Genomic DNA, 57671 nt, shown 5'->3' on the forward strand with positions numbered 1-57671 from the left:
GGCGCGCCCCCGACGGCCGCCGCGGCCCGGAGCGCCCCTCACGGCCCCGGGCCCTCGGGGCTCAGCCGGGCAGCCCCAACTCACGGGCGATCAGCATCCGTTGCACCTCGCTCGTGCCCTCCCCGATCTCCAGGATCTTGGAGTCGCGCCACATCCGCGCCACCGGGTACTCGTTCATGAAGCCGTAACCGCCGTGCACCTGGGTGGCGTCACGGGCGTTGTCCACGGCGATCGTCGACGAGTACAGCTTGGCGACGGCGGCCTCCTTCTTGAAGGGCTCGCCGGCCACCAGCCGCGAGGCCGCGTCCCGCCAGGCGAGGCGGGCCGTGTGGGCCTTCGTCTCCATGTCGGCGATCTTGAACTGGATGGCCTGGTTGGCGCCGATCGGACGGCCGAACGCGTGCCGTTCCCTGGCGTACTTCACCGACTCGTCCACACAGCCCTGCGCGAGGCCGGTCGCCAGCGCCGCGATGGCGATACGCCCCTCGTCGAGGATCCGCAGGAACTGCGCGTACCCGCGGCCCTCCTCGCCCAGCAGGTTCGCCGCCGGGACCCGCACGTCCGAGAAGGACAGCTCACGGGTGTCCGAGGCGTTCCAGCCGACCTTCGAGTACGGGCCGGCGACCGTGAAGCCCGGCGTGCCGGACGGGACGATGATCGCCGAGATCAGCGGCCGTCCGTCCGTCCCCCGGCCGGTCACCGCCGTGACCGTGACCAGCCCCGTGATGTCCGTGCCCGAGTTGGTGATGAAGCACTTGGTGCCGTTGATCACCCACTCGTCCGTCTCGGGGTCGAGCCGGGCCGTCGTACGTGTCGCGCCCGCGTCCGAGCCGCCGTCCGGCTCGGTCAGGCCGAAGGCGCCGAGGATCTCGCCGGAGCACAGCCGCGGCAGCCACTCCCGCTTCTGCTCCGGCGTGCCGAAGAGATGGATCGGCATGGCGCCCAGCGAGACACCCGCCTCCAGGGTGATCGCCACGGACGAGTCGACGCGCGCGAGTTCCTCCAGCGCGATGCCGAGCGCGAGGTAGTCGCCGCCCATGCCGCCGTGCTCCTCGGGGAACGGCAGCCCGAACAGGCCCATGCGGCCCATCTCGCGCACGATCTCGTACGGGAACTCGTGCCGCTCGTAGAAGTCACCGATCTTGGGCGCGACCACGTCGTGCGCGAACTCCTCGACGGTGCGCCGGAGTTCTTCCAGTTCGGGGGAGAGACGGTGGTCCATATCGGGTCACTGCTCCTTGTGGGACTGTGCCGTGCCGAGTGCTCGGACGGTGCGGGAAGGGCTGGGTCGGCCCAGTCGGGCGGCCATCCACTCGCTTGTGGCGACGAGACGGCCGAGGTCGACCCCGGTGTCGATGCCGAGGCCCCGCAGCATCCACACGAGGTCTTCGGTGGCGAGATTGCCGGTGGCGGACTTGGCGTACGGGCAGCCGCCGAGTCCGCCCGCCGAGGAGTCGACGGTGGTGACGCCGTGCTGGAGCGCGGCGAGGGTGTTGGCGAGCGCCTGGCCGTACGTGTCGTGGAAGTGCACGCCCAGCGCGCCCGTGGGCACGCCCTGTTCGTTCAGCGCGGTCAGCAGGGCCCGGACGTGACCCGGGGTGGCCACGCCGATCGTGTCGCCCAGGCTCAGCTCGTCGCACCCCAGGTCGAGCAGGGCCCGGCAGACCCGGACGACATGGTCGACCGGGACCGCGCCCTCCCACGGGTCGCCGAAGCACATGGAGAGGTAGCCGCGTACATGCACGCCGTGCGCCTTGGCCCGCACCACCACCGGCTCGGACATCGCCAGCACCTCGTCCACCGAGCGGTTGAGGTTGGCCTTGGCGAAGGACTCCGTGGCGCTGGCGAACACGGCGACCCGGCGGGCGCCCAGGGAGAGGGCCCGGTCCAGGCCGCGCTCGTTCGGCACCAGCACCGGGAGCGCCACGTCGAGACCGCTCACGCGCGGGAACAGCTCCTCGGCGTCGGCGAGTTGGGGCACCCAGTCGGGGTGGACGAAGCTGGTCGCCTCGATGGTGGTGAGGCCCGCGTCCGCGAGGCGGTGGACGAACTCCGCCTTGACGGCCGTCGGCACGGCCGTCTTCTCGTTCTGGAGGCCGTCGCGCGGGCCCACCTCGTGGATGCGCACCCGCGTGGGAAGGCCCTCGGCCGGTACGGCCATGGGAAGTGTCACCGGTCCTCCTGTGCCTCTGCCTCGGCCGGTGCGATGACGGCCAGCACCTGGTCCATGGCGACCGTCGTGCCCGGCGTCACGTCCAGTTCGGCGACCGTGCCGGCGTGCGGGGCGGAGATGACGTGCTCCATCTTCATGGCCTCGACGACCAGCAGGCTCTGGCCCGCGGTCACCTCGTCGCCGACGGCGACCTTCACCACCGTGACCGTGCCGGGCATGGGCGCGGTGAGCGAGTCGGCGCCCGCGTGAGCCCCTCGGGAGAGGGAGTCGGCGACCGGATCGTGGTCGCGCACGTTCCAGGCGTCGCCGTCCCGGCCGAGCCAGGTGCCGTCCGGCAGCGCGGCGAAGGACTGGGCGACGCCGTCGAGCCGGCAGGTGAACCGGGGATCCCCTTCCGGCGCCGGGAGCGGGCCCCCGGCGCCCCGCAGCGGGGCGTCCGCCCCGTCCGGCAGCACCTCGGCCGTGCCGTCCGCCGCGCCGCGCACGCGGACGGTCACCGGGTCGTGCCCCGGCACGTGCAGGTGGTGTGCCGTCCAGGCGGGCTCGCCGCCCAGCCGCCAGCCGTCCGCGACGGCGAACGGGTCCACCCAGCCCGGACCGGGCGCGGGGGAGAGCGCGGCCTGGCGCAGCAGCGCCGCCGCCGCGTACACGTCCTGCGGCACGTCGGCCGCGACGAGCGTCGCGGCCTCCCGCTCCACCAGGCCCGTGTCCAGCTCGCCGGCCACCACCGCCGGATGGGCCAGCAGCCGGCGCAGGAACCCGGCGTTGGTCTGCACGCCCAGCGTGACCGTCTCGGCGAGGGCCGCCCGGAGCCGGCGCAGCGCGGTCTCCCGGTCCGGGCCGTAGGCGATCACCTTGGACAGCATCGGGTCGTAGAGGCTGCCGACCTCGGTGCCCTCGCTCAGCCCGGAGTCGGTGCGTACGCCGTCGCCCTGGGGTTCGCGCAGCCGGAGCACCGTCCCGCCGGAGGGCAGGAACCCGCGCGCGGGGTCCTCGGCGCAGATCCGCGCCTCGACCGCGTGCCCGGTCAGCCGGACGTCGTCCTGGCCGAAGGTCAGCGGCTCACCGGCGGCCACCCGCAGCTGCCACTCCACCAGGTCCACACCGGTGACCAGTTCGGTGACCGGGTGCTCCACCTGGAGCCGGGTGTTCATCTCCATGAAGTAGTACGAGGCCGGGTCGTTGCCCGGCACGATGAACTCCACCGTGCCCGCGCCCCGGTACCCGCACGAGCGCGCCGCCTGGACCGCCGCCTCGCCCATGGCGGCGCGGGTCTTCTCGTCCAGCAGGACCGAGGGCGCCTCCTCGATGATCTTCTGGTGCCGGCGCTGGAGGGAGCACTCGCGCTCGCCCAGGTGCACCACGTTCCCGTGGCCGTCGGCCAGTACCTGGATCTCGATGTGCCGGGGCCGGTCCACCCACCGCTCGACGAGGAGCGTGTCGTCCCCGAAGGAGGCGCGGGCCTCGCGGCGGGCGGCGGCGATCTCCTCGTCCAGCACGGCCAGGTCCCGGACCAGGCGCATGCCCTTGCCGCCGCCGCCGGCCGACGGCTTGAGCAGCACGGGGGTGCCGATCTCGCGGGCCGCGGCGGCGAGTTCGGCGTCGGTGAGTCCGCTGCCGCTGGACCCGGGCACCACCGGCACCCCGGCCGCCTGCACGGTCTCCTTGGCCCGGATCTTGTCGCCCATCAGGGAGATGGCGTCCGCGGACGGCCCGATGAAGACCAGCCCGGCGTCGGCGCAGGCGCGCGCGAAGCCGGCGTTCTCCGCGAGGAAGCCGTAGCCGGGGTGCACCGCCCGGGCGCCGGTGCGGGCGGCCGCAGCGAGCAGCCGCTCCACCGACAGATAGCTCTCGGCCGCCGGCGCCGGACCGATGCGTACGGCGGTGTCGGCCTCCCGGACGTGCCGGGCGTCCGCGTCGGCGTCGGAGAAGACGGCCGCCGAGCGCACGCCCAGCGCGCGCAGGGTGCGGATGACGCGGACGGCGATCTCGCCCCGGTTGGCCACGAGCACGGTGTCGAACATCATTGCTCCCCTCCTCACATCCGGAAGACGCCGAACTGGGGTTCACCCAGCGGCGCATGGGCACAGGCGGTCAGGGCGAGGCCCAGTACCTGCCGGGTCTCCAGCGGGTCGATGACGCCGTCGTCCCAGAGGCGGGCGGTCGCGTAGTAGGCGTTGCCCTGGCGCTCGTACTGCTGGCGGACCGGTGCCTTGAAGGCCTCTTCCTCGTCCGCGGGCCACTCCTGGCCCCCCGCCTCGAGCTGGTCCCGCTTGACGGTCGCGAGGACCGAGGCGGCCTGCTCGCCGCCCATGACGGAGATCTTGGCGCCCGGCCACATCCACAGGAAGCGGGGCGAGTAGGCCCGGCCGCACATGGAGTAGTTCCCGGCGCCGTACGACCCGCCGACGACGACCGTCAGCTTCGGCACGCGCGTGCACGCCACGGCCGTCACCATCTTGGCGCCGTGCTTGGCGATGCCGCCGGCCTCGTAGTCCCGGCCGACCATGAACCCCGAGATGTTCTGGAGGAACACCAGCGGGATCCCGCGCTGGTCGCACAGCTCGATGAAGTGGGCGCCCTTCTGGGCGGACTCGGAGAACAGGATGCCGTTGTTGGCGACGATGCCGACCGGGTGGCCGTGGATCCGGGCGAAGCCGGTGACCAGGGTCTGCCCGAACTCGGACTTGAACTCCGCGAAGCGGGAGCCGTCGACCACGCGCGCGATGACCTCGCGCGCGTCGTAGGGGGTGCGGGAGTCGACGGGCACCGCGCCGTACAGCCCGTAGGGGTCGACCTTGGGATCGACGGACTGGCGCACCTCCCAGGGCAGCGGCCCGCGCGCGGGGAGCGTGCCGACGATGTTGCGGACGATCCGCAGCGCGTGCGCGTCGTCCTGCGCGAGGTGGTCGGTCACGCCGGACACCCGCGCGTGCACCTCGCCGCCGCCCAGCTCCTCCGCGGTGACGACCTCGCCGGTGGCGGCCTTCACCAGCGGGGGCCCGCCCAGGAAGATCGTGCCCTGGCCGCGGACGATGACGGCCTCGTCGCTCATGGCCGGGACGTAGGCCCCGCCGGCCGTGCACGAGCCCAGCACCGCGGCGATCTGCGGGATCCCGGCCCCGGACATCCGGGCCTGGTTGTAGAAGATCCGCCCGAAGTGCTCCCGGTCCGGGAACACCTCGTCCTGCATGGGCAGGAAGGCCCCGCCCGAGTCCACGAGATACAGACAGGGCAGCCGGTTCTCGAGGGCGACCTCCTGGGCCCGCAGATGCTTCTTCACCGTCATCGGGTAGTACGTGCCGCCCTTGACGGTGGCGTCGTTGGCGACGATCACGCACGCGCGCCCGCCGACCCGCCCGATCCCGGCGATGACCCCGGCCGCCGGGGCCTGCCCCTCGTACATGCCGTCGGCGGCGAGCGGGGCGAGCTCCAGGAAGGGCGAACCCGGGTCCAGGAGGGTGTCGACCCGGTCCCGGGGCAACAGCTTCCCGCGCGCGGTGTGGCGCGCCCTCGCCTTCTCCCCACCCCCCAGCCGGGCCGCGGCCAGCTTGCCGCGCAGCTCCTCGACGAGTGCGCGGTGCGCCGCCTCGTTGGCCCGCCAGGCCTCCGACGCGGGGTCTGCCGCGCTCGTCAGCTCCGGTGCCTGCTCCATCCTTGCGGTCCCCTCACCCAGTGATCGACTGTTAATGAGCGTTAACCATTCCCTTCAGGTTAACGACCGCTAACCTCCCTGTCTAGAATTGCCTTCATGGCCACGAGAACCGACGCCCCCACCCGTCGCGAGCAGATCCTCAGGGAGGCCGCGCGGCTGTTCGCCGAGCGCGGGTTCCACGGCGTGGGGGTGGACGAGATAGGCGCCGCCGTCGGCATCAGCGGGCCGGGGCTCTACCGGCACTTCCCGGGCAAGGACGCGATGCTCGCCGAGCTGCTGGTCGGCATCAGCGGCCGGCTGCTGACCGGCGCGAAGCTGCGCCTGGCGGAGGCCGACGGCGTATCGCCCGAGGCGTTCCTCGACTCGCTCGTCGAGGGCCACATCGACTTCGCCCTCGACGACCGTCCCCTGATCACCCTGCACGACCGCGAGCTGGACCGCCTCCGTGACAGCGACCGCAAGCTGGTCCGCCAGCTCCAGCGGCAGTACGTCGAACTGTGGGTTGAGGCCCTGCGTGCCGTGTATCCGGGCCTCGCCGAGCCGACCGCCCGCTCCGCGGTGCACTCCGTCTTCGGTCTGCTGAACTCCACCCCGCACCTCGGCCGGCCGGGTTCCCTGCCGGGCCGCGCGGCCACCGCGGCCCTCCTGCACCGGATGGCGAGGGGGGCCTTCGCCGCGGCGGTGGAGTGACGAGCGTTACCCCCGCCCCACCCTGGACGCTCTTCGTACTCGCCGGTACGGTTGTCATCTGAGCAAGCGCTTAGCCATCGGACCCGCGACCATGCCGCAACCACGCATTGCGCAACCCCGACGGCGAGCAACCACGTACGCGAGAGCGGCGCCGGTTTAGGCGCACAGAAGGGTGGCGGCGGTGCGCCGTACGGTGTTCAACGAGGATCACGAGGCGTTCCGGGAGACCCTCCGGGCCTTCATCGAGGCCGAGGTCGTCCCCGTCTACGACGAGTGGTTCGCGGCCGGCCAGGCGCCGCGCGACTTCTACTACAAGCTCGCCGAGCTCGGCGTCTTCGGCATCCGCGTCGACGAGGAGTACGGCGGCGCCGGCATCGACTCGTACAAGTTCGAGGCCGTGCTGTACGAGGAGACCGCCCGCGCGGGTGTCTCCTTCGGCGGCTCCGGTGTGCACGTGCTGCTCGGTCTGCCCTACCTCAAGCTGCTCGCCACCGACGAGCAGAAGAAGCGCTTCCTGCCGAAGTTCGTCTCCGGCGAGGAGATGTGGGCGATCGCGATGACCGAGCCGGGCACCGGCTCCGACCTCGCGGGCATGAAGAGCACCGCCAAGCTCTCCGAGGACGGCACGCACTACGTCCTCAACGGCTCCAAGACCTTCATCACCGGTGGCGTGCACGCCGACCGCATGATCGTCTGCGCCCGTACCTCCGCGCCCACCGCCGAGGACCGCCGTCACGGCATCTCCCTCTTCGTGGTGGACACCAAGGCCGAGGGCTACTCGGTCGGCCGCAAGCTGGACAAGCTCGGCCTCAAGACCTCCGACACCGCCGAGCTGGCGTTCGTCGACGTCAAGGTGCCCGTCGAGGACCTGCTCGGCGAGGAGAACAAGGGCTTCTACTACCTCGGCCACAACCTCGCCTCCGAGCGCTGGGGCATCGCCTACGGCGCGTACGCCCAGGCCAAGGCCGCCGTCCGGTTCGCCAAGCAGTACGTGCAGGAGCGCGTGGTCTTCGGCAAGCCGGTCGCGCACTTCCAGAACACCAAGTTCGAGCTGGCCGCCTGCCAGGCCGAGGTGGACGCGGCCGAGGCCGTCGCCGACCGCGCCACGGAGGCCCTGGACGCGGGCGAGCTGACCCCGGCCGAGGCCGCCAGCGCCAAGCTGTTCTGCACCGAGGTCGCCCACCGGGTGATCGACCGCTGCCTCCAGCTGCACGGCGGCTACGGCTTCATGAACGAGTACCCGATCGCCCGCCTGTACGCGGACAACCGCGTCAACCGCATCTACGGCGGCACCAGCGAGATCATGAAGTCGATCATCGCGAAGGACATGGGTCTGTAAGCAGCCCGCAACCACGGGCCGCTACAACTAGAAGCCATGAGCCAGGCACTACAGGATCTCCTCGATCTGCTCGACATCGAGCAGATCGAGGAGAACATCTTCCGCGGCCGGTCCCGCTCCGCCGTCGTCCCGCGCGTCTTCGGCGGGCAGGTGGCGGCGCAGGCACTGGTCGCCGCCGGACGGACGGTCCCCGAGGACCGGCTCGCCCACTCCCTGCACGCGTACTTCCTGCGCATGGGCGACCCGGGCGCGCCCATCGTCTACACCGTCGACCGGATGAACGACGGCCGGTCCTTCACCGCGCGCCGCGTCGTCGCCGTCCAGCACGGACAGCCGATCTTCGCGCTGTCCGCCTCCTTCCAGCGGCACGAGGAGGGCTTCGACCACCAGGCCCCCATGCCGCCGGCCCCGGACCCGGCCACGCTGCCGACCTCGGAGGAACGGCTGCGCGGCTACGCCCACCTCGATCCCGAGGTCGTCGAGAGGTTCCTGGAGGCCCGCGAGGCGGTCGATCTGCGCTATGTCGACGAGCCCCCGTACGGCCGGTTCGGCGCACCGCGCGAGCCGCACTCCCAGGTCTGGTTCCGCGCCAACGGCAAGCTGGCCGACGACCCTCTCCTGCACGTCGTCCTCGCCACCTACGTCTCCGACATGACGCTCCTCGACTCCGTCCTCCTCGCGCACGGGCGCGGCGGCTGGGCGGTCGGTGACGTGGTGGGAGCGTCGCTGGACCACGCGATGTGGTTCCACCGCCCGTTCCGCGCCGACGAGTGGCTCCTCTACGACCAGGAGTCGCCCTCCGCGCACGGCGGCCGGGGCCTCGGCCAGGCCCGCATCTACACCCAGGACGGGCGGCTCGCCGTCTCGGTGATCCAGGAGGGTGTGGTCCGCGCCCCCCGGCGCGACTGACCACCCGGCGCCGCACCCGCGCGTGCGGCGCTCTCTCCCGGGGCTCTGCCCTCGCCTACTCGGTCAGCCCCGCCTCCGCCAGCAGGTACGCCGTCATCACGTCGTAGTGCCGCGGGCTGACGACGTGGTCGTCGAGGGGGACCGCCACCTGGACGGTGCCCTCCGACTCGGCGATGAACAGCGCCGGGTCGTTGCAGTCGGCGTAACCGACGGAGTCGACGCCGTGCCGCCCGGCGTAGCCCGCCCAGCCGTGGTCGGCGACGACCAGGTCGGGCAGCGGCCGGCCCTCGCGTTCGAGCGCGGTGAGGATCGCCTTCATCGGCTCGCCCGAGTGGGTGTGCCAGAGCGTGGCGCCGTGTTCGAGGACCGCCACGTCGGCCAGCTGCCAGACGTACCCCTCGTCCGTCTGGAGCCCCTCCGGGATGACGACGATCTCGCAGCCGGCCGCGCGCAGGGCGGCTGCGGTGGCGCGGTGCACGTCGAGGAGACCACCGGGGTGGCCGGTGGCGAAGAGAACCCGCTGCCGTCCTTCGGCCGCCTTGCGCAGCCGGGCCGCGAGCCGGTCCAGACCGTCGACGGTCAGCTCGGGGTCGATGGTGTCCTGGCCGTAGCGGTACTCGGGATCGTCGTTCACGCCGACCCGCTCCGCCATCACCGCGAGCACGTCCTGCTCGTCGGTCCAGCGGTCGCCGAGTTCCAGACCGAGCCAGAAGTTGCGGACACCGTTCGCGAGCTGGCGGTAGTGGGAGAGGTTGTTCTCGCGGGGCGTGGCGACGTCCCCGGCGATACGGGTTCTGACGAGGTGGTCGACGAGTTCGGCGCGGCTGGGCGTCCCGGGTATCGGCATGGTTTCCATTGTGAGGCAGCGGGCTGTGCGCGTCTGTGCTGTTCCGGACGCTGGGACACGCGTCACTCAGTGTTGTTTCAGCGAGAACCACAGCTCCATCCGGACGTCCGGATCGTCCAGGTCGGTCCCCAACAGGGCCGCGCAGCGGGCGATCCGCTGCCGCACGGTGTTGCGGTGCACGGACAGGGCCACCGCCGTGCGGTCCCAACTGCCGTGCAGGGAGAGCCAGGTGCGCAGCGTCTCGAGCAGCGCGGCGCTCGCGGCGCTCGCCCGGATCGGGGCGAGGAGCGTCCGGGCGTGGGCCCTGGCCTCGTCGTCGGGCACCAGGTCCACCAGCCCGGCCCCCGAGCCGTGCCGGACGAGTGCGGTACGGGTGGCGTGCGCCCGGGCCAGCGCGCGGGCCGCCTGCGCGTCGGCGGCCTGCCAGTCGGCGGGGGCCGCGTCCGCGCTGACGCCGAGGGTCCAGCCCGGCTGCGGCCGCGGCGGGCCGTCGGCCGGGACGAGGACCCGTACGACGTCGTGGTCGAGGTCGACCAGCGGTGATCCGAGACCTGCGCCGAGCGCGGAGGCCGCCACCGGGTCGAGAGCCCGCGCGTCCGGACGGGCGTGCACGACGAGCCACCGCTCGCCCCCCAGCAGCGGGGCCACCTCGGCGGGCGCGGCCCCCAGCAGGAGCCGGACGAGCGCCGACGAGCGGGCCGCCCCCGGGCCGCTCTGGTGCTCGCCGGTGAGCAGCGAGAGCAGGACGGCGGCGACGGAGGCGATGGTGTGGTCACCGGGGTCACGCCGGGGCGCCGCCACCCCGAGCACGAACCCGCGGCCCGCGCCGAGCGCGTAGGCGGCGAGATGGGTCCCGTCGGGGGCGGTGTCGGCGGCGGTGACGGAGGCGCGGGAGAGGAGGAGGCGGGCGAGCCCGGCGAGGGGGGCGTCCGCGGACGTCCGCCCCGCCCCCGCGATCTCCGTCCCCTCCGGCCCGTACAGCACGGCGCGCCCCCCGACCCACTGGGCGAGGCGGCGCAGGACGGACGGGACCGGGTCCGGGCGGGAGGCGGCGGCCGCGAGGCTCTGCTGGGCCTCCGTCACCCGGCGCAGCTCGGCGGTGCGGGCCCGCTCCATCAGCTGCCAGACCGCGCGGGCCACGGCCGAGAACGTCGTCTGCGGGGGCACCTCCAGGAGCGGCAGCTCGTACGCCTCGCAGGCGGCGACCAGCGCCCTCGGCACGGTGTCGTGCACCGGCGCGACCCCGAACCCGAGCGCCGCGCCGCCCGCCGCGACGATCCGCGACACGTAGTCCTCGAAGTACTCCCCCGGTCTCGACTTCGCTCGACCGGGGGCGCCCCCGTCCGACCCGGCCGCCTCCGGGACGTGCACGCCCGCCGTCAGCAGCAGCTCGCCGCCCAGCAGATACGGGTACGGGTCGGCCATCTCCGAGGTGTGCGCCCCGTGCAGCACGGTGCCGGGATCGGCGGGCCCGGCGATCTGCCGCAGGGCGAGGTCCTCGCGGGCCAGCAGGGCGGCGAGCGGGACCGGTGGGGTGGGGGGTACGGCGGGGGGTACGGCGGGCTCCGGCACTATGGACGTTCCCTCCACTGGGTGCGGATCGAGTGGATGAAACGTACACTTCCCGAGTGCTGTCCGCCCACCTAGGGTCGACTCCCGAACCGCCTCGGCCGTCAGGGAGGGTGGGGCAGTACCTACGCGATGAAGCGTGAGAAAGAGAGCATGTGACCATGAGCGGCAACGAGACGCCCCGCGGCCCCGTCGACTCCTCCCGCATCCCGCGGTACGCCGGCCCCGCGACCTTCGCCCGGCTGCCCCGCCTCGACGAGGTCGGTCGCGCCGACGTCGCCGTGGTGGGCGTGCCGTTCGACTCGGGCGTCTCCTACCGGCCGGGCGCCCGCTTCGGCGGCAACGCGATCCGTGAGGCGTCCCGGCTGCTGCGGCCCTACAACCCGGCGCAGGACGCCTCCCCCTTCGCCCTCGCCCAGGTGGCGGACGGCGGCGACATCGCGGTGAACCCGTTCGACATCCACGAGGCCGTGGAGACCATCGAGGCGGCGGCCGACGACCTGCTCGGCACCGGAGCCCGTCTGATGACCCTGGGCGGCGACCACACCATCGCGCTGCCGCTGCTGCGCTCGGTCGCCAGGAAGCACGGACCCGTGGCCCTGCTCCACTTCGACGCGCACCTCGACACCTGGGACACGTACTTCGGCGCGGAGTACACCCACGGCACGCCGTTCCGCCGGGCCGTGGAGGAGGGCATCCTCGACACCGAGGCGCTCTCCCACGTCGGCACCCGCGGCCCGCTCTACGGCAAGCAGGACCTGACCGACGACGCGAAGATGGGCTTCGGCATCGTCACCTCGGCGGACGTGTACCGGCGCGGCGCCGACGAGGTCGCCGACCAGCTGCGCCAGCGCATCGGCGACCGCCCCCTCTACATCTCCATCGACATCGACTGCCTCGACCCGGCGCACGCCCCCGGCACCGGGACCCCGGAGGCGGGCGGCATGACCTCGCGCGAGCTCCTGGAGATCCTGCGCGGCCTGGCCTCGTGCAACCTGGTCTCGGCGGACGTCGTCGAGGTGGCCCCCGCGTACGATCACGCGGAGATCACGTCGGTGGCCGCGTCCCACACGGCGTACGAACTGACCACGATCATGTCCCGACAGATTGCCGAGGCTCGCGCGAAGTGACCCACGACCACGACCTGGTACTCCGGCCGACTCAGGCGCAGACCGCCGCCGCGCTGAACCCTCCCGCCGGCCGCCACGGAGGAGACCTGGTCGTGGAGACCCTGGCCGCGCTCGGCGCGACCACCGTCTTCGGACTGCCCGGCCAGCACGCGCTCGGCATGTTCGACGCGCTGCGCCGCTCCTCGCTGCGGTACATCGGCCTGCGGGTGGAGAACAACGCGGGGTTCGCGGCGGACGCCTACGGCCGGATCACCGGCGAGGCGGCCCCGCTGCTGCTGTCGACGGGGCCGGGCGCGCTGACCTCGCTCGCGGCGCTCCAGGAGGCGGCGGCCGCCTCGGCGCCGGTGCTGGCGATCGGCAGCCAGATCCCGACCCCCGGCCTGGGCGGCGGCCGCCACGGCTATCTGCACGAACTGCCCGACCAGGCGGCCTCGTTCCGTGGCGTGGTGAAGTCGGTCCACACCGTCCGCACCCAGTCGCAGATCCCGTCCGCGATCGAGGCGGCCTGGAAGTCCGCGCTGAGCGTGCCGCACGGCCCGGTGTGGGTGGAGATCCCGCAGGACGTGCTCCTCGCGCAGACGCTGATCCCGGTGGTCACCGGCGGCGACGCCTTCCCCGAAGAGCTGCCGCCGCGCCCCGAACTGACGGCCGTGGCAGCCGACCTGCTGTCGAACGCGGCCCGTCCGGCGATCATCGCGGGCGGCGGAGTCGTACGGTCGGACGCCTCGGGCAAGCTGAAACGGCTGGCGGAGGTCCTGCGGGCCCCGGTGGTCACCACGCCCGGCGGCAAGGGCGCGTTCCCCTGGACGCACCCCCTCTCCCTCCAGTCCTGGATCGAGGACCGGCACACCACGGACTTCCTCGAGGACGCGGACGTCCTCCTGGTCGTCGGCTCGGGGCTCGGCGAACTCTCCTCCAACTACCACACGTTCAAGCCCCGGGGCCGGGTCGTCCAGATCGAGGCGGACCTCGGCAAACTGGAGTCGAACCATCCGGCGCTCGGCATCCACGCGGACGCGCGACTCGCGCTCCAGGCGCTGCTGGAGACGGTGCGGGAGCGGCCGGACGAGACGGCGCCCGACCGGGTACGGGACCTGCTCGCGCGGGTCTCGGAGCGCATCGCGGCCCAGGAACTCACCCTGGAGCAGCAGGTGCTGGCGTCGGTCCGCAAGGCGCTGCCGGCCGACTCCCCGTCCTTCTGGGACATGACGATCCTCGCCTACTGGGCCTGGTCGGCCTTCGACGCGAAGGGCCCCAACCACATGCACTCGGCCCAGGGCGCGGGCGGCCTCGGCTACGGCTTCCCGGCGGCGCTGGGCGCGGCGGTGGCCGATCCGACCCGCCCGGTGCTGGCGGTGTCGGGTGACGGCGGCGCCCTGTACTCGATCGCGGAGCTGGCGACGGCCCGGCAGTACGGCCTGGACGTCACCTGGCTGATCGTCGACGACGGCGGTTACGGCATCCTGCGCGAGTACATGACCGACGCCTTCGGCGAGCCCACGGCCACCGAACTGACCCGCCCGGACTACGTGGCCCTGGCGGAGTCCTTCGGGGTGCCGGGGGTGCGGACGTCCCCGGAGACCCTGGAGGCGGACCTGGCGAAGGCCCTGTCCACGCCCGGCCCCTCGGTGGTCCTCCTCCCGGCGGTACTGCGGATGTTCGCGGCGACGCATCTGGACTCGGACTGATCACCCGGTCGGCCGATGTCAGTTGCGGCCTTGCCCTGAGCCCGGAGCGGAGTACAGCGTGCTGCTGAGATTCCGCGTCGCGAACGTGCGCTCCCTGCGGGACGAGCAGGAGCTGCCGTTCGTGGCGTCCGGTGAGAAACAGGGCGCGTCCGCGCGTCCGGTGGATCTCGCGGGCGGCGGATCCGTCCCGGTGTTCCCGCTGATCGGCTTCTTCGGGGCCAACGCCTCCGGCAAGTCGAACGTACTGACCGCGATGACGGACATGCGTAACGCGGTCCTCAACTCCTATGCGCGCTGGGCCTCTTGCGACGGCATCCCGCGCCAGGTCTTCGCCCTGAGTCCCAAGAGCGAGAGCGAACCCTCCTTCTTCGAGGTCGACGTCGTCATCGACTCGGTCCGCTGGACGTACGGCTTCGAGCTCGGCGCCAAGCGCGTCGAGTCCGAGTGGCTGCACAGCTACCCGCGCGGCCGCCGTCAGGAATGGCTCGACCGCGACGCCTCCCGGCCGGACGTCTTCAAGTGGCCCGGCGGGCGGGTCAGGGACCGAGCCCAGCTCGTACGGCGTACGCGACCGAACGCCCTGCTGCTCTCCACGGCCGCCACGGACAACCACCCGCAGCTCTCTCCGCTCTTCCACTGGTTCCGCCGCAACTTCTGGATGATCAGCCCCGAGGTCGAGCGGGACGAGCGCGCGCGGTACACCACGAAGGAACTGTCTGGCCCGAGGGCCACCAGGATCCAGGAGCTGCTGCGGGTGGCCGGCCTCGGCATCACCGGAGCGACGGTCGTCCAGGACCGGCCGGGCCAGGACACGGTGAAGCTGACCCACCGTTCCGCCGCCGGGGACGTGTCCTTCGAATGGCAGGAGGAGTCCTCCGGCACCCGCTCCTGGTTCGCCCTCCTGGGTCCGCTGCTCCTCGCCCTCGACGAAGGTGCGGTCCTGCTCATCGACGGACTCGACGCGAGCCTGCACTCCCGCTTCGCCGCCGAGGTCGTCCGGCTCTTCCACGACCCGCACGCGAACCCCAGGGGCGCCCAGCTGGTCTTCACGTCGCACGACGCGACCATGCTCACCACCCCGAGCGGCGAGCGGCTCCTCGACCCCGGACAGGTGTGGCTGACGCAGAAGGACAAGGACGGGGCGACCGAGCTGTATCCGCTCACCGATGCGGAGCCGGGGGAGGACGAGGACCTCACACAGTCCCTCCCGCTTCTGCGGTGACTGCCTGAGCGAGTGCCCCGCGGCATACAGAGACAGTCGAGTTCTGCGCCTTCACGCCGCCTTGGCCGCAGCCACATCCCGCGCGCGGAGCGCAAGTTCACGCACCGGGAGCGCAGTTGGGTGCCGACGCAGTTCCGTGCTCATCGTGCGGAAGTGTTCGTCACCACGGTTGGACGAGACATGTTCGTACTCGTCCAGGAAGCGTGACCAGCTCTCGCAGGCTGCGTCCAAGTGGCCCACGCGTAACTCGCGCTGCGCGAGGAGCGCATAGGCGTGCACGCGGCCCTGGCGTTCCTGCTTCGGCTGGAAGCGGATCGACTGTTTCAGGGCCTTGATCGAGCCCGCGAAATCCTTCTCCTCGTACAGGACGTGGGAGACGTGGAAGAGGTAGGCGGTCTGGTCGTAGCCGCCGATCGCATCCCTGCGGTTGTCCGCCTTCGACAGTGCGTCCTCCGCCTCCTTCAGGCGGGCGTGGGCCTGTTGCTTCAGGCCCACCATGGAGGCGGAGTGGGCCTGCTGGCCGCGTAGGAAGGCCACGAGACGCGGGCCCGCAGAGGGGGCTGCCTCTGCTGCGGAGTCCGCGAGTTCCAGAGCCTTGGGGCCGTAGCCCAGGTTGGAGGCCTGAAGGGACATGCCGCGCAGGGTCCGGCAGTAGGTGACGTGGTCTTCCGCCTCGCGAGCCAGGCCGAGGGCTTGGACGTAGTAACGCTGTCCGAGGCCGTGAGCCTTCTCGTACATGGCCATCCAGCCGGTCAGATACGTGAGGTCGGATGCGGCGGCCAGCATGTCCTTGCGGACGGGTTCCGTGGCCTGTGCCCGGAGCCAGGGGCCGACGGTGTTGACGAGGAACGCCGACGCCATGGGCATCGCGTGCCCGGCACCGAGTTCGTCGAGGATGTCCGCGATCCGGTCGGTCATGGTGCGGATCGACTGCACCTGTGAAGAGCCGATGCGAACCGTCTTCTTGCCAGGAGTCACAGATTCGGCCGCCGCTCGCGCGGGGAGGGCGAACGCGGGCACTGACAGAGCGGCGGAGAAGACCGTGGCGGCCAGCAGGCTGCGGCGGGACGGATCCATTGTTGCCCTTCCGAGGTCGATCAGCTCCTCGACAGTGTCGGCGGATGGAGACCTCATGAGTGACGGCGCGGGTTCCAAGCCGGCTTCCGCGTGGGTGACGGGTCGTCCCAGCCGCGCCGAGAGGGCTTCGACGATCAGGGACCTGACCTGTGGCTTCGGCCGGGCGCCGGCAATCCAGTGCGCGACCGCGGTGCGGTCGTACGTGAGGTCGAGTCCTGCCTGCGGGCCGAGGCGGTTCACCTGCTGGGCGAGCTGGGTTCTGGTCCATCGCGCCTGGTCAAGCAGGTTGTCCAGAGCGCGGTTGGGGGTGCGCTTCCCTGCCATGTCCTCAACTCCCGACGGCTTGCATGGTGTTTGACGACAGCGTTCACGGCGTTCACGGTCCCACCGTTTTCCAACGGTACCTGCGGAGGGTGTCCGAGCGGTTACCTCTTGCACAGGCGTCGAGTCATCTCGGCCGAAAGGACGGACCCCCGCGACCGCTACCGACGGCCCGGGGGCATGGCCCTCAACCACACTGGAGTTGAAGACGTGTTGCACCATATCGCCCGCCTCGTCGAGCCGCTGCTGCGTCTGCTGTGGCCCCCTTCCGGGCGGCACCGGAACCGGCACCGCGCCAGGGGAGGGGCGCGGCTCAGCCCCGTGCCGGCCGCCCCCGTCGCCCCCGGCCGCCGCCCCTCCCCGCACGAGGCCCTCCTCCATGGCGAGGACTCCCGACTCGTCCGTCCCTACCTCCGCGCCCACGAACAGCGCGAGCAGGCCAGGCAACAGCGAGCGCGCCGCCGGGCCCTCTGGTTCGCCGTGCACGGTGTCCACGTAGGGCCACGACCGATCCACGGCGGCGACGGTGGTGCCCGCCGGACCCACGGCCCCGAGGTGACCGCCGCATGATCTACGAGAGCCACGACGCCAACGCCCCCACGGCCACCCGGCCCCGTCTCCTCCCCTGGTCCAACCTCGACGGCAACCCCTGCTGTCTCATCACCGACGACACCGGCACCAGTCGTCTCTCCCGCATGGCCGACGACGTCGAAGCCGTCCAGCTCGGCATGGCCGGCGACCTTCTCGCCCACGCCGCCGACCTCCTCGGTGACGACAAGGCCACCGGGCCCCAGCTCCGTTTCCTCGCCGCCCGGCTGACCGAATCGCTCCACGACGTGCACCGCGTCGCCCGCAGCAGGGGCACCCGCCTGCCTGTCCCTGATGGCGCCGGGGGTTCTTGAGGAGGACCCCGGCGCCTGAACCCACCCGCCCCCGCCGATCGGGCGGACGTGACCCCGTAAAGCCTGACAGAAAGCACTGAACTCCCCTAGCCAGTAGGGGAGTTCAGCGTCAGTTCAGTGCCTCGCGCTTGCGACTACCAGATCGCCTCGACCCACTCCGGGTGGTCGATGAACGGGTTGCGGTTGTGCTGGTAGGTGTCGTAGATGACCTGGTTGCGCTTCTCCTCGAAGGCGCTCGGCGGGTCCGCCTCGTTCCACGCCTTGAGGACGGAGAGCTTGCCCATGTACGGGTTGCTGCCGTTGCCGACCTTCTCGTTGGGCTCCAGGTTGGCGAAGCCGTCGTCACCCTCGTAGCGCACGGCCATGTAGAGGATCATGCGGGCCACGTCGCCCCGGTCCGCGGCGCGCGGCGCGAAGGAGTCGGAGTCGACGGTGCTGCCGCCGCCGTTGGTGACCGCGCTGCCGCCGTTGTCGAAGTCCAGGTTGCCGCGGATGCTGTTGACCTGGACGTCCGCGGGACGCAGGTGGTGCAGGTCCGTGCCCGGACCGGTCACCTCGCCGAAGTCGCCGTGGGACTTGGCCCAGGTGTGCTCGCGGTTCCAGTCGCCGACGTCACCGCCGTTGAGGGACTTGGCTCGCGAGACACCGCTGTACAGCAGGATCACGTTGCTGCTGTTGTTCGGGTCCTGGTCGGTGGCCTTCAGTGCGTCCCAGACCGCGGAGTACGAGATCTTCGTCTGGCTGCTGATGATCGTGTGCAGCGAGGACTTCAGGCTCGTACCCGTCTTGCCGACCGCGTTCTTGTAGTACGTCGCGTCGTAGGCCGTCGTGGTCGCCGCGGCGGGGGTCGCGGTGAGCGCGGGCGCGGTGAGACCGACCAGGACGGCAGTGGTGGCAAGCGCCACCGACTTCCATCGGCGTATGCGTGTCGCCAGCATGTGGGGTGTCCGATCTACGCGGGTTGATTGGAGGCGGCAATCGGGAGAGTGACATGCACATGCGGTCATGGCAATGAATCTGACATGTCCATCAGGTGACGGGGACCGGCAAATCGCCCCTTGTCTACGCGAGTTGAACGCGCTTTCTTACGACGAAACGGCCCCTGACGGTGAAGTCAGGGGCCGTCGTGGACCGTTGGGCCGTGCCGGTCAGCTCACGTCCGAGGCGTCCAGCCGGTAGACCGCCGACTGGTTGCTCTGCGACGAGGCGTCCGTACCCGAGGCGTCCGAGCCGGACGCGGAACCCGAGCCGGACGCGGACGTGGAGCCCGAGCCGGACGCGGAGTTCGACGTCGAGCTGTAGGCGCTCTCCGGCACCGCCGTGCCGTTCTTCTGCACCCAGGCGGTGATCTCCTGGTTCAGGCTGCTGTTGCCGCCCATACCGCCGCCGAGCTGGATGTAGTGCAGCTCGCCCTTCTTCACCAGTTCCTTGAGCTTGGCGAGGGTCATCGCCTGGTCGCTGCCGGTGAAGCCCCCCATGGAGATGACGGGCTTGCCGCTGCTGAGGATCATCTGGCCCGCGCTCTGCGAGTTGGAGACCGCGATCAGCCAGGTGGCGCCGTCCTGGTGCTTCTCCAGGTACGAGATGAGCTCGCCGTCCGCGCCGCCCATGCCGCCGCCACCGCCCATGCCGCCGCCACCCGTACCGCCGCCGGTGCCGCCGCCCGGAGCCGTGCCGCTCTCGCCGCCGCCCGGGAACTCCCCGTCGGCTCCGCCCTGTTGGCCGTCCTGGCCGCCGTTCGGCGCTCCGCTCGGCGCGCCGCCGCCCTGCGGGAGTTCGCCGTTGCCGCCGCCCGGCGTCATCTGGCCGCCCGCGCCGCCGGGGAACTCGCCGCCCGCCTGGCCGCCCTGCTGGGTGCCGCCGGGCGCCTGGCCGCCGGGACCGCCGCCGCCGAAGCCGCCGCGGCCACCGCCGCCGCCACCGGGGCCGCCCATGCCGCCGCCGGTGGACGGACCCGCGGTCGGGTTGGTGCCGCCCATCATGCCGCTGGAGGAACCGAAGGCCGGCGAGGCGGCGTACGCCGTCGGACCGGCGAGGGCCGCCAGGATCGCCGCCGCGACGGACGCGCCGAGCAGCCGGACCCGGGTGCCGGAGCTCGCGGACCGCAGGACGAACAGGCCCACGACCGCGAGGACCATGACCACGCCGACGACCGGCCACAGCCAGGTGTTCCAGCCGGTGGCGCGCCGCAGCAGCACGATCGCCCAGACGCCGGTGACCGCGAGCCCCACGGGAAGCACCCACGACCAGCGGGCGTCACCGCCGCGCAGGGCACGCCACAGCATGACCCCGCCGCCCCCGCACAGCGCCGCGATGCCCGGGGCGAGCGCGGTCGTGTAGTAGGGGTGCATGGTGCCCTCGGCCATGGCGAAGGTCAGGTAGTGCAGCACCAGCCAGCCGCCCCACAGCACCAGCGCGGCGCGGGTGGGGTCGGTGCGCGGGGCCCGGCCGCGCAGCACCAGGCCGGCGACGAGCGCGATGCCCGCGAAGGGGATCAGCCAGGAGATCTGGCCGCCGAGGACGTCGTTGAACATCCGGCCGATGCCCGCGGTCCCGGCGAAGGATCCGCCGCCCCCGCCGCCCCCGCCGTTGCCCTCGCCGCCGAGGACCCGGCCCAGGCCGTTGTAGCCCATGATCAGATCCCAGGCGCTGCCGTCGGTCGAACCGCCGATGTACGGCCGGTCGTCGGCGGGCACCAGGGACACGGCGGTCGCCCACCAGAAGCTGGCGACGGCCAGTGCCACGGCGGCCAGCGCCAGGTTCACGGCCTTCTTCCTCCAGCCGAGCCTCGACGCGTACAGGTACACGGCGAAGACGGCGGGCAGGGCGATGTAGCCCTGGAGCATCTTGGTGTTGAAGGCGAGCCCGAAGCACACCGCGGAGCCGAGCAGCGGCAGCAGCCGGTCGTCGCGGGTGGCGCGCAGGGCGAGGGCCGCGCCGGCCACCATCAGCAGGACGAGGACGGTGTCGGGGTTGTTGTCGCGGTTGATGGCGACGGTGATCGGCGTCAGGGCGAGCACGAGGGCCGCGACGGCGGCGGCCGCGTGTCCGAAGACCCGCTTCACGCTGGAGTGCAGGATCCAGATCGTGCCCAGGGCCGCCGCGACCTCCGGCAGCATCATCTGCCAGGTGCCGAACCCGAAGATCCGGCAGGACAGGCCCATGATCATGAGCGCGAACGGCGGCTTGTCGACGGTGATGAAGTTCCCGGCGTCCAGGGAGCCGAAGAACCACGCCTTCCAGCTCTGCGTGCCGCTGTAGATCGCGGAGCTGTAGAAGCTGTTGAGGCTCGACCCGGACAGGTTCCAGGAGTAGAGCACCGCCGCCAGGATCATGATCGCGATCAGCGCGGGCAGCGACCAGCGCGGCGCCTTGTCCGGCGGGGGTGCCGCGGGGGCCGTCTCGGAGGTCGTCGGCGGGGCCCAGTCCGGGGACACGGCGGGGGGCACGGCCGGGTGGGGGAGTGGATCGGTGGCAGATGTCACCAGTGCACCGTGCATACGGCCGATGAGTACAGGCTGTGGTCAGCCTTGGGGCAGCCTGTGGGTGGGTGAGAGGTGGGTAAGAGAGGATCCGGGTTCACCCGGCGATCACCCGTCCGGCTGTCCGGAAGGGCGCACCCCACTCGTCGCGTGGTACCAGGAGGGGACTGGTCGCCACGGCTCTGGGCGCCGGCGTCCGCATCACCGGCGTGGCCGCCGCCACGCCCGCCGTGAGCTGCGCGGACGCGTCCGACCGCGTCCGACGCCTACGCGGCTGACCGCGTCCGGCCGCGTCCGACGCCTACGCGTCCGACCGCGTCCGGCCGCGTCCGACGCCTACGCGTCCGACCGCGTCCGGCCGCGTCCGACGCCTACGCGTCCGACCGCGTCCGGCCGCGTCCGACGCCTACGCGTCCGACCGCGTCCGGCCGTCGCTGACCGAATGCGACCGACTCTGACGGGCCGTGACGGGCTGTGATCGGGCGGCCCCGATTGTTGCGGAGGGATGAAATCCGCTTCCTTCGGCGTTGGTGCCTTCCGGCAGACCAGGACGACCGGGCGACCGGGACCACCGGGACGACAGGAAGGCACCGGCGTGGCAGTGCAGCAGGGGGAGCAGCGGCGAGGCTGGGCGCGCAGACTGGCCGGATACGCCTGGCGGCACCCGGCGAACGTCGTGCTGGCGCTCGGTTCCTCGCTCGCCGGCATGGCCGTCCTGGCGCTGGTCCCGCTGGTCACCAAGGTGATCATCGACGATGTGATCGGCGACCACAGCCGGGACATGGGCCCCTGGGCCGGAGCCCTGATCGCCGCCGCCGTCCTCGTCTACGTCCTCACCTACGTCCGCCGCTACTACGGCGGACGCCTCGCCCTCGACGTCCAGCACGACCTGCGGACCGAGATGTTCGAGACGATCACCCGCCTCGACGGCCGGCGTCAGGACGAGCTGTCCACCGGCCAGGTCGTGGGCCGCGCCACCAGCGACCTCCAGCTCATCCAGGGTCTGCTCTTCATGCTCCCGATGACGATCGGGAACCTGCTCCTCTTCCTGATCTCCCTGGTCGTCATGGCCTGGCTGTCCCTCCCGCTCACCCTGGTCGCCCTCGCCGTGGCACCCGCCCTCGCGTACATCGCCAGGCGCAGCCGTACCAGGCTGCACCCCGCCACCTGGTACGCCCAGGCCCAGGCGGCGGGCGTCGCGGGGGTGGTCGACGGAGCCGTCAGCGGCGTACGGGTCGTGAAGGGCTTCGGCCAGGAGGACCAGGAGACCGGCAAACTGCGCGAGGTCGGCCGCCGGCTCTTCGCCGGCCGGCTGCGCACGATCCGCCTGAACTCGGCCTACACCCCCGCCCTCCAGGCCGTCCCCGCCCTCGGCCAGGTCGCCATGCTGGCGCTCGGCGGCTGGCTGGCCGTGGGCGGCCACATCACCCTCGGCACCTTCGTCGCGTTCTCCACCTACCTCGCCCAGCTCGTCGGCCCGGTGCGGATGCTCGCCGTGGTCCTCACCGTCGGCCAGCAGGCCCGCGCGGGCACCGAGCGCGTCCTGGAGCTCATCGACACCGAACCGTCGATGAAGGACGGCGCCCAGGCGCTGCCCGCCGACGCCCCCGCCACCGTCGAGTTCGACGACGTGACCTTCGGCTACGACCCCGACCGGCCGGTCCTCGACGGCCTCACCTTCGAGATCCGCCCCGGCGAGACCCTCGCGGTGGTGGGCTCCTCCGGCTCCGGCAAGTCCACCGTCTCCCTCCTGCTGCCCCGCTTCTACGACGTCGGCAGGGGCGCCGTCCTCATCGGCGGCCACGACGTCCGCGAGCTCACCCTCGAATCGCTGCGGGCCGCGATCGGCCTGGTCCCCGAGGACTCGTTCCTCTTCTCCGACACCGTCCGCGCCAACATCGCGTACGGCCGGCCCGAGGCCACCCAGGAGCAGATCGAGGCGGCCGCCCGCGCCGCCCAGGCCGACCGGTTCATCGCCGAGCTGCCCCACGGCTACGACACGACGGTCGGCGAGCACGGCCTCACCCTCTCCGGCGGCCAGCGCCAGCGGGTGGCGCTCGCCCGGGCGATCCTCACCGACCCGCGCCTGCTGGTCCTCGACGACGCGACCTCCGCCGTGGACGCGGCGGTCGAGCACGAGATCCACGAGGCCCTGAAACAGGTCATGCAGGGCCGCACCACCCTGCTCATCGCGCACCGCCGCTCCACCCTCAACCTCGCCGACCGCATCGCCGTCCTGGACGCCGGCCGCCTCGCCGACCTCGGCACCCACGAGGAGCTCCAGGAGCGTTCCGCGCTCTACCGCAGGCTGCTCACCGACCCCGACGAGCTCGGCGGGGTCTCGCCCGGCCACGCCCAGCCCTCCCCCGCTCTCGGCTTCGCTCGAGCGGGGGGACCCCCATCGCCCGGCGAGGACACGTCCGTCCGCGACGAGCTGGACGCCGAGTTCGACGCCGAGCGCGGGGTGACCCCCCGGCTGTGGACCGGCGACCGGGAGCCGAAGGACACCGCCCTCTCCGGGATGCCGGCCACCCCCGAGCTGCTCGCCCAGATCGAGGCGCTGCCGCCGCTCGTCGACACCCCCGACGTCGACGAGCGGCAGGCGGTCCGGCCGGAGGCGTCGTACGGCCTGCGCAGGCTGCTGCGCGGCTTCGGCGCGCCCCTTCTCGTCAGCCTCGGTCTGGTCGCCGTCGACGCCGGGACCAGCCTGCTGCTGCCGGTGATGATCCGGCACGGCATCGACCAGGGCGTGACCCGGGCGGCGCTGGGGGCCGTCTGGGCGGCCTCGCTGCTCGCGCTGCTCTCCGTGATGGTGCAGTGGGTCGCGCAGACCGGCGAGATCCGGATGACCGGCCGCACCGGCGAACGCGTCCTCTACACGCTCCGGTTGAAGATCTTCGCCCAGCTGCAGCGGCTCGGACTCGACTACTACGAGCGGGAGCTGACCGGCCGGATCATGACGAGGATGACGACGGACGTCGACGCCCTCTCCACCTTCCTGCAGACCGGCCTGGTCACGGCCTTCGTCGCGATCGTCACCTTCTTCGGCATCATGGGCGCCCTGCTGGTCATCGACGTACAGCTCGCGCTGGTCGTCTTCGCCACGCTTCCGCCGCTGGTCGTCGCCACGTACTTCTTCCGCCGGGCGAGCGTGAAGGCGTACGAGCTGGCCCGCGAGCGGGTGTCGACGGTCAACGCCGACCTCCAGGAGTCGGTGTCCGGGCTCAGGATCGTGCAGGCCTTCGGGCGCGAGCGGGACGGCGCGGCACGGTTCGCGGAGCGCAGCGACAGCTACCGCGCGGCGCGTATCCGGGGCCAGTGGCTGATCTCGGTCTACTTCCCGTTCGTTCAGCTGCTGTCGTCGGTCGCGGCGGCGGCGGTGCTGATCGCGGGCGCGGGCCGGGTGGACGCGGCGACCCTCACCACCGGCGCGCTGGTCGCGTACCTCCTCTACATCGACCTGTTCTTCGCCCCCGTCCAGCAGCTCTCCCAGGTCTTCGACGGCTACCAGCAGGCGACCGTCTCCCTGGGCCGGATCCAGGAGCTGCTCCGGGAGCCGACGTCCACGAAGTCCGCCGAGGAGGCGGAGAAGGTCCGCTCGCTGCGCGGCGAGATCGCCTTCGAGGACGTGCACTTCCAGTACGGCTCCGCCGACGAACCCGAAGAGGCCCTGACCGGCATCGAGCTGCGCATCCCGGCCGGCCAGACCGTCGCCTTCGTCGGCGAGACCGGCGCGGGCAAGTCGACCCTGGTCAAACTGGTGGCCCGGTTCTACGACCCCACCGGCGGCCGGGTCACCGTCGACGGCACGGACCTGCGCGCCCTCGACCTCACCTCGTACCGTCACCGTCTCGGCGTCGTCCCGCAGGAGGCGTATCTCTTCCCCGGCACCGTCCGCGACGCCATCGCCTACGGACGGCCCGACGCCACCGACGCCGAGGTGGAGGCGGCGGCCAGGGCGGTCGGCGCGCACGAGATGATCGCCACCCTCGACGGCGGCTACCTCCACGAGGTCGCCGAGCGCGGCCGCAACCTCTCCGCCGGCCAGCGCCAGCTGATCGCGCTGGCCCGCGCCGAGCTCGTCGACCCGGACGTCCTGCTCCTCGACGAGGCGACGGCCGCCCTCGATCTGGCCACGGAAGCCCAGGTCAACCAGGCCACGGACCGCCTGACCGGCCGCCGCACCACGCTGGTCGTGGCGCACCGCCTGACCACCGCCGCCCGAGCGGACCGCGTCGTGGTGATGGATCACGGACGCGTCGTCGAGGACGGCACCCATGACGCCCTCCTGGCCCTGGACGGCAGGTACGCCCGCCTCTGGCGCACCTTCGTCGGCGAGGACGAGCCCGCGGCGGTGTGAGGGCAACCATCCGGCGTGTGTCGTGCGTCCGTACATCAGTACGGCGATCGTGAGTACGACGGGCTGGAGGGGCGGGGACCGTGGGCACAGGTGCCAGAAACGTGACGGTCCGGCGGCTGATGCTCGGGCTGGTCGTGATGATCGTGTCCGGGCTGCTCGCCGTCGTCGCGCCGGGCAGCGCGCATGCCGCGACCTCCGCCGGGTCCTGCCCGGGCCGGAAGGTGCGGACCCTGCCCTTCTCCACCGGTTCCGTGCTGGTCTACAAGGGCAGCGGCTACGTCTGTGCCGTCACCGTCCAGAAGAACCCCGGCACCAGGCGGCTGATCTCGGTGAGCGTGCAGGCGCGCGGCCATGTCGCCGTGTCGAAGTCGCGGAAGCACACGCGCAGTTCCCCGCCCGCCAGGGTCTACGCGGGGCACCGGTGCGTGCGGGTGACGGGAGCGGTGGCCGGCGGTTCGTACCGCTCGGGCTGGATCCTCTGCTGAGCCGACCCGCGCCGTGACGGCACGGCACGTCAACCCCCTCTGGTGTGACGGGTGTTGCTCCGATAGCTTCCGGCGACGCACATCTGTCTCACAGGGAGGGTGCACGCGCATGCGCAAGGCGCTCAGATGGCTGCTGGCGCTCACGGTGCTCATAGGCACCTTGAGCACGGCGGCCACGGCAGGGGCGGCCACCGCCGCCGAGCCCAAGGCCACCGCCGGCACGGACATCAAGGACCGGCTCCTCGCCGTACCCGGCATGAGCCTGGTCGAGGAGAAGCCGTACCCCGGCTACCGCTACTTCGTCCTGAACTACACCCAGCCGGTGGACCACCGGCACCCCGCCAAGGGCACGTTCCAGCAGCGGATCACCGTGCTGCACAAGGACACCGCGCGCCCCACGGTCTTCTACACCGGCGGCTACAACGTCTCCACCACCCCGAGCCGCCGCGAGCCCACCCAGATCGTGGACGGCAACCAGGTCTCCATGGAGTACCGCTTCTTCACGCCTTCCCGCCCCGCCCCGGCCGACTGGTCCAAGCTGGACATCTGGCAGGCGGCGAGCGACCAGCACCGCATCTTCAAGGCGCTGAAGAAGATCTACGCCAAGAACTGGATCTCCACGGGCGGCTCCAAGGGCGGCATGACGGCGACGTACTACGAGCGCTTCTACCCCAAGGACATGGACGGCGTGGTGGCCTACGTGGCCCCGAACGACGTCGTCAACGACGAGGACTCCGCCTACGACCGCTTCTTCGCGGGCGTCGGCACCAAGGAGTGCCGCGACCGCCTGAACGCCGTACAGCGCGAGGCGCTGGTGCGCCGGGAGCCGCTGGAGAAGAAGTACGCGGACTACGCGGCGGCGGAGGGCTTCACCTTCACCACCATCGGCAGCCTGGACCGCGCCTACGAGGCCGTCGTCCTCGACTACGTCTGGGGCTTCTGGCAGTACAGCCTGCTGTCCGACTGCGAGTCGATCCCGGCGGACGCGGCCACGGCGACGGACGACGAGATCTGGACGTCCGTCGACACGATCTCGGGCTTCTCGTTCTACACGGACCAGGGACTGTCCCCGTACACCCCGTACTACTACCAGGCGGGCACCCAACTGGGCGCCCCCACCATCCACTTCCCGTCCATCGAGAAGAAGTACATCCGCTACGGCTACCAGCCCCCGCGGAACTTCGTCCCGCGGGACATCACCATGAGGTTCCAGCCGTCGGCGATGCGTGACGTCGACACCTGGGTGAAGCACAACGCCCGTCACATGCTCTTCGTCTACGGCCAGAACGACCCGTGGGGCGCGGAACGCTTCCGGCTCGGCAAGGGCGCCGAGGACAGCTACGTCCTCACGGCCCCCGGCCTGAACCACGGCGCGAACGTCGCCGGCCTGGTCGCCGACCAGAAGGCGCTGGCCACGGCCCGGATCCTGGACTGGGCGGGCGTCGCGCCGGCCGCCGTCTCGCAGGCCCGGCCGCTGGCGAGGTTCGACGCGAAGCTGGACGTCCGGGACGTGGAGCGGGAGCCCGCGCTGCGTCCGTGACACCCGTCAACTCGCCGCGCACAGCGGCCCCGACGGCCGGCCGGCTCACATGCCGGTCGGCCGTCGTGCCGTTCACCGGTGATGTGTATAGTCCCGCCCCATGGAAACCGGTGTCGAGCTCGTGAAGCGCGCGCACGTCGACCTGCTCAGGGTCGCCACCGCGCTGTGTAGCTGACCCGCGCCCTTTTCCCGGCGCCCGCTTTCCCCTTCTCCCCCCGCTGTTTCCCCTCTCCGCCGTAGCCCCTCCCGTCGTGCGCCCGCGGCGTCCCGCCGCCGACGTGATTCAACGTTGCATCGCGAGCGATCCGGTGCGGCCAGCGCGGCCAGTGCGTCCGACCCCGCCTAAGGAATTCCGCCATGTCCTCTCCCCGTTCCCTCGACAGAAGAGCAGCCCTGCGCCTGTTCGGCGCCGCCGGCCTCGGCCTCGCCGCTGCCGCCTGCGCCGGTCCCGGCGGCGGCTCGGGGGCGACGTCCTCCAGCGCGTCCCCCTCCGCCCTCGCCACCTCGGGCACCCCCGAGGGGACCGTCTCCTTCGCCCACTGGCGGGCCGAGGACAAGGCGGTGATCGCGGACCTGATCAAGGCGTTCGTGGAGAAGTACCCCGACGCCGGGGTCGAGCAGGACATCGCCCCCTCCGCCGACTACCAGTCGACCGCCCTGCGCCGCATCCAGGGATCGAAGACCGGTGACCTGTTCACGGCGTTCCGGGGCGCGCAGTTCCAGCAGCTCGTCAAGGCCGGCGTGTACGCGCCGCTGACCGGCACGGCCGCCGTCGGCAAGTACCAGGCGAACCTCATAGGCCCCGGCGCCCAGGCCGGCGTCCAGTACGGGCTGCCGTACCAGCTGGTCTTCAACATGCCGCTCGCCAACACCGACGCCCTCGACAAGGCGGGCCACACCGCCGCGCCGACGGACTGGGACGGCTTCCTCCAGCTGCTGGACGACCTCAAGGCCAAGGGCTACACCCCGCTCGCCTGGCCCGGCGGCGACGCGGCCAACGCGGGCCAGCTGCTCAACACGATGGTCATGAACAACGCGCCCGCCGACGACGCGTTCACGAAGATCGAGTCGGGCGCCTACAAGGTCACCGACGACTGGTTCCTCACCACGCTGGAGCAGTACGCCCAGCTCGTCCCGTACCTCCAGGCGCGCGCCACCGGCTCCACCACGGACGCCGTCACCCAGCTGTTCGCGCAGGGCAGGGCGGGCCTGCTGGCCACCGGTTCCTTCCAGATGGCGGGCGTGCGCGCGCTCGGCGCGAAGTTCCCCTTCGGCCTCGTCGCGCCGATCACCACCGCGCCCGGGAAGGCGAAGTACGAGGGCGTCTTCAACACGACCTTCATCCTCGGCGTGAACAGCGCCTCGAAGGTCCAGTCCGCCGCCTACGCCTTCCTGGAGTTCCTCGGCGACCCGGCCAACGCGGGCGTCTACGCCAACGGCACCGGCCAGCACGTCACCGTCCAGGGCGTCGAGTACACCAACGCCGACCTCAAGGCCGTCGCGCCCTGGCTGACGAAGAAGACGCTGCTCGCGCCCCGCTTCCAGTTCCTGAACCTCGACATCCGCACGGCCGTCGAGAACGCGACGGTGGCGGTCGTCGGGGGGAAGAAGCCGGCGCAGGCGGCCGAGGAGGCCCAGCGTGTCATCGACCAGAAGCGCGCGTAGCCGCCGCGCGACGCGGGCACTGTGGCTCTTCCCGGTGCCCGCGCTGGCCCTCTACCTGTTCTTCTTCGCCTACCCCACCGTCCAGGCGGTGCAGTACGCGCTGACCGACTGGGACGGCTACAGCACCTCCTACGACAGCGTCGGCCTGCGCAACTTCACCGAACTCGCCACCGGCGACGACGTGTTCAGGAACGCGGCGGAGAACAACCTGAAGCTCACGCTCACGGTGGTCCTCGCCCAGACCGCCCTGGCCCTGCTGCTCGCGCTGTACCTGGTCCGCACGACGAGGGCCTCGACCCTGCTGCGGGCCCTGTTCTTCCTCCCCACCGTGCTGTCCTCGGTCTCCGTCGCGTTCGTGTGGCGGTTCGTCTACGACCCGGACGGCGGGCTGCTCAACTCCGGCCTGCGCGCGGTGGGGCTGGACTCCCGGCAGTCGGTGTACCTCGGCAACCCGGACACGGCCGTGTTCTGGCTGGCGGTGACCCAGGTGTGGTTCCACGCGGGCCAGATGATGGTCGTCTACGTCGCCGGACTCCAGGCGATACCCCGGGAGCTGTACGAGGCGGCCGAACTGGACGGCGCGGGCCGCTGGGACAGTTTCCGGCACATCACCTGGCCGCTCGTCGCCCCCGCCACCGGAATCGTCGTCGCGTACACCACCGTCCAGTCCTTCAAGGCCTTCGACCTGGTGCTCGGGCTCGGCGGCAACCCGCCGGGACCGGCCCTCGACCTTCTCTCCACCCGCGTCTACACCACCTTCTCCAACAACGAGTTCGGCTACGCGGCCGCCCAGTCCCTGGTGTTCATGGCGCTGATCGCGCTGCTCACCTGGGTGCAGCGGCGGGCGCTGCGGAGGGCTGCCTGACGTGCTGCACAAGACCATCCGACCCGTGGTGCTCCTGCTGGGCGCGGCGGCCGTCGTCCTGCCGCTGCTCGTCGTGCTGTTCGGCACCTTCAAGACGCTGCCCCAGCTCTTCGACTCCCCGCTGTCGCCGCCCGCTTCACCCACCCTCGACAACTACCGCCGGGCGGTGGACGAGGGCGGACTCGGCGCGGCGTTCACCAACAGCCTTCTCGTCACGGCGGGCGCGGTGCTGCTGACCCTGGTCGTCGCGAGCCTGGCCGCGTTCTTCTGCGCGCGGGTGCCCGGCCGGGCGGGCCGGGCGGTGTTCGGCGTGCTGGTGGCGGGCCTCGCGGTGCCCGCCCAGGCGGCGATCGTCCCGCAGTACGTCCTCTTCGACCGGCTCGGCCTCACCGACAGCCTCCTCGGGCTGGTCCTCGTCGACACGACGATGACCCTGCCGACGGCCGTGTTCATCCTCGGCGCGTTCCTGCGCACGATCCCGGAGGAGCTGTACGAGGCCGCGGAACTGGACGGCGCGGGCCCGCTGCGGGCGTTCCGCTCGATCGCGCTCCCGCTGACCCGCCCGGCCCTCGCCACCACCGGCATCTTCCTGTTCGTCATGGACTGGAACGACCTGCTGTACCCGCTGCTGTTCGTCCGCTCCCGGGAACACCGCACGCTGCCGCTGGCCCTGCTCGACTTCCAGGGCGAGTTCCTCACCCGGTACCCGCTGCTGTTCGCCGGGGTCGTCATCGCGTCGGCGCCGGTGGTCGTGGTGTACGTGCTGCTCCAGCGCCACTTCGTGTCCGGCCTGACGGCGGGGGCGGTACGGGGGTAGCGGTACGGGAGCGGGCCCGTCCTAGGTGCTTTCCCGGACGACGAGCCGGTGTCCGGCGATCAGCACCGAGGACTCGGCCGGGGTCCGCCCGCCGGTCCGGTCCACCAGGGCCGTCACCGCCAGCCGGGCCAGTTCCCGCTTGTCCGGGGCGATCGTGGTGAGCGGGGGAGCGGTGTAGCGGGCCTCCTCGACGTCGTCGAAACCGACGACCGCGACATCCCCGGGGACCGTCAGCCCCCGCTCCCGCAGGGCGTGCAGGGCGCCCTGGGCCAGCGCGTCGGCGAAGCAGAACACCGCGTCGGGCGGCTCGGGCAGGTCGAGGAGGGCGCGCATGGCGGCGGCGCCGTCGGCCCGGTGGTAGGCGGCGACGGGTGGTGCGAGCGTCTTGTCGTAGCGCAGCCCGGTCCGGTCCAGGGCCTGCCGGTGACCGGCCAGGCGGGTCGCGGAGGTCGCGGCGTGCGGCACGGTCTGGCGGCCGATCACCGCGATCCGACGGCGGCCGCGGGCCAGCAGATGCGCCGTCGCCTCGCGGGCCGCACCCGTGTTGTCGATGGTGACGTGCGGACAGGGCAGGTCGTGCACGCGCTCGCCGAGCAGCACGAGCGGCGCGGTCGACCCGGCCCGCGCGGCGGCCCGGTCGTCGAGTGCGAGCGGGCTCAGGATCACCCCGTCCACCAGCGGATCGGTCCGGCCGAGGACGATCTCCAGCTCGGCCTCCGGGCGGCCGCCGGTGGCCTCCACGAGCAGGGTCCGGCCGAGCCCCGCGGCCTCCCGCAGCAGGTGTCCGGCCAGCTCGGCGAAGTACGGCATGGAGAGGTCGGGCACGGCGAGCAGCAGTACCCCGCTGCGGCCGGTGCGCAGCCGCCGGGCGGCGGTGTTGGGCCGGTAGCCGAGTTCCTCGACCGCGAGCAGCACCCGCTCGCGGGTGGTCTCGGAGAAACGCCCGGTGCCGCGGACCACGTTGGACACGGTCCGCATGGACACGCCGGCCCGCTCGGCCACCTCCCTGAGCCCGATCCCTGCGCGCATCGGCCCACCATAAGGCCGTCGACGAGGGGGCCGATCGGGTTCCCGGGGCAGCCGACATCAGCCGTTCACACCGGCCGCGCGCGCCCCACCGGATCCGGCCGCAGCCCAGCTGGACGTAGAGGGCCCAGGACGCCGGACGCACGCCGGCCGCGCGGGGCGCTCTGCGCGTGGTGCGCGGGACACGCCCGGCGGTCGGCGTGCGCCTAGTACGTCAGGCCGTGCCCGATCGGATACAGCACCTGCGTCGGATCGTCCGCCCGCCGCACGGGCACCGGCAGCTTCCCGCGCGGCCCGACCACCCCGGCGATCACCCTGGCGGCGGCCCGCAGTTCGACGTCGGTCCAGCAGTAGGCGGCCAGGCAGGCTCGGACAAACGGGAGTTGGGCCACGTCGTACGGGTTGCGGACGGCCACCGCCACCACCGGCCGTCCCGTCGACGCCAGTTGCCGCACCAGCGTTCGCTGCGCGTCGGCCGCCGTGACGTTGTAGGTCGCGACCACCACGGCGTCCGCCCCGCCCGCGGCCGTCACCGCCCCGGCGATCGTCTCGGCGGACGGGGCCGTGCCCGTGGCCAGGGCCGTCGCCCTGAAACCCAGTGCGGTGAGGGCAGCGGCCAGGACGCCGGTGGGCGGGCCCGTGGTGCCGGTGGGGGAGGCCGGGTCGGCACCGACCACCAGGAGCCGGGGGTGGGTCCGGGGCGAGAGCGGCAGCAGCGGTCCCTCGTTGACCAGCAGCGTCGTGGTCCGCTCGGCGATCCGGTCGGCCGCGGCGAGGTGCTCCGGCGCCCCGACCGTCCGCCCCACGTCGGCCGGGTCGACGTACGGCTCGTCGAACAGACCCAGCCGTGCCTTGAGCCGCAGGATCCGCAGGACCGACGCGTCGAGCCGCTGCTCCGGGAGCTCCCCGTCCTGTACGGCCTTCAGGACGGCGTTCCAGGCCACGTCCAGGTGCGGCGGGTTGAGGAGCTGGTCGACACCGGCCTTCAGCGCGAGCACCGGCACCCGGGCGTCGCCGTACTTGGTGCGCACGCCCGCCATGTCGAGGGCGTCGGTGACCACGACCCCGTCGTAGCCGAGCTTCTCGCGCAGGATGCCGGTGACGATCGGACGGGAGAGGGTGGCGGGGTCACCGGAGTCGTCGAGGGAGGGCACCAGGATGTGCGCGGTCATGAGGGAGTCGACGCCGGCCGCGATCGCCGCCCGGAAGGGCACCGCGTCCAGCGTCTCCCACTCCTCGCGCGAGTGGGTGATGACGGGAAAGCCGGTGTGGCTGTCGACGGCGGTGTCGCCGTGCCCGGGGAAGTGCTTGGCGGTCGCCGCCACTCCCGCCGCCCGGTAGCCCTCGGCCTCCGCCGCGACCAGGGCGGCCACCGCGGCCGGGTCGGCGCCGAAGGAACGCACGCCGATGACCGGGTTGGCCGGGTTCACGTTGACGTCGGCGACGGGGGAGTAGTCCTGCCGGATGCCCATCGCCCGCAGCTCACGGCCGGCGAGGCGGCCGAGGGTACGGGCGTCGGCGCGGCTGCCCCCGGCGCCGATCGCCATGGCGCCCGGGAAGAGCGTGGCGGGTCGGCCCACCCGGCAGACGGCACCGTGCTCCTGGTCGGTGGAGATCAGCACCGGCAGGCCGCGCGGCTGCCGGAGGGACGCCCGCTGGATACCGTCGGAGAGGTCCGCGATCTGCCGTGGGTCCCGGATGTTGTGCGCCCAGGCGAAGTAGATGATCCCGCCGAGCCGGTAGCGGGCGAGCAGTTCGGCGGCCGTGCGTACGCCGAGTCCGCCGAGGTTGGCCTCGATGTCGGCCTGGTCGGGCGCGGTCGCCGAGTGGCCGTACACCCGTGAGACGAAGACCTGGCCGACCTTCTCCTCCAGGGTCATACGGGCGAGGAGTTCGGCGGGCCGACGGTCGTCCGCGTGCGCCGGACCGCCGGCGGCGAGGGTGGCGGTGACGCTCGCGCCGGCGGCGAGGACGGTGCGTCTGGAGGGCATGTGCGCTCCTTCCGGTGGGGGGCCGGTTGCGCACGCTACCTGCGCGGGGCGCCGTCATCGGCGCATTGGAGGGGGGCGCGCCGATGACGGCTCGGCTGCCGGGCCGCGGTAGCGGCTCGGGCGACCCGGTGCGCCGGGCCGGGCCCGATGGCCCGGGGGCACGATGGTCCGTGGCCCCGGGGCGGTCAGTGTGCCGACGCCCTCGGCCACTCCTCCCGCAGTGCCCGTACCGCCTCCGCGATCGCCGGACGCCGGGCCGCCCCCGTGCGCCACAGCGCGTACAGCCGTCGTACGGGTGTCGGGTCGAGCGGGACCTCCACGACCCCGGCCGGCAGCGGGCCGCGCCCGAGGCGGGGGATGAGCGCGACCCCGAGACCGGCGGCGACCAGGGCGACGAGGGTGGGATTCTCCTCGGCCGTGTGGACGAGGTCGGGCTCGTGCCCCGCCGCCCGCAGCGTGCGCACCAGCCAGTCGTGACAGACCCGGCCCGGCGGCTGGCAGATCCACCGCTCACCGCCCAGCTCCTCGCGCCGCACGCCCGTCCGCCCCGCGAAGGGGTGCCCCTCGGGCACCAGCAGATCGCACGCGTCGTCGCCGATCACCGCGTGTTCGACACCCGCCGGGGCGGGCAGCGGCACGATGTCCCAGTCGTGCGCGACGGCGAGGTCGACGGCCCCCTTCGCCACCAGGTCCACGGACAGGTGCGGGTCGACCTCGCTGAGCCGGGCGTCCAGGGCCGGATGCAGGCGGGCGAGGCCGGCGAGGACGGACGGCAGCAGTCCGCGCGCCGCCGAGGGGAACGCGGCGATGGCCAGCCGCCCGGCCGGCACCCCGCGCCGCTCCTCGAGACCGGTCTCGGCCCGCTCGACGATCGCCAGCAACTCCTTCGCCGTGGCGGCGAGTTGGAGTGCCTCGTCGGTGAGCCGGATGCCGCGCCCCGCCCGCTCCAGCAGCACGGTCCGGGTCTCCCGTTCCAGCTTGGTGATCTGCTGGGAGACCGCCGACGGGGTGTAGCCGAGGGCGGCGGCCGCCGCGCCCACGGTGCCGTGGACGGAGACGGCGTGCAGGGCGCGCAGTCGCTGGAGATCGAGCACCGTGAGTCCAATCGGTAGCGTTCCTTCATCCCACCATGCAGCAATCATCGCTGGTGCTTCACGGTCCGGGCGGGTGATCCTCGGCGCATGCGCCCCGCTCACCTCGCCCTCGCCGTCCTCGTCGCCGCCGTCTGGGGCGTGAACTTCACCGTCGTCGAGATCGGCCTCGGTCACTTCCCGCCGCTGCTCTTCTCGGCCCTGCGTTTCCTGGTGGCGGCACTGCCCGCGGTGTTCTTCGTCGGCCGCCCGAAGGTGGCCTGGAAGTGGATCGTGGCGGTGGGCCTGGTGCTGGGGGTGGCGAAGTTCGGGCTGTTGTTCGTCGGCATGGACGCGGGCATGCCGGCCGGCCTGTCCTCGCTGGTCCTCCAGATCCAGTCGGTGTTCACGGCCGTCATCGCGTTCGCGGTGCTCGGCGAACGCCCCACCCGGGTCCGGCTGCTGGGCATGGCCGTGGCCCTCGCCGGGATCGGGGTGGCCGCGGCCGACGAGGGCGCCTCCGGTTCGCTCGGCGCGTTCGCGCTGGTCATCGCGGCGGCGGCCTGCTGGGGCGCGTCGAACGTCCTCACCCGCAAGGCCTCCCCGCCGGACCCGCTGAACTTCATGGTGTGGGTGAGCACGGTCCCGGTGCTGCCCCTGCTCGCCCTCTCCCTGCTGACCGAGGGCCCGTCGCGGGACCTGGCGGCGCTGCGCGCGCTGGACTGGCAGGGCGCCGGCACGCTCGGCTATGTCGCCTGGATCACCACGGTCTTCGGCTTCGGCGCCTGGGGCTGGCTGCTGCACCGCCACCCGGCGTCCACGGTGGCCCCCTTCTCCCTGCTGGTCCCCGTCTTCGGCATGACGTCGGCCGCCCTGTTCCTCGGCGAGCCGGTGAGCGGCCTGCGCTGGTGCGCGGCGGCGCTGCTGGTGGGCGGGGTGGCACTGACCTCGCTCGCACCGGCGGCCCCGACGGCCGCCCCGGGGGCCCGCCCACCGGCCGCCCGACCGGCCGTCGCACCGGCCGCCCCACCCGCTGTTCGACCTGCTGCTCAACCCGCCGACCAGGCCCCTGCTCAACCCGCTGGCCAAGCCCCTGCTCGACCCGCTGACCAGCCCGCTGTGCTACCTGTTGTTCAGCCGGAGGGAACCGGCTGGACCTCCGTCCATCCCGTGGACGTACCGGCGCCGGAGCGTACCGGCGCGGGATCATGAGGGGCATGGCCCTCGTCGACATCCCCGGTTCCAAGTCCCTCACCGCCCGCGCCCTCTTCCTGGCGGCGGCAGCCGACGGCGTCACCACCCTCCAGCGTCCCCTTCGCTCCGACGACACCGAGGGGTTCGCCGAGGGCCTGACCCGGCTCGGCTACCGGGTGGGACGGACACCGGACGCCTGGCAGGTCGACGGCCGCCCGCTGGGCCCGGCGCTCGCCGAGGCCGACGTCTACTGCCGGGACGGCGCGACCACGGCCCGCTTCCTGCCGGCCCTCGCCGCCGCCGGCCACGGCACGTACCGCTTCGACGCCTCCCCGCAGATGCGCCGCCGCCCCCTCCTCCCGCTCACCCGCGCCCTGCGTGACCTGGGTGTGGACCTGCGGCACGAGGAGGCGGAGGGCCACCACCCGCTGACCGTGCGGGCGGCCGGCGTGGAGGGCGGGGACGTGGTGCTGGACGCCGGTCAGTCCTCCCAGTACCTGACCGCCCTCCTCCTGCTCGGCCCGCTCACCCGCACCGGCCTGCGCATCACGGTCACCGACCTGGTCTCGGTGCCGTACGTCGAGATCACGATCGCGATGATGCGGGCGTTCGGGGTGGAGGTGGGGCGCGAGGGGAACACGTACGTCGTCCCGCCGGGCGGCTACCGGGCCACGACCTACGCGATCGAACCCGACGCCTCCACCGCGAGCTACTTCTTCGCGGCGGCCGCGCTGACCGGCGGCGAGGTGACCGTGCCGGGCCTCGGCGAGCGCGCGCTCCAGGGCGACCTGGGATTCGTGGACGTACTGCGGCGGATGGGCGCCCGGGTGGACGTCGGCGCGGACCGTACGACCGTGTCCGGGACCGGTGGACTCCGCGGCGTCACGGTCAACATGCGGGACATCTCCGACACCATGCCGACCCTCGCCGCGATCGCCCCCTTCGCCTCCGGCCCCGTACGCATCGAGGACGTGGCGAACACGCGGGTGAAGGAGTGCGACCGCCTGGAGGCCTGCGCGGAGAACCTCCGGCGGCTGGGCGCCGAGGTGGCGACCGGCCCCGACTGGATCGAGATCAGGCCCGGCGCCGCCGGTTCTCGTGCGGGCGGTTCCCTCACGGGCGCCGACATCAAGACCTACGGCGACCACCGCGTCGTCATGTCCTTCGCGGTGACGGGACTGCGCGTCCCCGGAATCTCGTTCGACGACCCCGGCTGTGTCCGCAAGACTTTCCCCGGATTCCACGAGGCGTTCGCGGAACTGGCGAAGGTACTGCGGAAGGACGGCGACGGGTGAGTTTCACGCTGGAGGGACCGGTCCTCGAAGGCGCGCTGGTGCGCCTGGAGCCGCTGGAGCGGCGGCACACGGCCGAGCTTGCGGTGGCCGCGGAGGAGAACCGGCGGACGTACGACTTCACCTGGGTGCCGAGGGCGCACGAGGTCGGTGACTACGTCGACGCCCAGCTCGCCCGTGCGGCGACCGGCAGGCTCGCGCCCTACGCCCAGATCTCCCTCGCCTCCGGCCGGGCGGTCGGCGCGACCTCGTTCTGGGAGCCGCGTTCCTGGCGGAGCGACGATCAACTGGACGCCGTCGAGGTCGGTTTCACCTGGCTGGCCGGTTCCGCCCAGGGCACCGGCATCAACGCCGAGGCCAAGCTCCTCCTCTTCCGGCACGCCTTCGCGCACTGGCGCGTCTCCCGGGTGGACCTGAAGACGGACGCCCGCAACGCCCGCTCCCGCGCGGCCATCGCGAGCGTCGGCGCCCGCTTCGAGGGCGTCCTGCGCAACTGGTCCCGGTCCTGGGCACCGGGGGAGGACGACCGCCTGCGCGACTCCGCGATCTTCTCGATCACGGCGGAGGAATGGCCGGGATGTGAGCGACGGCTGGTGGAACGGGTGGCGGGATTCCTGCCGCGCGTGGGGTGAGCGCCGCCGGGCACGCGGCGCGGCGGTTCGTCCGGCCCGGGGAGGCGCTGTCCTCGGCGCTGGAAACCGTCGTCACGGGCCGGCAACGTGCTCCTGCGGTACACCCCCGCCCTATCGCCGTCGTCGTCGCCGAACACCCGACACGGTGCCTGGACGGGGAGGCGAAGCTCACGGTGCGGTAGCGGGCGGCGCGGTGGCCGGTGGTGCGGTGGCCGGTGGCGGGATGGCCGGTGACGCGGCGGGAGCGGCGGCCTCCGGGGCCGGAGCCTGCGGGGCCGGGGCCTGCGGGCCTGGGGCCTGCGGTGCCGGGGCCTGTGGGGCCTGTGGGGCCTGTGGGGCCAGCGGATCGGTGCCGCCCGCGCGGCCGCTCCGCAGCTCCGGAGTCGTCGTCCCCACCGCGGTGACCGCCGCCAGGCACATCAGGCCGCCGGTGATCAGCGCGGTCGTGCCCGAGGTCCAGCCGGCCACCACACCGCCGCGCAGGTTGCCGAGGTTGGGCCCGGCCTGGCCGACGATCGTCTCGGCCGCCGTCACCCGGCCCAGCAGGGCGTCCGGGGTCCGGGTCTGCACGATCGTGGCCCGGGACAGCACGGCCACCGAGTCCGCCCCACCGGCCACCACCAGCATCCCCAGGCCCGCCCAGGCGCTGGTCGTCAGGCCGAAGAGGGCGAGGGCCGCGCCCCAGACACCCGCGGAGCAGAGCATCACCGGGCCGGGGCGGGCGAGCCGGGTGACCGGTCCGGAGAGGGCGGTCGCCGCCACCCCTCCCACGGCGAGCGCGGACAGGAACAGACCGAGCGTGCGCGGGTCGCCGCCGAAACGTTCCTCGTTGACGAGCGGGAACAGACTGGCCGGCATCGCCAGCACGGTGGCGGCCAGGTCGACCAGCAGCGCGCCGCGCACCGCCCGGTGACCGGTCAGGAAGCGCAGGCCGTCCAGGACGCCCTGGACACCGGGGCGGGACTTCTCGCCCTCGGGCGGCAGCGCGGGCAGCCCGTAGGCGCCGTAGAAGGACATGCCGAAGGTGAGGGCGTCCACCAGATAGCAGACGCCGACGCCCCACCAGCCGAGCACGATGCCGGCGACGGCCGGGCCGAGCAGCATCATCGCCTGGCCGGTGACCTGGTTCAGGGCGAGACCCGCGGCGACCTGGTCCTTGGGCAGCAGCCGGGGCACGAACACGCCCGCCGCGGGCGCGCCGATCGCCCCGAACGACGACTGCACCGCCACCAGGGCCAGCACGAGGGCCACCGGCGCCCGCCCGGTGAAGCCCTGCACGGCCAGCAGGACGGAACAGACCGCCGAGCCGACGGTGCTCAGGAGATACGCGCGGCGCCGGTCGGCACGGTCCACCCAGGACCCCGCGAACAGCCCGACGCCGATCAGCGGCAGCGCCTGCGCCAGCCCGACCGCGCCGCTCCAGACCGAACTGTGGGTCGTGTCCCAGACCTGGTACATGACGGTGACCATGGTCATGAAGGCGCCGAGCGTGGACACCGTGCGCCCGATCAGCAGCCGCCGGAAGACGGGGGAGGAGCGTAGCGGACGAACGTCGACCAGGGCCCTGGACAGAAGGCTCATGACGGAACGACGGCGCCGCACGCCGATGGCTGCTGATACACGGCGCGGAGGCTAACCCGCACACCACCCGAGGTGCCACTCGATTACCGGCCCCACACGGCCTGCGGCGTGCCGGCCCGGCTGCTGGCCTCGGCGAAAGGCCGTACGCGCGAGGCCTGCGGCGTGCCGGCCCGGCTGCTGGCCTCGGTGTCAGGCTGTACGCGCGCCGGTGCCTGCCGGGCAGCAGCCGGGCCTCAGGCCGCACACCCCGCCGAACGCCGGCCGGGCCTCAGGCCGCACACCCCGCCGAACGCCGTGCCGGGCCTCAGGCCGGGCGTCCGGCCGAACGTCCCGCTCTCACGCCGAGTCGTTCAGCAGGCGTGCGAGATGCTCGCGGCCGGCGTTCAGCAGGCCGGGCAGTGGCTCTGCGTTCTCGTACCAGCGCCGCTCGTACTCCCAGCACAGCCAGCCGTCCCAGCCGTGCCGGGTCAGGACCTCGACGCAGTCGGCGAGCGGCAGCACCCCGGCGCCGAGGGCCAGCGGGGTGCTGTCCTCGGCCGAGGCGATGTCCTTGACCTGCACGTATCCGAGGTACGGCGACAGCGCCGCGTAGGTCTCCTGCGGCTGCTCGCCGCCGAGCCAGGTGTGCATGACGTCCCACAGCGCACCGACCTGCCGATGCCCGACCAGGCCGAGCACACGCATGGCGTCCGCGCCGGTGCGGTGCGAGTCGTGGGTCTCCAGCAGGATGCGTACGCCGAGGTCGGCGGCGTACTCGGCGGCGGTGCCGAGCCGCCGGGCGGCGATGGCGTCGGCGTGTTCGTCCTCGCCGCCGGGAAAGACCCGGACGAAGGGCGCCCCGAGGTCGCGGGCGAGGGCGACGAGCCCCCGGATCTCCTCGATCACGGGCTCGTCGTCGCCCGGCGCGGCGACACGTGGATAGCCCGCCAGCCCCAGGATCTCGATGCCCGCCGCCTTGAACCCGGCGGCGGCGTCGGCCCGTTCGTCCGGACTCAGCCCCGGATGGACCGGCTCCTCCGGATGGGCGCGCAGCTCCACGCCGTGATACCCGTGCGCGACCGCGAGCCGCAGCACCTCGGGCAGGGGAAGACCGGGGACACCGAGGGTGGAGAAGGCGAGCTTCATGGTCACCACTGTCACCCCGGTACGGGGTTCGGGTCCAGCGGGGGCCGCCGACGCCTCACCCGGGGGCACAGGCGCGGAACCGGCGCAGCAGCTCCCGTCCGGCCGGGCTCTCCGCTTCGAAGTCCTGGTGCCGCTGCTCCTGCGTGACGTCACGCCCCCAGAGCCGGGCTCCGTTGCACCGGAAGCAGAACGCGATCTCGAAGAGCGGCTCGGGATCGGTGTCGTCGTAGGCGCGGATGCCCCAGCCGGGGAGGAAGCAGCGGTACTTCGGGCTGTCCGGGAGCTCGCCGACCAGGCGCAGGAGCTGCCGTACCTCCTCCCCCGCCCAGACCTCGACGACGTCACCGGTCAGACCCCGAGAGGTGAGGTGCCTGGCGGGATCGCCGATCCGGACGACCTCGATCAGCTCGGCCCGGCCGTGCGCGGGGGGCAGCCTCACTCCCGCGGCACTCCGGAGGACCCCCGTACCATCAGCTCGCCCCGTACCGTGGCGATCCCGCCGGGCGGCGGTTCCTCGCGGCCCATGGCGATGCGACCCGCCCGCGCTCCCGCCTCGGCCAGCGGCAGCCGCACCGTCGTGAGGGAGGGCACCACGTCGATGCTGAAGGGGAGGTCGTCGAAGCCGGCGACCGAGACGTCGTCCGGGATCCGCAGGCCGGAGTCGCGCAGCGCCGCGCAGGCGCCCAGGGCGACGGAGTCGTTGGCGGCGACGACCGCCGTCAGGGAGGGATCCCGGCGCAGCAGTTCCAGCGTCGCCTCGTAGCCGGCCCGGCGGTCGTACCGTCCGTGCACGGTCCAGCGGGGGTCCTCCTCGATGCCGGCCGCGGCCAGCGCCGCCCGGTGGCCCTCCAGCCGGTGCCGGGTGGTCGTCCGCTCCTCCGGGCCCGCGATGTAGCCGAGCCGCCGGTGCCCGAGCCCGATCAGATGCTCGGTCAGTTCCCGGCCGCCCCCGCGGTTGTCGAAGGTCAGCGCGATCGCCGTGGTCTCCGGCGCCGGCGGCCGGCCGCACAGCACGATCCGCGTCCCGGCCTCGCCGAGTCGGCGCAGTTTCGCCGCCACCGCCGCCGCGTGCGGCTCGTTCTCCATGGCTCCGCCGGTCAGCACCACGGCCGCGGCCCGCTGCCGCTGGAGAAGGGTCAGATAGGTCAGCTCGCGCTCCGGCGAGCCCCCGGTGTTGCAGACCACCGCCAGCCGTTCGCCGCCGGCCCGCCCGCCCGGCCCGCCGATCTCCGACTGGATCGCACTCGCCATGATCCCGAAGAAGGGGTCCGCGATGTCGTTCACCAGAATGCCGACCAGGTCGGAGGTCGCCGCGGCGAGTGCGCTCGCCGGCCCGTTCAGTACGTAGTCCAGCTCGTCGACCGCCCGCAGCACCCGCTCCCTGGTGGTAGCGGCGACGGGGTAGTTCCCGTTCAGCACGCGCGACACCGTCGCGGGCGAGACCTGCGCGCGGGCCGCCACGTCCGCCAGGGTCACCGTCATCTCGTCTGTCCTCCGGTCACGCATCTCGTCGTACGTCGTCGTACGCCCTGGTAGACAGCTGCCTCGAGGGCTTGGTTCCGGGCGTGTCGAGCAGACCTTACGGCCCAGGACCCCCGCTGTTCGCCCCCTCGAACAACTCGAGATGGACACGGTCTTGTCCGGACCGCTGGTCAGAGGCTAGCTTCTCCTTGTATAGAAAGCGCTTGCTGTAACGCTGATCAGGAAGAGGCGTACGCGGCGCGCACAACCGCGTACTACGCCTACGAAGGGACCGACGTGACACGCAAGACGGTGCGTATCGCCATGAACGGCGTGACGGGGCGCATGGGCTACCGCCAGCACCTCGTCCGCTCCATCCTGGCCCTGCGCGAGCAGGGCGGGCTCGACCTCGGCGACGGCACCGTGCTGTGGCCGGAACCGATCCTCGTCGGCCGCCGCGAGCACGCCCTGCGGGCGCTCGCCGAGCGGCACGGCCTGGACCCGCAGAACGTCTCCACCGACGTCGACGCGGTCCTCGCCGACCCCACCGTCGACATCTACTTCGACGCCCAGGTCACCTCCGCGCGCGAGGAGGCCATCAAGAAGGCGATCGCCGCCGGCAAGCACATCTACACCGAGAAGCCGACGGCCACCGGCCTCGACGGCGCCCTCGAACTCGCCCGCCTCGCCACCGCCGCGGGCATCAAGCACGGCGTCGTCCAGGACAAGCTGTTCCTGCCGGGTCTGCTGAAGCTCAAGCGCCTCATCGACGGCGGCTTCTTCGGCCGGATCCTCTCCATCCGCGGCGAGTTCGGCTACTGGGTCTTCGAGGGCGACTGGCAGGCCGCCCAGCGCCCGTCCTGGAACTACCGCGCGGAGGACGGCGGCGGCATCGTCGTCGACATGTTCCCGCACTGGGAGTACGTCCTGCACGAGCTGTTCGGCCGGGTGAAGTCCGTCCAGGCCATCGCCACCACCCACGTCCCGCAGCGCTGGGACGAGAACGGCAAGCCCTACGACGCCACGGCCGACGACGCCGCCTACGGCATCTTCGAGCTCGACGGCGGCGCCATCGCCCAGATCAACTCCTCCTGGGCGGTCCGGGTCAACCGCGACGAGCTCGTGGAGTTCCAGGTCGACGGCACGGAGGGCTCGGCGGTCGCCGGCCTGCGCAACTGCCGTGTCCAGCACCGCAGCGCGACCCCCAAGCCGGTCTGGAACCCGGACATCCCCGCCACCGAGGTCTTCCGCGACCAGTGGCAGGAGGTCCCCGACAACGGCGAGTTCGACAACGGCTTCAAGGCCCAGTGGGAGCTGTTCCTCAAGCACGTCTACGCCGACGCCCCCTACCACTGGGACCTGCTGGCCGGCGCCCGTGGCGTCCAGCTCGCCGAACTGGGCCTGAAGTCCTCCTCGGAGGGCCTGCGTCTGGACGTCCCGGAGGTCACGCTGTGACGATCCAGCTCCCCGGCGCCGACGGCACCCTGCGCACCCACGAGCCCCGTACCGAGCCCCTCGCGCTCACCACCGGCGCGCCCTTCACCTCCCGTACGGTCTTCTCGGCGGCGCACGTCGTCGCGGACCCCTTCGCGGACACCACGCCCGACTCGCCCGCCGCGATCGACTGGGACGCCACCCTCGCCTTCCGCCGCCATCTGTGGTCCCACGGGCTCGGCGTCGCCGAGGCGATGGACACCGCCCAGCGCGGCATGGGCCTGGACTGGGCGGGCGCGGCCGAACTGATCCGCCGGTCGGCCGCCGAGGCGAAGTCCGTCGGCGGTCTCATCGCCTGCGGCGTCGGCACCGACCAGCTCACCGGCCAGGCGTCCCTCGCCGAGGTCCGCGCGGCCTACGAGGAGCAGCTCGCCCTCGTCGAGGCCTCCGGAGCGCGGGCCATCCTGATGGCGTCCCGTGCCCTGGCGGCGGCCGCGTCGGGTCCCGAGGACTACCTCGACGTCTACGGTCACCTCCTGCGCCAGTCCGCGGAGCCGGTGGTCCTGCACTGGCTGGGCCCGATGTTCGACCCGGCGCTGGAGGGCTACTGGGGCTCGTCGGACCTGGACACGGCGACGGACACCTTCCTGGAGGTCGTCGCCGCCCACCCCGACAAGGTCGAGGGCATCAAGGTCTCGCTGCTGGACGCCGGGCGGGAGATCGACATCCGCCGCAGGCTGCCGCAGGGCGTGCGCTGCTACACGGGCGACGACTTCAACTACCCCGAGCTGATCGCGGGCGACGAGAAGGGCTTCAGCCACGCCCTCCTCGGCATCTTCGACCCGCTGGGGCCGCTGGCGGCGGAGGCGGTCCGGGTCCTCGACACGGGCAACACGGCAGGCTTCCGCGAACTCCTCGACCCCACCGTCGAGTTGTCCCGCCACCTGTTCCAGACCCCCACCCGCTTCTACAAGACGGGCGTGGTGTTCCTGGCCTGGCTGGCCGGCCACCAGTCGCACTTCACGATGGTCGGCGGCCTCCAGTCGGCCCGTTCCCTCCCGCACTTCGCCCGCGCCTACGAACTCGCCGACGGCCTGGGCCTGTTCCCCGACCCCAAGCTGGCGGAGGAACGGATGAAGAGCCTGCTCGCCCTGTACGGAGTGAACCAGTGAGCAACCCGGACCTGACCCGCTTCTCCATCAACCAGATGACGGTGAAGCACCTGTCGATGCCCGAACTGGCCGACGCCTGCCGGGAGCTGGGCGTGACCAACGTCGGCCTGTGGCGCGAGCCGGTGCGGACGTACGGCGTGGAGCGGACCGCCAAGCTGGTCCGCGACGCGGGCCTGACGGTGACGACGCTGTGCCGCGGCGGCTTCTTCACGGCGCTAGACCCGGACGAACGGGCCGCCGCCATCGCCGACAACCGCCGGGCGATCGACGAGGCGGCGACCCTCGGCACCGAGGTGCTGGTCCTGGTCTCCGGCGGTCTGCCCGCCGGCTCCAAGGACCTGCACGGCGCCCGCGAGCGCATCGCCGACGCCCTGTCCGTGCTCGGCCCCTATGCCGAGGAGCACGGGGTGAAGCTCGCCATCGAGCCCCTGCACCCCATGTACGCCTCCGACCGCTGTGTGGTCTCCACCCTCACCCAGGCCCTGGACCTCGCGGAACGTTTCCCCGCCCACCAGGTAGGCGTCACCGTCGACACGTACCACGTCTGGTGGGACGACCAGGCCCCCGCGCAGATCGCCCGCGCGGGCGCAGGCAACCGCATCCACACCTTCCAGCTCGCCGACTGGACGACCCCGCTCCCGGAGGGCGTCCTCAACGGCCGCGGCCAGATCGGCGACGGCGCGATCGACATGCGCGAGTGGCTGGGGTACGTGACGGAGGCCGGATACACCGGCGCCATCGAGGTCGAACTGTTCAACGACGAGTTGTGGGCGAGGGACGGCCGCGAGGTCCTGGCGGAGACGGCGGCCCGCTTCGTGGAGCACACGGCGGACTGACGGGTCCGTGGCCTGCCCGCTTCCCGCGCTGGGGGGCAGGCCACGGCTCTAAGATCGGGTGCCACACCCGAGCGAACGGACGCCAACGCCCATGTACGTCAGCCGGATCATCGTGGAGGACATCAAGTTCTTCCACGGCCCCCGCGCAGTCGACCTCACCCTGACCCGCCCCGACGGCAGTCACGCCGGGTGGACGGTGCTCGCCGGGCGCAACGGCTCGGGCAAGACGACGCTGCTGCGGGCCATGGCGCTGGCGCTCAGTGGGCCGGGGGTGGCTCGCAGTCTGGTGCCGCAGTTCGAGAACTGGGTGACGGAAGAGCGTACGGCGGGTCAGGTCGAGGTCGAGATCAGCCGGGACGCGCAGCACGACCGGTTCTCGCAAGGCCGCCCGCCCGCTGGTGCCTTCTGGGCCGGGCTGCGCTGGAAGACGCCCCGCGACGGCATGGCAGGCAGGGTTCCGGTCCGCCGGGGTGTGCTGCCCGGACTCGACGAGATCAGGTACACCAAGGCGCAGACGAGCATTGCCCGCCGTGGTCCGTGGGCGGACAACCCGGCGGGCTGGTTCTCCGCGGCCTACGGGCCGTTCCGGCGGATGGCCGGCGGCTCGGGCGACGTGCAGCGGCTGATGCTGGCGTCCGGGCCCGTGGCCAGGCACACGAGTCTCTTCCATGAGGACGCCTCACTTGCCGAAGGCGTCGCCTGGCTGATCGAGCAGCATCTGCGTGCTCTGGAAGGCAGAGGGGGCGCCCGGGGGCTGAAGGCGTTCGCACTGGCGCTTCTCAGAGACGGACTGCTGCCGGACGAGTACCGGATCGACGACGTCGACTCCGAGGGCTTGTGGGTGGAACGGCACGACAGCCGCTTCCCACTGCGGGAGATGAGCGACGGGTTCCGCACGGTGGTGGCGCTTGTCGTCGACATTCTCAAGCAGCTGCACGACGTGTTCGGCGACGACCTGTGGGAGTCCGACCTCTGGGAAGCCAGAAGCCGGTCGATCGCGCTGATGACACCCGGCGTCGTCATCATCGACGAGATCGACACCCATCTGCACGTCTCCTGGCAGCGTCGGATCGGCCCCTGGCTGACCGCTCACTTCCCCCGCATCCAGTTCATCGTCACGACGCACAGCCCGTACATCTGCCAGGCCGCCGACCCCGGCGGCCTGATTCGGCTGCCCGGCGTGGACGAGGCGCGTCCGCCCGAGGTCATCGACCAAGACCTGTACGACCGGGTGGTGTACGGCAGCGGCGACGATGCCGTGCTTTCCGACCTCTTCGGTCTCGACACGCCCTACTCCGAGCGGGCCGAGCAGGTGAGGGCCGAGTTCGTGGACCTGGAGGCACGAATCTACGACGGGGCCTCGTCCCCTGAGTCGCTGGCGCGCTACAAGGAACTGAAGGAACGGCTCGCGAGCTCGCCGTCGGCTCGCGTGGGCGAGGTGTCGGCCCACCTCCACCGACTGGCGGAGGAGATCGCCGAGGAGGCGAAGGGCGCAACGGAGTGATCCGCCTGCGGCGTGCCCTCCTGCCGGCGGACACGACGGAACGACTGAAGGACTACACCGCCGAGATCCGTCAGCAGGCCACGGAGAAGGAACGCAAGGACAGGGCGAAGGAGCTCTGGGGGAATCGTCGGCAGGTCCGCCCCGCACTCGTCGCGGGGCTGGCGGAGATGGCTCCCGGCCGCGAACGCTGCATGTACTGCGGTGACAGCCAGGGCACGGACATCGACCACTTCGAGCCGAAGAGCCTCGCTCCGCTGCGCACCTTCGACTGGCTGAACCATCTGCTCGCCTGCTCGTTCTGCAACAGCAATCAGAAGCGGGACCTCTTCCCCACCGCGACCGACGGCAGCCCTCTGCTCGTCGACCCGACGGCCGAGGACCCCCTGGACCACCTGCGGCTGGTGCTCCCGCTCGGAACGTACCGAGGCCTGACCGACCGGGGACGGGCCTGTATCGAGGTGTTCGGCCTGAACTCGAGAGCGGTCCTGGTAGAGGGACGCAGGGACGCCTATGTGACGGCCGGGCACTCCATCGAGCTGTGGCGCATAGCCATGGACAAGGGGCAGCGTGACAAGGCGGCAGAGATCGTCCGGGTCACCTGGAACCGTCCCCTCATCGATGTGCTGGTCGCCATGTTCCATCAGTCCGGACATCCGGCTGCCGACGCCCTGTTCGCGGGTGAGGAGGAGATCCTCGACTTCCTCCTCGATTCCGAACTGCGGTCCGCGTTCCTGCACTTTCGGGGCCTCAGCTACTGACGCGTGGCAGTGCGCTACACCGAGCGCTCCCTGTCCGCCGCCATGATGCCCACGCATTCCTCGAGCGCCGCGTGCAGTGACGGTACGAAGGCGGCGAGTTCGGTGTCCGACGACCGGCCTCCGTCCAGTACGGCCCCGACGACCGTCACCAGGACGGCGGCGGCCTTCAGGGCGTGCGCGTCGGCCAGCGCCTCCAGCACCCCGCCGGGTCGCGCGACCACGAACGCCTCCTTGCCCGTGGCCGGGTCGACGCCGAGGCTGCGGAACCGCCTCGCGCTCATGCGGCGGCCTCCGCGGGGACGTAGTCCTGGCCCAGGGTGGCGAGGACCGCCGCGCGCCGCCGCTCCCGCTGGAGGTACCTGCGGTCCAAGGCGTCGCGTTCGCGTTCCCAGACGGCGAGGTACGGCCTGACCAGGGGCAGGCCGTCGGCGAGGAGCACGTCCGCGGGGCACGTCCGCGTCCGACGCGGGCGGACGGGCCGCGGCGCGGAGACCGCAGGGAACGGTGGGGGTGTGAGGCAGCGGCGCATTCCGCGCGGCGGCAGAAAAAGGCTCAGGACCGCGGCCAGTAGGCTGCGCATAGGTCGACTCCTCGTAAGTCGGCTCAGCCCCGGCAAGGAAGCTTTCACCTTCCCGCCGGGGCGTCATTGTTTCCTGTCCGGACTGTACCCCGAGCACGGTAGTAGTAGGTAGTGGTTGGTAGTAGTACTAAGTAATGCGCGGTGGAAGGTAGCGGCATACGGTCAACGGGTGGACAAGATCAGCCCCGATTCGCCGCAGTACGTCTATGAGCAGCTCGCCGCGATCATCGAGCGGAAGATTCGCTCCGGCGCGTACCCTCCGGGCACCCGGCTGCCGGGCGAACTGACCATGACGCACGAGCACAAAGTCGGTCCGGGTACGGTCCGCCGCGCTCTGGACATCCTTCGGGACAGGGGGCTGGTGGTGACCGTACGCGCCCGAAGCTCGTTCGTGGCCGACCCCCTGCCGCCCGCCCCCGGGACACCCGCGCCGCCCGCTTAGTGCCGCCGGATCGGGGAGAGCGAAGGGGCCGCCCCTCCGCCAGGTGTGAGCGGAGGGGCGGCCCCGGGGCGCCTGAGGGTGACGCGGTGGGTCAGTCGGGCAGGCGGCTCAGCATCCAGGTGCACAGCTCCTCGGTGATCCCAGTGTGCGGCGTGGTCGTCGAGGAGACGATGAAGTCGTCCAACTCACTCTCGTCCGGCGACAGTCCGTCGATCTTCACGTACAGGTCGGACTGCTTCTCGACGTCCCGGATCGCGACCGCGCTCACCGACGGAACGAAGCACACCTCCTCGTGCCGCAGGTCCACCGTGCCGCCGAGCTTCTTCAGGGTGTCGGCGAGGATCTTGTAGGTGTGCAGGGTGCCGCCCGGCGCGCCGTCGATCTCCGGGAAGCCGCTGGTCGTGATGGTCTTCTCGGCCTTCGGGAACCGCCGGTTGAGATAGGCGGCCGTCACGTCGTCACCCTGGGCCTGGGTGTAGAAGGTGGTGCCGGGGTAGATCCGGTCGACGCGCAGCGCGACCTCGCCGGGCTTCACGTCGGGCAGTCCGACCCCGTCGGCACGACCGTTGGCGAGGCCGATCAGACGGGGGATCCGCGGCCAGCCGCCCACCCGTTCCAGGGCGGCCAGGAACTCCGTGCGTTCCGGGGCGACGCCGATCTTGCCGGTGTCCTTGTCGTAGTGCCGCCACAGCATCTGACGTGCCGCCGGGCTGTTCATCTGCCTCGCGAAGTCGTTCGGGAACGGGATGAAGTGCGAGAACGCCTGCACGCCGACCGGGATGGACGCGCCACGGTGCGGGCTGTCGTAGGAGAAGTACAGGCCGGTGCGGTGGTCCATGCGCTGCGTCTCGAGCTTGGCCAGGGCGTAACGGGTGACGATGCCGCCCATGCTGAACCCGCCGACGACCAGCCGGGTGTCGTCGGCCTGCTCGGCGATGGTCCGCATGATGGCGGACACGGCCGTCTCCGCGTTGTCCAGGATGGACGCGCTGCGCTCGTCGAACCCGAGCAGGATCACGTCCCGGCCGCGCCGGCGCAGCTCGCTGACGAACGGGAACTCGCCGCCCTCCAGCCCCTGATAGAGCTTGTCGAGCTCGCTCCGGCCGAGGTTGAAACCGTCGGCCATGATCACGGGACGGCGGATCCCGCCGCTGCTGCCCTCGCCGGGGAAGACCCAGGCGAAGCCGTTCGGCAGATCCCATTCCTCGTGCTCGGGAATGTCTGCACGGGCTGCGGTCTCGATGGCCGGCGAGGCGTCGAGGGTGAACGCGCCTGCGTTGGGCTCGGCTGTTTCCGACATGGTCGCACTCCTTGGGGGAGGGGTGGGGAACGACCACATCATGGGGGTCGATTTCCCCCCGTCACCCGTTTGACCTGCGCGGTTCATTACAAGTGATGCAATGCGCCCGCGAGGTGTTTGATGCGCATGGCATGTGCCGGTGACCTGTTTCGTTCGCTCCGGCGTTCGCCTCGCCGCCTGCTCCGGCAGGCGCATCGAACGGGCTGTCAGAAATTTCTCGGAAGCCGTACAACCCTTGCGCACCTACGCCTGTCGTACGTGGCATCAGGGCTTCTGGAGGGGGATCCGGGGGGATCGCGGGGGTTCTGGTACGGAGGGGAGAAGCCGAGGGGGCCCGGTCGACGGACCGGACCCCCTCGAAGCTTCTCAGCAGCCCCGGTCGGTGGTTCTCAGAAGAACACCCCGCACCGCAGCAGGACGTTCGCGTACGGCCGCGCCTCCCCCGTGCGCACCACCAGCCGGGCTCCGGCGGACAGCCTCTTCAGCTCCTCGTGCGCGACCAGGGCCAGCTCGGGAAAGTGCCCGTCCAGCAGCGCGGCCGCCGCCGGATTCGCCCCCCGGACCTCCGCCGCCGCCGTGGCGCCCTCCACGACCAGCTCGGCGAGCAGCCCGTCGACCACCTCCGCGAACGACGGCACCCCCGCCAGGAACGCGAGGTCGACCACCCGGGGCCCGTCCGGTATCGGCATACCGGCGTCGCACACCAGCACGCCGTCCCCGTGCCCCAACTCGGCCAGCGCCCCGGCCAGATGACGGTTGAGGATCCCGGCCTTCTTCACCTGATCCCACCTTCCCCGCAGGCAAGGGCCTCGACCTCCCGCGCCGTCGGGAACGACTCCTGCGCCCCCCGCCGGGTCACCGCCGCCGCCCCGACCCGCGCCGCGTAGGCCGCAGCCTCGGCCAGGGGGGACCCCGTGCCCAGCCGCCAGGCCAGCGCCGCCGTGAAGGAGTCGCCCGCACCCGTCGTGTCCACGGCGTCCACCTGCACGGAGGCGATCCGGGCGACGCCCTCCGCGGACGCCACCAGCGCGCCTTGCGAACCCAGCGTCACGACCACCGACTTCGGCCCCTTCGCGAGCAGCAGAGCGGCCCAGTCCTGCGGATCCTCGCTCACGCCCGCCTCACCGAGGATCACCTTCGCCTCGTGTTCGTTGACGATCAGCGGGTCGCAGGCCGCCAGCACCTCGGCGGGCAGCGGGCGCGGCGGTGACGGGTTCAGCACGAAGCGGCTGCCCGGCGCCAGGTTCCGCACGACCTCCACGACCGTCTCCAGCGGGATCTCCAGCTGGGCCGACACCACCCGGGAGGCGTGGCAGAGGCCGGCGGCCGCGCGGACGTCCGCCGGGGTCAGCCGGCCGTTCGCCCCCGGTGACACCACGATGCTGTTGTCGCCCGACGGGTCCACGGTGATCAGCGCGACGCCCGTGGGCGCCCCGCCCACCAGGACGCCGGCCGTGTCGACCCCGGCCGCCCGCTGCGAGTCGAGCAGCAGCCGCCCGTGCGCGTCGTCGCCGACCCGGGCCAGCAGGGCCGTACGGGCCCCGAGCCGGGCGGCCGCGACGGCCTGGTTGGCGCCCTTGCCGCCGGGGTGGACCGCCAGGTCCGAACCGAGCACCGTCTCACCGGCGGCGGGCCTGCGCTCGACGTCGATCACCAGGTCGGCGTTGGCCGACCCTACGACCAGAAGGTCGTAGTCGTACATGAAGTGACTCCCCTGATACGTGACTCGGGGCGGACGGTCCCCGGAGGGGTCGCCCCCGGGTGACCGTCCGCCCGCTCGCCGAATGTCAGCCGGTGAACCCGGCCACGTTCTCCTTCGTGACCACCTTCACCGGCACCTTCACCGTCTCCTCGACCTTCTTGCCCTGGAGCGCCTTCAGCGCGTTGTCCACCGCGATCCTGCCCAGCTGGGACGGCTGCTGCGCCACGGACGCGTACAGCGTGCCGTTCTTCACCGCGGCCAGCCCGTCCGGGGTGCCGTCGAAGCCGACGACCTGGACCGACTTGCCGGCCTTGGAGCCCAGCGCCTTGATCGCGCCGAGCGCCATCTCGTCGTTGGCGGCGATGACGCCCTGGACGTCCGGGTGCGCCTGGAGCAGGTTCGACATCACGTCGAGGCCCTTGGTGCGGTCGAAGTCGGCCGGCTGCTGGGCCAGCACCTGGATGCCCGGGTAGGCCTTCAGACCCTTGGCGAAACCTTCCGCCCGCTCCCGTGCCGCGGAGGTGCCCGCCTGGCCCTGGAGGATCACGATCTTGCCGGTGCCGCCCAGCTTCTCGGCGACCGTCCTGGCCGCCAGCTCACCGCCGGCCACGTTGTCGGAGGCGACCAGCGCGTCCACCGTTGCCTTGTTGACGCCTCGGTCGACCGCGATCACCGGGATCTTCGCCTTGTCGGCGGCCTTCACCGAGTTGCTCGCCGCGTCCGAGTCCACCGGGTTGACGATGATCGAGTCGAGGCCGGAACTGGTGAAGTTCTGGAGCTGGTTGGCCTGCTGCGAGGCGTCGTTCTGCGCGTCCGTGACCGTCAGGTCCACGCCCAGCTTCTTCGCCTCGGCCTTCGCGCCCGACTGGATCTGCACGAAGAACGGGTTGTTGAGCGTGGACAGCGCGAGGCCGACCTTCGGGTTCGCGCTCGACGGGTTGCCGCCGTGCAGGAAGGAGGTCGCGCCGACGATCGCCACGGTGACCACGGCCGCGAGACCGTACGTCGCCGCCTGCCGGCCCTTGCCGCCGCCGCTGCCCGTCCCGGCCGCCATCGGGGTCGCCCCCGCCTTGCGGCGCACCGTGTCGAGGAGCACCGCCAGCGCGATGACGACACCGATGACGACCTGCTGCCAGAAGGCGGAGACGGACAGCAGGTTCAGGCCGTTCCTCAGCACCGCCAGGATCAGCGCGCCGATCAGGGTGCCCGAGGCCTTGCCCGTACCACCCGCGAGGGAGGCGCCGCCGATGACGACCGCGGCGATCGCGTCCAGCTCGTAGCCGTCGGCGGCCTGCGGCTGCGCCGAGGACAGCCGGGAGGCGAGCACCACGCCCGCCGCGGCCGCGAACACGCCGGACAGCGCGTAGATCGCGAGCTTCTGCTTCTTCACCCGCAGGCCGGAGAGGCGTGCCGCCTCCTCGTTGCCGCCGATGGCGTACATCGAACGGCCGATGTACGTCCGGCCGAGCACGAACGCGGCGATCAGCCCCATCACGACCATCACGAGCACCGGCACCGGCAGCCAGCCGCCGAGCGTGTCACCGAGGTGCGAGACCGAGTCGGGGAAGGCGATCGGCGAGCCCTTTGAGATCACCAGCGACAGACCGCGCGCCACCGACAGCATCGCGAGCGTCGCGATGAACGGCGGCAGCTTGCCGTAGGCGATGAGGAAACCGTTCACCAGGCCGGCCGCGATACCGGTCGCGACGGCCAGGACCACCGCGAGCACCACCGGCACACCGTGCTGCGTGGCGCTCCAGGCGAGCACGGTGGCCGACAGGGCCGCCACCGAGCCGACCGACAGGTCGATGCCCGCCGAGACGATCACGAAGGTCACGCCGAAGGCGAGAATGGCGGTCACGGCCGCCTGGACACCCACGTTGAGCAGGTTGTCCGTGGTCAGGAAGTCACCCGACAGCGCCGACATGGCGATGACGAGGACGATCAGCGCGGTCAGCGCGCCGTTGTCGAGGAGCAGACGGCGGACCGCCGCGGCGCCCCCGGCGCCCGCCCCGCTCTTGAGCGTCTCAGCGGCCACGGCCGGCCTCCAGTTCTTCGGTTTCGTCGTTTTCGTGGTCTTCGTGTTCTTCGTGTTCTGCGTGGTCTTCGCCGTGAAGGGTGGTGCCGACGGCGAGCGCCATGACGGAGTCCTGGGTCGCCTCGTCCGCCGACAGCTCGCCGGCGATCCGGCCCTGGGCCATCACCAGCACCCGGTCACTCATGCCGAGCACCTCGGGCAGATCGCTGGAGATCATCAGGACGGCGGCACCGGCGGCCGTCAGCTCGTTGACGAGCTGGTAGATCTCGACCTTCGCGCCGACGTCGATCCCGCGCGTCGGCTCGTCGAGGATCAGCACCTTGGTGTCGGCCAGCAGCCATTTGCCGATGACGACCTTCTGCTGGTTGCCGCCGGAGAGCGTGCGCACCTGCTGGCCGAGGCCCGCCATCCGCACGCCCAGCTGCCCCGCGATCCGCGCCGCCGCCTCGTGCTGGCTCTTGAGGTCCACCAGCCCGCCACGGGTCGCGGCCCGCATGGTGACCAGCCCGAGGTTCTCCTCGACCGACTGGTCGAGCACCAGCCCCTGGCCCTTGCGGTCCTCGGGCACGAGCCCGATCCCGGCCGCCATCGCGGCGTTCACGTCGTGCCGGGGGAGGTGCGCGCCGCCGACCCGGACGGCTCCGCGGTCGTAGGGGTCCGCCCCGAAGACGGCCCGTACGACCTCGGTACGGCCGGCGCCGACGAGCCCGGCGACACCGACGACCTCGCCGGCGCGCACCTCGAAGCTGACGTCGTGGAAGACGCCGTCCCGCGTGAGTCCCTCGACGGACAGCAGCGCGGCGCCCGTCCCGGCGCGTTCCCTGGGGTACTGCTGCTCGATGGAGCGGCCCACCATGAGCCGGACGAGCTCGTCCTCGGGCGTGGTGGCCGGGACCTGCCCGACGCTCCTGCCGTCCCGGATGACCGTGACCCGGTCGCCGAGGGCGGCGATCTCCTCGAGGTGGTGCGTGATGAACACGATGCCGACGCCGTCCTCGCGCAGCCTGCGCACGATGGCGAAGAGCTTCTCGACCTCCTCGGAGGTCAGCACGGCGGTCGGCTCGTCCATGATCAGCACGCGCGCGTTCAGGCTGAGCGCCTTGGCGATCTCGACCATCTGAAGTCGGGCGATGCCGAGTTCACGCACGCGGGTGCGGGGCGAGACGTTCACTCCCACCCGCTCCAGCAGGGCGGCCGCCTCGGTCTCCATCCGCTTCCGGTCGATCATCCCGAAGCGGCGCGGCTGCCGTCCCAGGAAGATGTTCTCGGCGACGGTGAGATCGGGAACGAGGTTGAACTCCTGGTAGATGGTGGCGATCCCGAGGCGCTCGGAGTCCTGCGCGCCATGGATGCGCACCTCCTCGCCGCCGGCCAGGATCCGCCCGGCGTCGGGGCGGTAGGCGCCGGAGAGCATCTTGATGAGGGTGCTCTTGCCCGCGCCGTTCTCACCGAGCAGCACATGCACCTCGCCCCGGCGCAGGTCGAAGTCGACGCTGTCGAGCGCGACCACGCCGGGGAAGGTCTTGCGTATGCCTTCGATGCGCAGCAACTCGTCCGCGTTGCTCACGTCTGGCTCCTGTTCATTGCGGGGGACGGCTCCGCGGAGGCGGGGAACTCCTCGGGAGCGGGCGGCTCTTGGGGGACCGGCTCGCCGCACGAACGGCGGACGACGAGCCGGGCCGGGAGGGTGACGGACTGCGGGGGCCGTCCCTCGATGCGGTCGACGAGGGCGCGCACGGCGGCGCGTCCCAGCTCACCCGTCGGCTGGGCGATCGCGGTGATCGGCGGGTCGGTGTGCACGAACCAGCGGATGTCGTCGAACGCGGCCAGCGCGATGTCCTGCGGAACCCGCAGCCCACGCGCGCGTACGGCGTCCAGGGCGCCCAGTGCCATGAGGTTGTCGGCGGCGAACACGACCTCGGGCGGTTCGGGCAGGTCGAGGAAGCCCTCGGTGACCCGCCGTCCGCTCTCGGCCTGGAAGTCGCCCTGGCCTATGTAGGCGTCCGGGAGGGGAAGCCCGTACTCGGCCATGGCGGCCCGGAAGGCCTCGACGCGCTCGCTGCCGGTGGTGGTGGCGGCGGGGCCCGCGATGATGGCGAGCCTGCGGTGCCCCAGCCCGTGCAGATGCGCGACGAGGTCCCGCACGGCCGCGCGGCCGTCCGACCGCACCACCGGCACGTCGACGCCCGGGATCCACCGGTCGACGAACACCATCGGCGTCCCCGCGCGCGCGGCGTCGAGGATCAGCGGCGAGCCGCCGTCGGTCGGGGAGACGAGGAGGCCGTCGATCCGGCGGTCCAGCAGGGTCCGTACGTGGTGGTCCTGGAGGTCGGGCCGCTCGTCGGCGTTGCCGATGATGACGCTGTAGCCGAGCGCGCGGGCCTCCTCCTCCACGGAGCGGGCCAACTCGGTGAAGTACGGGTTGAGCACGTCGCTGATGACCAGGCCCAGGGTGCGGGTCTGGTCGGTGCGCAGCGACCGGGCGACGGCGTTCGGGCGGTAGCCCAGTGCCTCGACGGCGGCCAGCACACGCGTGCGTGCGTCCTCGCTGACCGACGGATGGTCGTTCAGGACGCGCGACACCGTGGCGACGGAGACCCCCGCCTCGGCCGCGACGTCCTTGATGCTCGCCATCGCCGCCCCACCTCCTTGTGGACTCGGTTCATGAACGTCGAGGTCATGGAATCGATTACATCGACGTGTAGGAAGGATTGGAATCGATTACACGGGGGTTAATCAAGCCCTCGACCACATCCCGACACCGGATCGTGATGAACGGCGCCCGGCGGGCGGCCGACGGTCGCCCCCCGGGGCCTGTCGGTGGCGGGCGGTAACGTCGGATCATGACCGATCAGGCGGGGGCCGCCCAAGCGGGAGAGCGGCGTACGGCCACGCTGGAAGGCGTGCTCGAGCGCATCACGTACGCGAACGAGGAGAACGGCTACACGGTCGCCCGTGTGGACACCGGCAGAGGCGGCGGCGACCTCCTCACGGTCGTCGGCGCGCTGCTCGGCGCCCAGGTCGGCGAGTCCCTGCGCATGGAGGGCCGCTGGGGCTCCCACCCGCAGTACGGAAAACAGTTCACCGTAGAGAACTACGTGACCGTGCTGCCCGCCACCGTCCAGGGCATCCGCCGCTACCTCGGCTCGGGACTGGTCAAGGGCATCGGCCCGGTGTTCGCCGACCGCATCACCCAGCACTTCGGCATGGACACCCTGAAGATCATCGAGGAGGAGCCGAAGCGCCTCATCGAGGTCCCCGGACTCGGCCCGAAACGCACGAAGAAGATCACCGAAGCCTGGGAGGAGCAGAAGGCGATCAAGGAGGTCATGCTCTTCCTCCAGACCGTCGAGGTGTCCACCTCCATCGCGGTCCGCATCTACAAGAAGTACGGCGACGCCTCCATCTCGGTGGTGAGGAACCAGCCCTACCGGCTCGCCGCGGACGTCTGGGGCATCGGCTTCCTCACCGCCGACAAGATCGCCCAGTCCGTCGGCATCCCGCACGACAGCCCGGAGCGCGTCAAGGCGGGCCTCCAGTACGCGCTGTCCCAGGCCACCGACCAGGGCCACTGCTACCTCCCCGAGGAGCGGCTGATCGCCGACGCGGTGAAGCTGCTCCAGGTCGACACCGGCCTGGTCATCGAGTGCCTCGCCGAACTCGCGGCGCCGCCTCAGGAGGGCGAGGACCCCGGGGTCGTACGCGAGAAGGTCCCGGCGGCCGACGGGGGAGAGCCGGTCACCGCCATCTACCTGGTCCCCTTCCACCGCGCCGAACTCTCCCTCTCCGCCCAGCTG

Annotated in this window: 49 protein-coding genes (1 of these 49 cut by a window edge); 25 read left to right on the top strand and 24 right to left on the bottom strand. The window is 72.1% G+C overall.

The annotated features are described in order from the left end of the window. Positions 1–61: 61 nt before the first annotated feature. The 4 genes from QQM72_RS24955 to QQM72_RS24970 are packed head-to-tail and all read right to left on the bottom strand — an operon-like array spanning position 62 to position 5828. A complete protein-coding gene (locus QQM72_RS24955; RefSeq protein WP_314223087.1) occupies positions 62–1222 on the bottom strand; it encodes an acyl-CoA dehydrogenase family protein in 1161 nt (386 codons plus the stop codon). A 6-nt stretch (positions 1223–1228) separates the two neighbouring features. Further along, entirely contained in the window at positions 1229–2161 is a 933-nt protein-coding gene (locus tag QQM72_RS24960) for a hydroxymethylglutaryl-CoA lyase (RefSeq protein ID WP_314223198.1), read from the bottom strand. A gap of 8 nt (positions 2162–2169) precedes the next feature. Next, entirely contained in the window at positions 2170–4197 is a 2028-nt protein-coding gene (locus QQM72_RS24965) for an acetyl/propionyl/methylcrotonyl-CoA carboxylase subunit alpha (RefSeq protein ID WP_314223199.1), read from the bottom strand. Positions 4198–4211: 14 nt separating this feature from the next. Then, the gene (locus QQM72_RS24970) at positions 4212–5828 is read right to left on the bottom strand and encodes a carboxyl transferase domain-containing protein (RefSeq protein WP_314223088.1); all 1617 of its coding nucleotides are present in this window, start codon (positions 5826–5828) and stop codon (positions 4212–4214) included. Positions 5829–5924: 96 nt separating this feature from the next. Between QQM72_RS24970 and QQM72_RS24975 the strand changes: the two genes are divergently transcribed. The 3 genes from QQM72_RS24975 to QQM72_RS24985 all read left to right on the top strand — a co-directional run bounded on the left by QQM72_RS24975 (position 5925) and on the right by QQM72_RS24985 (position 8766). Next, positions 5925–6518 carry an SACE_7040 family transcriptional regulator gene (locus tag QQM72_RS24975; RefSeq protein ID WP_054240128.1) on the top strand — a complete coding sequence of 198 codons (594 nt, stop codon included), beginning with the start codon at positions 5925–5927 and terminating at the stop codon, positions 6516–6518. Positions 6519–6699: 181 nt separating this feature from the next. Further along, on the top strand, positions 6700–7857 hold the full coding sequence (locus QQM72_RS24980; protein WP_171397439.1) for an acyl-CoA dehydrogenase family protein: 1158 nt from the start codon (positions 6700–6702) through the stop codon (positions 7855–7857). A gap of 36 nt (positions 7858–7893) precedes the next feature. After that, positions 7894–8766, top strand: a complete 873-nt coding sequence (locus QQM72_RS24985) for an acyl-CoA thioesterase (protein WP_314223089.1) — start codon at positions 7894–7896, stop codon at positions 8764–8766. Between the two features lie 55 nt (positions 8767–8821). Here the strand turns inward: QQM72_RS24985 and QQM72_RS24990 are convergent, their stop codons facing one another. Together QQM72_RS24990 and QQM72_RS24995 are read right to left on the bottom strand one after the other, a co-directional pair. Continuing rightward, on the bottom strand, positions 8822–9613 hold the full coding sequence (locus tag QQM72_RS24990) for a phosphatase (RefSeq protein WP_314223090.1): 792 nt from the start codon (positions 9611–9613) through the stop codon (positions 8822–8824). Between the two features lie 66 nt (positions 9614–9679). Continuing rightward, positions 9680–11203 carry a PucR family transcriptional regulator gene (locus tag QQM72_RS24995; RefSeq protein ID WP_314223091.1) on the bottom strand — a complete coding sequence of 508 codons (1524 nt, stop codon included), beginning with the start codon at positions 11201–11203 and terminating at the stop codon, positions 9680–9682. A 140-nt stretch (positions 11204–11343) separates the two neighbouring features. Between QQM72_RS24995 and speB the strand changes: the two genes are divergently transcribed. The 3 genes from speB to QQM72_RS25010 are packed head-to-tail and all read left to right on the top strand — an operon-like array spanning position 11344 to position 15222. Beyond that, entirely contained in the window at positions 11344–12312 is a 969-nt protein-coding gene (gene speB, locus QQM72_RS25000; protein ID WP_314223092.1) for an agmatinase, read from the top strand. Then, on the top strand, positions 12309–14000 hold the full coding sequence (locus tag QQM72_RS25005) for a thiamine pyrophosphate-binding protein (protein WP_314223093.1): 1692 nt from the start codon (positions 12309–12311) through the stop codon (positions 13998–14000). The genes speB and QQM72_RS25005 overlap by 4 nt, the downstream gene beginning before the upstream one ends. Positions 14001–14058: 58 nt before the next feature. Then, positions 14059–15222: an AAA family ATPase gene (locus QQM72_RS25010; protein ID WP_314223094.1), complete on the top strand. Its 1164-nt coding sequence runs from the start codon at positions 14059–14061 to the stop codon at positions 15220–15222. Between the two features lie 51 nt (positions 15223–15273). On the opposite strand, the gene QQM72_RS25015 is transcribed toward QQM72_RS25010, so the two are convergent. Further along, entirely contained in the window at positions 15274–16623 is a 1350-nt protein-coding gene (locus QQM72_RS25015; RefSeq protein WP_314223095.1) for a tetratricopeptide repeat protein, read from the bottom strand. A 207-nt stretch (positions 16624–16830) separates the two neighbouring features. Here QQM72_RS25015 and QQM72_RS25020 point away from each other — a divergent pair, with 207 nt between their 5' ends. Both QQM72_RS25020 and QQM72_RS25025 read left to right on the top strand, forming a co-directional pair. After that, a complete protein-coding gene (locus QQM72_RS25020) occupies positions 16831–17190 on the top strand; it encodes a hypothetical protein (RefSeq protein WP_314223096.1) in 360 nt (119 codons plus the stop codon). Next, positions 17187–17522: a hypothetical protein gene (locus QQM72_RS25025; RefSeq protein WP_314223097.1), complete on the top strand. Its 336-nt coding sequence runs from the start codon at positions 17187–17189 to the stop codon at positions 17520–17522. Before QQM72_RS25020 ends, QQM72_RS25025 begins: the two co-directional genes overlap by 4 nt. 134 nt (positions 17523–17656) lie before the next feature. Here the strand turns inward: QQM72_RS25025 and QQM72_RS25030 are convergent, their stop codons facing one another. After that, the gene (locus QQM72_RS25030) at positions 17657–18460 is read right to left on the bottom strand and encodes an endonuclease I family protein (RefSeq protein WP_028807161.1); all 804 of its coding nucleotides are present in this window, start codon (positions 18458–18460) and stop codon (positions 17657–17659) included. 210 nt (positions 18461–18670) lie between these two features. Further along, positions 18671–21007 (bottom strand): ArnT family glycosyltransferase, encoded by a 2337-nt coding sequence (locus QQM72_RS25035; protein ID WP_314223098.1) that lies wholly within the window; start codon positions 21005–21007, stop codon positions 18671–18673. A 592-nt stretch (positions 21008–21599) separates the two neighbouring features. On the opposite strand from QQM72_RS25035, the gene QQM72_RS25040 reads away from it, so the two are divergent. The 7 genes from QQM72_RS25040 to QQM72_RS25065 all read left to right on the top strand — a co-directional run bounded on the left by QQM72_RS25040 (position 21600) and on the right by QQM72_RS25065 (position 30736). Beyond that, positions 21600–25364, top strand: coding sequence for an ABC transporter ATP-binding protein (locus QQM72_RS25040; protein WP_314223099.1), 3765 nt, complete (start codon positions 21600–21602; stop codon positions 25362–25364). Between the two features lie 119 nt (positions 25365–25483). Beyond that, positions 25484–25849 (top strand): hypothetical protein, encoded by a 366-nt coding sequence (locus QQM72_RS25045; protein WP_314223200.1) that lies wholly within the window; start codon positions 25484–25486, stop codon positions 25847–25849. A gap of 109 nt (positions 25850–25958) precedes the next feature. After that, positions 25959–27389: a S28 family serine protease gene (locus QQM72_RS25050; protein ID WP_314223100.1), complete on the top strand. Its 1431-nt coding sequence runs from the start codon at positions 25959–25961 to the stop codon at positions 27387–27389. A gap of 100 nt (positions 27390–27489) precedes the next feature. Continuing rightward, a complete protein-coding gene (locus QQM72_RS40935; RefSeq protein ID WP_399078579.1) occupies positions 27490–27564 on the top strand; it encodes a putative leader peptide in 75 nt (24 codons plus the stop codon). Positions 27565–27746: 182 nt separating this feature from the next. Then, positions 27747–29054, top strand: a complete 1308-nt coding sequence (locus QQM72_RS25055; protein ID WP_314223101.1) for an ABC transporter substrate-binding protein — start codon at positions 27747–27749, stop codon at positions 29052–29054. Next, positions 29029–29919 carry a carbohydrate ABC transporter permease gene (locus tag QQM72_RS25060; RefSeq protein WP_314223102.1) on the top strand — a complete coding sequence of 297 codons (891 nt, stop codon included), beginning with the start codon at positions 29029–29031 and terminating at the stop codon, positions 29917–29919. The genes QQM72_RS25055 and QQM72_RS25060 overlap by 26 nt, the downstream gene beginning before the upstream one ends. A 1-nt stretch (position 29920) precedes the next feature. Further along, positions 29921–30736 carry a carbohydrate ABC transporter permease gene (locus QQM72_RS25065; RefSeq protein ID WP_314223103.1) on the top strand — a complete coding sequence of 272 codons (816 nt, stop codon included), beginning with the start codon at positions 29921–29923 and terminating at the stop codon, positions 30734–30736. Between the two features lie 21 nt (positions 30737–30757). Here the strand turns inward: QQM72_RS25065 and QQM72_RS25070 are convergent, their stop codons facing one another. The 3 genes from QQM72_RS25070 to QQM72_RS25080 all read right to left on the bottom strand — a co-directional run bounded on the left by QQM72_RS25070 (position 30758) and on the right by QQM72_RS25080 (position 34847). Further along, positions 30758–31765, bottom strand: a complete 1008-nt coding sequence (locus QQM72_RS25070) for a LacI family DNA-binding transcriptional regulator (protein WP_314223105.1) — start codon at positions 31763–31765, stop codon at positions 30758–30760. Between the two features lie 203 nt (positions 31766–31968). Continuing rightward, positions 31969–33753, bottom strand: coding sequence for a glycoside hydrolase family 3 protein (locus QQM72_RS25075; RefSeq protein ID WP_314223106.1), 1785 nt, complete (start codon positions 33751–33753; stop codon positions 31969–31971). A gap of 185 nt (positions 33754–33938) precedes the next feature. Continuing rightward, positions 33939–34847: a LysR family transcriptional regulator gene (locus QQM72_RS25080; protein WP_314223107.1), complete on the bottom strand. Its 909-nt coding sequence runs from the start codon at positions 34845–34847 to the stop codon at positions 33939–33941. 87 nt (positions 34848–34934) lie between these two features. On the opposite strand from QQM72_RS25080, the gene QQM72_RS25085 reads away from it, so the two are divergent. Genes QQM72_RS25085 through QQM72_RS25095 form a run of 3 tightly spaced genes read left to right on the top strand, consistent with a single transcriptional unit; the run spans position 34935 to position 37941 of the window. After that, a complete protein-coding gene (locus QQM72_RS25085) occupies positions 34935–36035 on the top strand; it encodes an EamA family transporter (protein ID WP_314223108.1) in 1101 nt (366 codons plus the stop codon). Between the two features lie 5 nt (positions 36036–36040). Beyond that, the gene (gene aroA / locus QQM72_RS25090; protein ID WP_314223109.1) at positions 36041–37312 is read left to right on the top strand and encodes a 3-phosphoshikimate 1-carboxyvinyltransferase; all 1272 of its coding nucleotides are present in this window, start codon (positions 36041–36043) and stop codon (positions 37310–37312) included. Continuing rightward, the gene (locus tag QQM72_RS25095) at positions 37309–37941 is read left to right on the top strand and encodes a GNAT family N-acetyltransferase (protein ID WP_314223110.1); all 633 of its coding nucleotides are present in this window, start codon (positions 37309–37311) and stop codon (positions 37939–37941) included. The genes aroA and QQM72_RS25095 overlap by 4 nt, the downstream gene beginning before the upstream one ends. A gap of 168 nt (positions 37942–38109) precedes the next feature. Here the strand turns inward: QQM72_RS25095 and QQM72_RS25100 are convergent, their stop codons facing one another. From QQM72_RS25100 to QQM72_RS25115, 4 genes are all read right to left on the bottom strand, one after another. Further along, positions 38110–39522 (bottom strand): MFS transporter, encoded by a 1413-nt coding sequence (locus QQM72_RS25100; RefSeq protein WP_314223111.1) that lies wholly within the window; start codon positions 39520–39522, stop codon positions 38110–38112. Positions 39523–39858: 336 nt separating this feature from the next. Then, positions 39859–40647 carry a sugar phosphate isomerase/epimerase family protein gene (locus tag QQM72_RS25105; RefSeq protein ID WP_314223112.1) on the bottom strand — a complete coding sequence of 263 codons (789 nt, stop codon included), beginning with the start codon at positions 40645–40647 and terminating at the stop codon, positions 39859–39861. A gap of 55 nt (positions 40648–40702) precedes the next feature. Beyond that, complete coding sequence (locus QQM72_RS25110) at positions 40703–41086, bottom strand: hypothetical protein (RefSeq protein ID WP_314223113.1); 384 nt, start codon at positions 41084–41086, stop codon at positions 40703–40705. Continuing rightward, positions 41083–42129: a LacI family DNA-binding transcriptional regulator gene (locus QQM72_RS25115; RefSeq protein ID WP_314223114.1), complete on the bottom strand. Its 1047-nt coding sequence runs from the start codon at positions 42127–42129 to the stop codon at positions 41083–41085. The genes QQM72_RS25110 and QQM72_RS25115 overlap by 4 nt, the downstream gene beginning before the upstream one ends. Positions 42130–42405: 276 nt before the next feature. On the opposite strand from QQM72_RS25115, the gene QQM72_RS25120 reads away from it, so the two are divergent. The 5 genes from QQM72_RS25120 (at position 42406) to QQM72_RS25140 (ending at position 47812) form a co-directional block, all read left to right on the top strand. Beyond that, positions 42406–43563: a Gfo/Idh/MocA family protein gene (locus tag QQM72_RS25120; RefSeq protein ID WP_314223115.1), complete on the top strand. Its 1158-nt coding sequence runs from the start codon at positions 42406–42408 to the stop codon at positions 43561–43563. Further along, positions 43560–44714: a dihydrodipicolinate synthase family protein gene (locus QQM72_RS25125; protein WP_314223116.1), complete on the top strand. Its 1155-nt coding sequence runs from the start codon at positions 43560–43562 to the stop codon at positions 44712–44714. Before QQM72_RS25120 ends, QQM72_RS25125 begins: the two co-directional genes overlap by 4 nt. Before the next feature lie 35 nt (positions 44715–44749). Continuing rightward, positions 44750–45550, top strand: coding sequence for a TIM barrel protein (locus QQM72_RS25130; RefSeq protein WP_399078582.1), 801 nt, complete (start codon positions 44750–44752; stop codon positions 45548–45550). A gap of 91 nt (positions 45551–45641) precedes the next feature. After that, positions 45642–47054, top strand: a complete 1413-nt coding sequence (locus QQM72_RS25135; protein ID WP_314223119.1) for an AAA family ATPase — start codon at positions 45642–45644, stop codon at positions 47052–47054. Continuing rightward, positions 47051–47812 carry an HNH endonuclease gene (locus QQM72_RS25140; protein WP_314223120.1) on the top strand — a complete coding sequence of 254 codons (762 nt, stop codon included), beginning with the start codon at positions 47051–47053 and terminating at the stop codon, positions 47810–47812. The genes QQM72_RS25135 and QQM72_RS25140 overlap by 4 nt, the downstream gene beginning before the upstream one ends. A 14-nt stretch (positions 47813–47826) precedes the next feature. Here QQM72_RS25140 and QQM72_RS25145 read toward each other — a convergent pair whose 3' ends face one another. Both QQM72_RS25145 and QQM72_RS25150 read right to left on the bottom strand, forming a co-directional pair. Next, the gene (locus tag QQM72_RS25145) at positions 47827–48093 is read right to left on the bottom strand and encodes a hypothetical protein (protein WP_314223121.1); all 267 of its coding nucleotides are present in this window, start codon (positions 48091–48093) and stop codon (positions 47827–47829) included. Continuing rightward, the gene (locus tag QQM72_RS25150) at positions 48090–48251 is read right to left on the bottom strand and encodes a hypothetical protein (protein ID WP_314223122.1); all 162 of its coding nucleotides are present in this window, start codon (positions 48249–48251) and stop codon (positions 48090–48092) included. Before QQM72_RS25150 ends, QQM72_RS25145 begins: the two co-directional genes overlap by 4 nt. 310 nt (positions 48252–48561) lie before the next feature. Between QQM72_RS25150 and QQM72_RS25155 the strand changes: the two genes are divergently transcribed. Further along, entirely contained in the window at positions 48562–48834 is a 273-nt protein-coding gene (locus tag QQM72_RS25155; RefSeq protein ID WP_314223123.1) for a winged helix-turn-helix domain-containing protein, read from the top strand. 91 nt (positions 48835–48925) lie between these two features. On the opposite strand, the gene QQM72_RS25160 is transcribed toward QQM72_RS25155, so the two are convergent. The 6 genes from QQM72_RS25160 to QQM72_RS25185 form a co-directional block, all read right to left on the bottom strand. Further along, positions 48926–50134: an esterase/lipase family protein gene (locus QQM72_RS25160; protein WP_314223124.1), complete on the bottom strand. Its 1209-nt coding sequence runs from the start codon at positions 50132–50134 to the stop codon at positions 48926–48928. Between the two features lie 389 nt (positions 50135–50523). Then, positions 50524–50913 (bottom strand): D-ribose pyranase, encoded by a 390-nt coding sequence (gene rbsD / locus QQM72_RS25165; RefSeq protein WP_314223125.1) that lies wholly within the window; start codon positions 50911–50913, stop codon positions 50524–50526. Further along, complete coding sequence (locus tag QQM72_RS25170; RefSeq protein ID WP_314223126.1) at positions 50910–51836, bottom strand: ribokinase; 927 nt, start codon at positions 51834–51836, stop codon at positions 50910–50912. Before QQM72_RS25170 ends, rbsD begins: the two co-directional genes overlap by 4 nt. Positions 51837–51921: 85 nt before the next feature. Further along, complete coding sequence (locus QQM72_RS25175) at positions 51922–53874, bottom strand: ABC transporter permease/substrate-binding protein (RefSeq protein WP_314223127.1); 1953 nt, start codon at positions 53872–53874, stop codon at positions 51922–51924. Then, a complete protein-coding gene (locus QQM72_RS25180) occupies positions 53864–55441 on the bottom strand; it encodes a sugar ABC transporter ATP-binding protein (RefSeq protein WP_314223128.1) in 1578 nt (525 codons plus the stop codon). Before QQM72_RS25180 ends, QQM72_RS25175 begins: the two co-directional genes overlap by 11 nt. After that, positions 55438–56508 carry a LacI family DNA-binding transcriptional regulator gene (locus QQM72_RS25185; RefSeq protein ID WP_314223129.1) on the bottom strand — a complete coding sequence of 357 codons (1071 nt, stop codon included), beginning with the start codon at positions 56506–56508 and terminating at the stop codon, positions 55438–55440. Before QQM72_RS25185 ends, QQM72_RS25180 begins: the two co-directional genes overlap by 4 nt. A 209-nt stretch (positions 56509–56717) precedes the next feature. Here QQM72_RS25185 and recD2 point away from each other — a divergent pair, with 209 nt between their 5' ends. After that, on the top strand, positions 56718–57671 hold the beginning of the coding sequence (gene recD2 / locus QQM72_RS25190; RefSeq protein WP_314223130.1) for an SF1B family DNA helicase RecD2. It continues 1302 nt past the right edge of the window; the window shows 954 of its 2256 coding nt (coding positions 1–954); its start codon is at positions 56718–56720; its stop codon lies off the right edge, out of view.

Origin of the sequence: Streptomyces zaehneri, assembly GCF_032248645.1 — a bacterium.
Classification (GTDB): Bacteria; Actinomycetota; Actinomycetes; order Streptomycetales; family Streptomycetaceae; genus Streptomyces; species Streptomyces coriariae.

Bases quoted from the DNA above. Each gene is read 5' to 3' on its own strand.
- QQM72_RS24955 (WP_314223087.1), bottom strand. From the start codon at position 1,222: ATGGACCACCGTCTCTCCCCCGAACTGGAAGAACTCCGGCGCACCGTC.
- QQM72_RS24960 (WP_314223198.1), bottom strand. From the start codon at position 2,161: ATGGCCGTACCGGCCGAGGGCCTTCCCACGCGGGTGCGCATCCACGAG.
- QQM72_RS24965 (WP_314223199.1), bottom strand. From the start codon at position 4,197: ATGTTCGACACCGTGCTCGTGGCCAACCGGGGCGAGATCGCCGTCCGC.
- QQM72_RS24970 (WP_314223088.1), bottom strand. From the start codon at position 5,828: ATGGAGCAGGCACCGGAGCTGACGAGCGCGGCAGACCCCGCGTCGGAG.
- QQM72_RS24975 (WP_054240128.1), top strand. From the start codon at position 5,925: ATGGCCACGAGAACCGACGCCCCCACCCGTCGCGAGCAGATCCTCAGG.
- QQM72_RS24985 (WP_314223089.1), top strand. From the start codon at position 7,894: ATGAGCCAGGCACTACAGGATCTCCTCGATCTGCTCGACATCGAGCAG.
- QQM72_RS24990 (WP_314223090.1), bottom strand. From the start codon at position 9,613: ATGCCGATACCCGGGACGCCCAGCCGCGCCGAACTCGTCGACCACCTC.
- speB (WP_314223092.1), top strand. From the start codon at position 11,344: ATGAGCGGCAACGAGACGCCCCGCGGCCCCGTCGACTCCTCCCGCATC.
- QQM72_RS25015 (WP_314223095.1), bottom strand. From the start codon at position 16,623: ATGGCAGGGAAGCGCACCCCCAACCGCGCTCTGGACAACCTGCTTGAC.
- QQM72_RS25025 (WP_314223097.1), top strand. From the start codon at position 17,187: ATGATCTACGAGAGCCACGACGCCAACGCCCCCACGGCCACCCGGCCC.
- QQM72_RS25030 (WP_028807161.1), bottom strand. From the start codon at position 18,460: ATGCTGGCGACACGCATACGCCGATGGAAGTCGGTGGCGCTTGCCACC.
- QQM72_RS25045 (WP_314223200.1), top strand. From the start codon at position 25,484: ATGCTCGGGCTGGTCGTGATGATCGTGTCCGGGCTGCTCGCCGTCGTC.
- QQM72_RS25050 (WP_314223100.1), top strand. From the start codon at position 25,959: ATGCGCAAGGCGCTCAGATGGCTGCTGGCGCTCACGGTGCTCATAGGC.
- QQM72_RS25055 (WP_314223101.1), top strand. From the start codon at position 27,747: ATGTCCTCTCCCCGTTCCCTCGACAGAAGAGCAGCCCTGCGCCTGTTC.
- QQM72_RS25070 (WP_314223105.1), bottom strand. From the start codon at position 31,765: ATGCGCGCAGGGATCGGGCTCAGGGAGGTGGCCGAGCGGGCCGGCGTG.
- QQM72_RS25075 (WP_314223106.1), bottom strand. From the start codon at position 33,753: ATGCCCTCCAGACGCACCGTCCTCGCCGCCGGCGCGAGCGTCACCGCC.
- QQM72_RS25085 (WP_314223108.1), top strand. From the start codon at position 34,935: ATGCGCCCCGCTCACCTCGCCCTCGCCGTCCTCGTCGCCGCCGTCTGG.
- aroA (WP_314223109.1), top strand. From the start codon at position 36,041: ATGGCCCTCGTCGACATCCCCGGTTCCAAGTCCCTCACCGCCCGCGCC.
- QQM72_RS25100 (WP_314223111.1), bottom strand. From the start codon at position 39,522: ATGAGCCTTCTGTCCAGGGCCCTGGTCGACGTTCGTCCGCTACGCTCC.
- QQM72_RS25105 (WP_314223112.1), bottom strand. From the start codon at position 40,647: ATGAAGCTCGCCTTCTCCACCCTCGGTGTCCCCGGTCTTCCCCTGCCC.
- QQM72_RS25115 (WP_314223114.1), bottom strand. From the start codon at position 42,129: ATGACGGTGACCCTGGCGGACGTGGCGGCCCGCGCGCAGGTCTCGCCC.
- QQM72_RS25130 (WP_399078582.1), top strand. From the start codon at position 44,750: ATGACGGTGAAGCACCTGTCGATGCCCGAACTGGCCGACGCCTGCCGG.
- QQM72_RS25135 (WP_314223119.1), top strand. From the start codon at position 45,642: ATGTACGTCAGCCGGATCATCGTGGAGGACATCAAGTTCTTCCACGGC.
- QQM72_RS25145 (WP_314223121.1), bottom strand. From the start codon at position 48,093: ATGAGCGCGAGGCGGTTCCGCAGCCTCGGCGTCGACCCGGCCACGGGC.
- QQM72_RS25160 (WP_314223124.1), bottom strand. From the start codon at position 50,134: ATGTCGGAAACAGCCGAGCCCAACGCAGGCGCGTTCACCCTCGACGCC.
- QQM72_RS25170 (WP_314223126.1), bottom strand. From the start codon at position 51,836: ATGTACGACTACGACCTTCTGGTCGTAGGGTCGGCCAACGCCGACCTG.
- QQM72_RS25185 (WP_314223129.1), bottom strand. From the start codon at position 56,508: ATGGCGAGCATCAAGGACGTCGCGGCCGAGGCGGGGGTCTCCGTCGCC.